The sequence below is a fragment of the Streptomyces sp. NPDC002209 genome, from assembly GCF_042890265.1.
Taxonomy (GTDB): Bacteria; Actinomycetota; Actinomycetes; order Streptomycetales; family Streptomycetaceae; genus Streptomyces.
This window is the reverse complement of the sequence record NZ_JBIARX010000004.1, coordinates 341,718-399,388: the sequence shown is the minus strand read 5'-3', so window position 1 is coordinate 399,388 and position 57,671 is coordinate 341,718. Positions and strand designations below refer to the sequence as shown.

Genomic DNA, 57,671 nt, shown 5'->3' with positions numbered 1-57,671 from the left:
GATCGAGGAGTACGTCGCGGCGGGCCTCGCCGAGGGCGCCGTACTGCGCTGCGGGGGCCGGCGCCCCGAGGACCCCGCGCTCGCCGGCGGCTTCTACTACCCGCCGACCGTGCTCGACGCCTGCCGCCCGGACATGCGCGTCGTACGGGAGGAGTCCTTCGGCCCGGTGCTCACCGTCGAGCGGTTCTCGGGCGAGGACGAGGCCGTACGGATCGCCAACGACACGGAGTACGGGCTCGCCGGGGCAGTGTGGACCCAGGACGCGGGCAAGGCCCAGCGCGTCGCCCGGCGGCTGCGGCACGGCACGGTCTGGATCAACGACTACCACCCCTACGTCCCCCAGGCGGAGTGGGGCGGCTTCGGGCATTCGGGCGTCGGCCGCGAGCTGGGCCCGACCGGCCTGGACGAGTACCGCGAACCCAAGCACATCTGGCAGAACATCCAGCCCAGGGCGCAGCACTGGTTCCGCGGCTGAACCGGTGCCATCCGAAGAGAGGCCGACAGTGACCGCAACGAAGACAGAACTGCCGTCGCAGCGCGGTGCGCCCGGGGACGGGACCCCCGTGATCTCCGTCCGCGGCCTGTGGAAGGTCTTCGGGCCCAAGGCGGCGCGGGTGCCCCACTCGCCCGAGCTGTGCGCCCTCACGCGCCGCGAGCTCTTGGAGCGCACCGGCTGCACCGCGGCCGTACGGGACGTGGCCTTCGACGTGTCGCCCGGCGAGGTCTTCGTGGTCATGGGCCTGTCCGGCTCCGGGAAGTCGACACTGGTGCGCTGTCTGACCCGGCTGATCGAGCCGACGGCCGGCGAGCTCCTCCTCGAGGGCGAGGACATCCGCGCTGCCGACCGGTCGAGGCTGCGCGAGCTGCGGCGGCGCAAGTTCGCGATGGTCTTCCAGCACTTCGGGCTGCTGCCGCACCGCCGGGTCCTGGACAACGTCGCGTACGGGCTGGAGATCCGGGGCATCGGCCGGGCCGAGCGCACCCGGCGCGCCATGGAGGTGGTCGAGCTGGTCGGCCTCGCCGGGTACGAGCACTCCTACCCCGACCAGCTCTCCGGCGGTATGCAGCAGCGGGTCGGGCTGGCCCGCGCCCTCGCCGGGGACCCGGACGTGCTCCTCTTCGACGAGCCGTTCTCCGCGCTCGACCCGCTGATCCGCCGGGACATGCAGGACGAGGTCGTCCGGCTGCACCGGGAGGTCGGCAAGACGATGGTGTTCGTCACCCACGACCTGTCCGAGGCGCTGAAGCTCGGCGACCGCATCCTCATCATGCGCGACGGCCGCACGGTCCAGTGCGGTACGGGCGACGAGCTCGTGGGCGCGCCCGCCGACGACTACGTCCGGGACTTCGTGGCGGACGTGCCGCGCTCGCGCGTGCTCACCCTGCGCTGGATCATGCGCCCGGCCCGCCCGGACGATGCACTCGACGGACCGGAGCTCGGCCCCGGCACCGTAGTCCGCGACGCGACGCGCACCGTCCTCGCGGCGGACCGGCCCGTGAAGGTCGTCGAGAACGGGCGGCTGCTGGGCGTCGTCGGCGACGAGGAGATCCTCGCGGTCGTCGCCGGCGCGGAGGGCGGTGCCTGATGGCCGTCCTGGCAGCGGCGGCCGCGCGGCGCACGCCCGTACGCGGCGGACGCGCACTGGTCGCGGCCGCGGTCCTCGTCGGGTGGGCCGTGCTGTGGCTCGCCCTGCGCGGCGTCCACACGCTTCCGCTCGGCACCGCCGAACTGACGCCGCTCCACCGGTGGTTCAACGAGGTCAACGATGCCGTGGGCGCCGGCCGCAACAGCAACCCGGTCTTCCTCTACGTCTTCAACGAGATCCGGCTGGTCATCGACAACCTGGTCACGTTCCTCCAGGCGCTGGTCGCCCGGCCGTCCTACGGCCGCCCGGTCCCGGTGGTCGGCTGGCTGGGCGTGGTCGCCCTCGTCGGATACGTCTCGTGGGTGTTCGGGAACATGCGGGTGGCGGCCCTGGCCGTCGCCGGGTTCGTGCTCTTCGGCCTCCAAGGGCTGTGGCGCGAGAGCATGGACACGCTCGCCCTGACCGTGGCGGCCGTCCTCGTCTCGCTGCTCATCGGCATCCCGCTCGGTGTCTGGGCCGGGCTGTCGGACCGGGTGCACCGCCTGGCGACCCCGGTGCTCGACTTCATGCAGACGATGCCGACCTTCGTCTATCTGGCCCCGCTGACCCTGTTCTTCCTCATCGGCCCGGCGTCCGCCACGATCGCCACGCTGGTCTTCGCGACCCCGCCCGCCGTACGGATCACCGCCCACGCGATCCGCTCGGTCCCCGCCGCCACGGTCGAGGCGGCCGAGTCGCTCGGTGCCACCCGGCGGCAGACGCTCGCCACGGTGCTGCTGCCGATGTCGAAGCGGACCGTCGTGCTGGGCGTGAACCAGACCATCATGGCCGCGCTGTCTATGGTCACCATCGCCGCCCTGATCGACGCACCCGGGCTGGGCAAGACCGTCGTCAAGGCGCTGGAGACGCTCGACGTGGGCACGGCGTTCAACGCCGGCCTCGCCATCGTCGTACTGGCCATCGTGCTCGACCGCGTGACCACCGCGGCGAGCGCGCGGAGCGGGACGAGGGTCCCCCGTGCCGAAGGCCCTGGGAGCGCGCAGGACGCCCGGCGCCGCGGCGGGCGCGCGGCGCGGTGGCGCCGCCCGCTGGTCCTCGCCGGCGGTCTGCTCACCGCCGTGTGCATCTGGCTCTCCCACACCTACGTATGGGCGGCGCAGTTCCCGGCCGGCAGCGGTGTCGGCGGGGCCATCGCCCGTACGGCGGACTCCGCCACCGCCTGGGCGCAGGGCAGCTTCTCCGGCGTGACGGGCGGTTTGCGCGACCTGGTCACCGCCGCGCTGCTCAACCCCTTCGAGGCGCTGCTGACCGGCTCCCCGTGGTGGCTGGTCGGCGCAGTGGTGGTGGCTCTCGGCGCGCTGCTCGGCGGCCGGCGTGCGGCGGCCACCGCCGCGGTGTGCGTGGCGCTGATCGTCGGTACGGGCCTGTGGCGGGACAGCATGACGACGCTGGCCTCCACCGTGGTCGCCACCGTCATCGTCCTGGCCTTCGGCGTCGTGGTGGGCGTGTGGATGGGGCGCAGCGCCCTGGCCGACCGGCTGATCCGGCCCCTGCTCGACGCGGGCCAGACGATGCCGGCGTTCGTCTACCTGGTGCCGTTCCTGGCCCTGTTCGGCGCGAGCCGGTTCACGGCGATCGTGGCGGCGATCGTCTACGCGGCCCCGGTGACGGTGAAGATCATCGCGGACGGGGTGCGGGGGGTACCGCGGAGCACGGTGGAGGCGGCGGTGTCGGCCGGCTCCAGCACCTGGCAGGTCATCACGAAGGTCCAGCTCCCGATGGCCCGCGGAGCCCTCGCGCTGGCCACCAACCAGGGGCTGGTCTACGTCCTGTCGATGGTCGTCGTCGGCGGTCTGGTCGGGGCGGGCGCCCTCGGCTATGACGTCGTGGCGGGCTTCTCGCAGGGCCAGTTGTACGGCAAGGGGCTGGCTGCGGGCCTGGCCATCGTGCTGCTCGGGGTCATGTTCGACCGGATCACCCAGGCGGCGGCGCACCGGGCGGCAACAGCCCCCGGCGGGCGCTGAGGCGGAAGAAGGGGCAGGACACATGGCAGGGAACCTCAACACAGGGCCGGCGCCGCAGCGGCGCCCGGCCCGGCGGGCGGCGCTGGCCGGCCTGTCGGCGCTGGCCCTCGCGCTCGCCGGATGCAGCGGCGCGAAGGTCGGCGAGGCGGGCGCCGGGCCCTCGGGCGGGGGCGGCGGCGCAGGGAAGTGCGGAGCCTTCAACCTCGCCGTCAACCCGTGGGTCGGGTACGAGGCCAACGCGGCGGTCATCGCGTACGTCGCCAAGAAGGACCTCGGCTGCGAGGTGACCAAGAAGGACCTCAAGGAAGAGGTCGCCTGGCAGGGGTTCGGCACGGGCGAGGTCGATGCGATCGTCGAGAACTGGGGCCACCCGGACCTGAAGAAGAAGTACATCGAGCAGCAGCAGACGGCCGTCGCCGCCGGGGAGACGGGCAACAAGGGAGTCATCGGCTGGTACGTGCCGCCGTGGCTGGCGGAGAAGTACCCGGACATCACCAAGTGGCAGAACCTCAACAAGTACGCGGACCGGCTCAAGACCTCGGAGTCCGGGGACAAGGGGCAACTGCTGGACGGGGACCCGTCGTTCGTCACCAACGACGGAGCCCTGGTGAAGAACCTCAACCTCGACTTCAAGGTGGTGTACTCGGGGAGCGAGGCCGCGCTGATCCAGGCGTTCCGCCAGGCCGAGGCCAAGAAGACGCCCGTCATCGGCTACTTCTACGAGCCGCAGTGGCTGTTCTCCGAGCTGAAGCTCGTCAAGGTGGAGCTGCCGGAGTACAAGGCGGGCTGTGACGACGATCCCGAGAAGGTGGCCTGCGACTACCCCGTCTACGCCCTGGACAAGATCGTCAGCAAGAAGTTCGCCGATTCCGGAAGCCCCGCCTACCAGCTCGTGAAGAACTTCAGCTGGTCGAACGAGGACCAGAACCTCGTGGCGAAGTACATCGCGCAGGACAAGATGTCGCCGGACGACGCCGCCAAGAAGTGGGTGGAGGGCAACCGCGCGAAGGTCGACGCCTGGCTCGGCAGGAAGAGCTGATCCGGTCCCCTGTTCCCGAGTGCCGCACCGTGCCCGGCGGGCTGTTGGACAGCCCGCCGGGCACGGCTGTTTCCGCCCTCTGTGCAGGGGAGTTGCGTCGCATCCGACGCTCTTGACACCGCCCGGGGCGACCGGCAGTGTGAGTTGCGCAACCTGCACCACGTTGCGCTGACGGCAACTCGATTTCGTTCGAATCGGAGGGGCGGAGATGGCGGGACCGCGCGTGGTCATCATCGGAGCCGGTGTCGTGGGTGCAGCGCTTGCGGACGAACTGTCCTCGCTCGGCTGGACCGGGCTCACCGTGGTCGACCAGGGTCCCCTCCCCGCCACCGGGGGCTCCTCCTCCCACGCCCCCGGCCTCGTGTTCCAGGCGAACCCGTCGAAGACCATGACCGAACTGGCCCGCTACACCGTCGAGAAGCTCCGCACCCTCGACGTCGACGGGCAGCCCTGCTTCCTCCAGGTCGGCGGGCTCGAGCTGGCCACCACCCCGCAGCGCCTCACCGACCTCCGGCGCCGGCACGGCTGGCTCACCTCCTGGGGCGTCGAGGGTCGGCTGATCGACGCCGACGCATGCGCGGCGCTGCACCCCCTGGTGAACCGCGAGCGGGTGCTCGGCGGACTGCTGGTCCCCACCGACGGCCTGGCCAAGGCGGTGCTCGCCGTGGAGGCGCAGCTCCGGGCCGCCCGCGCCCGGGGCGTACGCCTCCTGGAGCGCCACGAGGTCCTGGACATCCGTACCGAAGCCGACGACGCCACCGGCGGCGACCGCGTCACCGCCGTGGTCACGGACCGCGGCGAGATCCCCGCCGACATCGTCGTGTGCTGCGCCGGCATCTGGGGCCCCAAGGTCGCCCGCATGGTGGGCATGAGTCTGCCGCTGACCCCCCTGGCCCACCAGCTGGCCTGGACCGGCCCCGTCCCCGCACTCGCCGGACAGGCCGAGGAGGCGGTCCGCCCCATCCTGCGCCACCAGGACGCCGACCTCTACTACCGCGAGCGCTACGACCGACTGGGCATCGGCTTCTACGGACACCGCCCGATGCCGGTCCGCGCCGACGACATCGCCCCACCGGACTCCTCCGCGCAGATGCCCTCCGTCCTGCCGTTCACGGCCGACGACTTCGCCGACGCCTGGACCGAGACCCAGTCCCTGCTGCCGGCCACGCGGGACGCCAAGGTCGAGGAGGGCATCAACGGGCTCTTCTCCTTCACCACCGACGGAATGCCCCTCCTCGGCCCATCACCCGACGTCAAGGGCTTCTGGGTCGCCGAGGCCGTCTGGGTCACCCACTCCGCCGGCGTCGGCCGCGCCATGGCCGAATGGCTCGTGGACGGCCACTGCTCCTCCTTCGACCTGCACGCGTGCGACGTCAACCGCTTCGAGCCGCACCAGCTCGCCCCCGCGTACGTACTCGCCCGCGACTGCCAGAACTTCGTCGAGGTCTACGACATCCTCCACCCGCTCGAGCCCGCCGGTGCACCCCGTCCACTGCGCACCAGCCCGTTCCACGTCCGCGAACGCGAACTCGGCGCCTTCTTCCTGGAGGCCTCCGGCTGGGAACGGCCCCAGTGGTACGCCGCCAACGAGCCCCTCCTGGACCGGTGGGACATCCCGGTCCCGGGCGACTGGGCCGCACGGATGTGGTCGCCCATCGTCGGCGCAGAGGCCCTGGCCACCCGGGAGGGCGTCGCCCTGTACGACATGTCGGCCCTCAAACGGCTGGAGGTGTCCGGCCGCGGAGCCGCGGCCTTCCTCCAGCGCCTGACCACCTCCGACGTCGACAAGTCCGTCGGCTCGGTCACGTACACGCTGATGCTCGACGAGGACGGCGGCATCCGCAGCGACATCACGGTGGCCCGCCTCGCCCGGCGCCGCTTCCAGATCGGGGCCAACGGCAACCTCGACCTGGACTGGCTCACCCGCCACCTCCCCGACGACGGCTCCGTCGCCGTACGGGACATCACCGCGGGCACCTGCTGCATCGGCCTGTGGGGGCCGAAAGCGCGCGAGGTGCTCCAGCCGCTCACCGACGCCGACTTCTCCGACGAGGGCCTGCGCTACTTCCGGGCCCGCAGCGCCCACATCGGGGCCGTCCCCGTCACGGCCCTGCGCCTCAGCTACGTCGGAGAGCTCGGCTGGGAGCTGTACACCAGCGCCGACATGGGGCTGAAGCTGTGGGACACGCTCTGGGAGGCCGCGCAGCCGTACGGTGGCATCGCGGCCGGCCGGGGTGCCTTCAACAGCCTGCGCCTGGAGAAGGGCTACCGCTCCTTCGGCACCGACATGGGTCACGAACACGACCCGTACGAGGCCGGCCTCGGCTTCGCCGTCAAGACGGGCAAGGGCGATTTCATCGGCCGGACCGCACTGGAACGGCGCGCCGCCGACGTCCGGCGCCGCCTCACCTGCCTGACCATCGACGACCCGAGCGCCGTCGTCATGGGCAAGGAGCCCGTGTACGACGGGGACCGGCCGGTCGGCTACGTCACCAGCGCCGCGTACGGCTACACCATTGGCAAGGGCATCGCCTACGCCTGGCTGCCCGCGGAACTCGCCACGCCGGGCCGCGCCCTGGACATCGGCTACTTCGACCTGCGCATCGCGGCCGTCGTCGCCGAGGAGCCCCTGTTCGACCCGGGGATGCGGCGCCTGCGCGGCCTGCCGGGAAACGCCCGATGAGCCCCCGGACCCCGGGCGCCGGCCTGCCCGGACATCCCTCCTGGCTGTGGCGCACGCCCGAGCCCAGGCGCAGCTACGACGTGGTCGTCGTGGGCGGCGGCGGACACGGCCTGGCCACCGCCCACTACCTGGCGAAGAACCACGGCATCACCGACGTCGCCGTCCTCGAACGCGGCTGGCTCGCCGGCGGCAACATGGCCCGCAACACGACCATCATCCGCTCCAACTACCTCTGGGACGAGAGCGCCGGGATCTACGAGCACGCCCTCAAACTGTGGGAAGGGCTCGAGGAGGACCTCGACTACCCGATCCTGTTCTCCCAGCGCGGCGTGCTGAACCTGGCCCACACCCTCCAGGACGTACGGGACGGCGTGCGCCGCGTCGAGGCCAACCGGCTGAACGGCGTGGACGCCGAATGGCTCGACCCCGCGCAGGTCAAGGAGGTCTGCCCGATCGTCGACACCTCCCCGGACGTGCGGTATCCGGTCATGGGCGCCACGTACCAGCCGCGCGCGGGCATCGCCAAGCACGACCACGTCGCCTGGGGCCTCGCCCGCGCGGCCGACGCCGCCGGCATCGACCTCATCCAGAACTGCGAGGTCACCGGCATCGACGTGCAGAACGGCCGGGTCACCGGGGTACAGACCTCACTCGGCCCGATCGCCGCCGGCCGGGTCGCCCTCTGCGCGGCCGGGCACTCCTCCGTACTGGCCGCGATGGCCGGCTTCGAGGTGCCCCTCCAGAGCCACCCGCTGCAAGCGCTGGTATCCGAGCTGCTGGAGCCCGTACACCCCACCGTCGTGATGTCCAACGCGGTGCACGTGTACGTCAGCCAGGCCCACAAGGGCGAGCTGGTCATGGGCGCCGGCATCGACGCGTACAACGCGTACACGCAGCGCGGCGCCTTCCACATCATCGAACGCCAGATGGCGGCCGCCCTCGAACTCTTCCCCGTCTTCGCCCGCGCGCACGTCCTGCGCACCTGGGGCGGCATCGTCGACGTCAGCCCCGACGCGTCCCCGATCACCGGCCTCACCCCCGTGGAGCACCTCTACGTCAACTGCGGCTGGGGCACCGGTGGTTTCAAGGCCACACCCGGAGTCGGCTGGGCCTTCGCGCACACCATCGCCCACGACGCCCCCCACCCGCTGAACGCCCCCTTCACGCTCGAACGCTTCACCACCGGCGCGCTCGTCGACGAGCACGGCGCGGCCGCGGTGGCCCACTGAGGAGCCGAGACGATGCTGCTCATCCCCTGTCCCTGGTGCGGGCCCCGCGACGAGGCCGAGTTCCACTACGGCGGTCAGGCACACGTGCCCTACCCCGCCGACCCGGCGTCCCTGACCGACGAGGCGTGGGCGCGCTACCTCTTCTTCCGCGACAACCCCAAGGGCCCCTTCGCCGAGCGGTGGAGCCACACGGACGGATGCCGCCGCTGGTTCAACGTCGTCCGGGACACGGCGACCAACGAGATCCGCTCCGTCTACCGGACCGGCGAGCCGAGGCCGGTGAACTCATGACCGCGCACCCCTTCCGGCTGCCCGACCGCGGCCGCATCCGGCGGGACCAGCCGCTCGGCTTCCGCTTCGACGGCGTCGCCTACGAGGGCTACCGGGGCGACACCCTCGCTTCGGCGCTGCTCGCCCACGGCGTCCACCAGGCCGGCAGCAGCGTCAGACTCGGCCGCCCGCGCGGGATCTTCACCGCCGGGGTCGAGGAGCCGAACGCCGTCGTGCAGATCGAGGAGCCCTTCCCCGAGCCGATGCTGCCCGCCACGGTCGTCGAGCTGTACGAGGGGCTCGTCGCGAGCAGCCTCCCCGGGCAGGGCCGGCTCGCCGCCGCACCCGACCCCGCCCGCTACGACGCGGTCCACGCCCACTGCGATCTGCTCGTCGTCGGCGCGGGCCCGGCCGGCCTGGCCGCGGCGACGGCGGCAGCCCGCAGCGGCGCGCGCGTGATCCTCGCCGACGACCGGCCCGAGCCGGGCGGCAGCCTGCTCGGCACGGGCGGGCTGTCCGAGTGGACCGCCGCGGCGGGCGCGGAGCTCGACGCGGCGCCCGAAAGCCGCGTACTGCTCCGCACCACCGTCTTCGGCCACTACGACGACAACCACGTGCTCGCCGTGGAACGCCGTACCCACCACCTCGGCGCCCAGGCCCCCGCGCACGTCTCCCGCGAGCGGGTGTGGCGGATCCGGGCGCGCCGGGTCGTCCTCGCGACCGGCGCGCACGAACGCTCGCTCGCCTTCGCCGACAACGACCGCCCCGGCGTGATGCTCGCCGGGGCCGCCCGTACCTACCTGCACCGGTTCGGCGTCGTACCGGGCCGCCGTGCGGTCGTGTTCACCACGAACGACAGCGCCTACGAAGCCGTACTCGACCTGGCCGAGGCGGGTGTCGCGATCGCCGCGGTCGTCGATGCACGGCCCCGGCCGGGTCAGTGGGCGCGCCGCGCCGCCGAGGCCGGCGTCGAGGTGCTCGCCGGGCACGTGGTGACGGGCACCACGGGCACACCCCGGGTCTCCTCCGTGTCCGTGTCCGGCCCCGGGGAAGGCCCCGGCGCCCGCGAGATTCCCGCGGACCTCCTGCTCGTGTCCGGCGGCTGGAACCCTGCCGTCCACCTGTTCAGCCAGGCCGGCGGGCGCCTGCGGTACGACTCCGCGCTCGGGACGTTCGTCCCCGACGGCTGCCGGCAGGCGGTGGAGGCCGCCGGTGCGGCACGCGGTACGTTCGACCTTGCCCGCTGCCTGGCCGAGGGCCGGGCCGCGGGAACCCGGGCCCTCGAAGCCGAGGGCTTCACGGCCCACGACGCGCTCCCGCTCCCGTCCGTCGCCCGGCAGCCCCGGACCCCCGCCCGGCACCTGTGGGTGGTGCCCGGTGCGGACACCGCCCGCAGCTTCGTCGACCTCCAGCGCGACGTCACCGTGGACGACCTCGCCCGCGCGACGGGCGCCGGCCTGCGCTCGGCGGAACACCTCAAGCGCTACACCACGGCGGGCACCGCGAACGACCAGGGCAAGACCTCGGGAGTCCTCGCGAGCGGAGTCGTCGCACACCTGCTGGGCGTCGAGGTCGCAGAGCTCGGCACGACGACCTTCCGCGCCCCGTACGCCCCGGTCTCCTTCGCCGCGCTCGCCGGCCGGGACCGAGGCCTGCTCCACGACCCCGTACGCGTGACCGCCCTGCACGACCGGCACGTTGCGCACGGGGCCGAGTTCGAGAACGTCGGCCAGTGGAAGCGGCCGTGGTACTACCCGCGGGCCGGCGAGGACAAGGCGGCGGCGGTGCTGCGCGAATGCCGCGCCGCCCGCGAGGGCGTCGCGCTCATGGACGCCTCCACCCTCGGCAAGATCGACGTGCAGGGGCCGGACGCCGGTGTCTTCCTGGACCGGCTGTACACCAACATGATGAGCACCCTGAAGGTCGGCATGATCCGCTACGGCGTCATGTGCCGCCCGGACGGGATGGTCTTCGACGACGGCACCGCCATCCGCCTCGCCGACGACCGCTACCTCGTGACCACCACGACCGGCAACGCCGCGGCCGTACTGGACTGGATGGAGGAATGGCTCCAGACGGAGTGGCCCGAACTGCGCGTGCACTGCACCTCCGTCACCGAGCAGTGGGCGACCGTGGCCCTCGTCGGGCCGCAGTCCCGGGACGTCCTGCGCGCACTCGCCCCCCGACTCGCCGTGGACGCGGCCGACTTCCCGTTCATGGCCTGGCGGGACGCGGCCGTCGCCGGGATCCCGGCCCGCGTGTGCCGGATCAGCTTCTCCGGAGAGCTGGCGTACGAGATCAACGTACTGCCGTGGGAGGCCCCCGAGGTGTGGGAGGCACTGTACGAGGCGGGCCGCCCCCTCGGCATCACCCCGTACGGCACCGAGGCGATGCACGTCCTGCGCGCCGAGAAGGGCTATCCGATCGTCGGCCAGGACACCGACGGCACGGTGACCCCGCAGGACCTCGGGATGAGCTGGGTCGTGTCCCGCAAGAAGCCCGACTTCATCGGCAAGCGCTCGTACACCCGGCCCGACACCGCCCGGCCCGACCGCAAGCACCTGGTCGGACTGCTGCCGGACGACCCCGGCATCCTGCTGCCCGAGGGAACCCAGCTGGTGGCCGCCGCCCCGCTGCCCGAACCGCCGGTGCCGATGCTCGGACACGTCACCTCCAGCTACCGCAGCGCGGCGCTCGGCCGGACCTTCGCGCTCGCCCTGGTCAAGGGCGGCCGGGAGCGCATCGGCGACCGGCTGTACGCACCCGTGGGCGGCGACCTCGTACCGGTCACGGTCACCGGTCCCGTCCTCCACGACCCCGAGGGGACACGCCGCGATGGCTGACACCGCCGCCCGCCGCGCCGGGCTGAGCCCGCTGGCGCCGTACGCCGAACGCTTCGCCGCCGCCACCCGCGCCTCGGGCGGAGCCCTGCGGCTGGCGGAACTGCCCTTCCTCGCCCAGGTCGACGTACGGCTCGACCCCAAGGGCCCGGCCGCGGACGCCGTCGGACTCGCGCTCGGCTTCCCGCTGCCGCTCGAGCCCAACACGGTCGCGCACGGCGGGGAGTTCGCGGCGCTGTGGCTGGGCCCGGACGAATGGCTCGTCGTCGGCCCTGCCGGTACCCGGACGCACCTCGAAGCCCGGCTGCGCGAGGCCGTCGGCGGCCGGCACGCGGCCGTCGTCGACGTCTCGGCGCAGCGCACCACCCTGCTCGTCGGCGGAGCCCGGGCCGCCGACCTCCTCGCGCACGGCTGCTCCCTCGACCTGCACCCCCGAGCCTTCGGCACCGGCCGCTGCGCCCGGACCACACTGGCCCGGGCCCAGGTGGTGCTGGTCCCGCGCGGCGAACACCGGGCCGGATTCCGGGTCCTGGTGAGCTCCTCGTTCGCCGGGTACCTCGCCGAATGGCTCCTCGACGCGGCATCGGAGTACATCCGGAATTCGTCCGACTCGACCCCGGCCTGAACGCTGCCCGCGCTAGCGTGGCCCCGGTCGTGCGACCAGGGAACGCGATGGTGCCCGGAACCAGCGGTACAGGCCCAGGAGATGATGTGCGCAGCTTGCCGTCGGCGTCGACGAACGAGCATGCAGAAACCTTCCGCCGTCAGCGGTGGGCCCGAGTCCGCCGGGCTGCGGCCGCCGCCGGCCTCGGTGCCGCGGCGCTCGTGATGACCCTTCCGGCCGTCGCCGTCGCCGACGTGATACCGCCCCTGCCACAGAACGCGGACGGCCTCGAGCAGACCTTCTCGCCCGCCTTCGACTACGACGGGGACGGCTGCTACGCCACCGCCGCCATCAGCAGCAGCGGCGCCCTCAACCCGGGGCTGGGGCTCGGCGGAGCGGTGAACGGCCACTGCCGGGACCACGCGCAACTGCAGAACTCCAACACGTACTCCCGCGAGAAGTGCAACAACGGCTGGTGCGCCGTCATGTACGCCGGCTACTTCGAGAAGGACCAGGCCACCCTCGGCCCCGCGGCCATCGGGCACCGCCACGACTTCGAGCACGTCGTGGTCTGGATCAAGGACAACGAGGTCCAGTACGTGTCGACTTCGCAGCACAGCGGCTGGAAGTGGTACCCCCGCTCACAGGTCCGCTTCGACGGGACGCACGCCAAGGTCGTCTACCACAAGGACGGCGCCTCGACCCACTTCTACCGCCTCGCCAACAGCAACGACGAGCCCGCCGAGAACCACACCGGCACCTGGTTCCACCCGCGCCTCGTCGGCTGGAACGGCTACCCGGCCGGGTTCCGCGACAAGCTGATGAGCGCCGACTTCGGCTCCGCCACGATCAAGATCTCCGACGGCCGATTCAACGACGCCCTGAACGCCGCCAAGCCCCCCATCCCCTTCGACCCCTACGCGTAACGCCCGGCTTCGACGACCACCCCGGCCCCGCCCCGCCCCGTACCGGCGCCCGTGACGGCGGCAGCGCCGGACGCGGCCGCGGGCTCGCCCGGGGCGGGCGGGTGCCGACGTGCGGGAGGGTGGGGAGGGAACATGGTCGGGTGCGAAACCTTCCAGGGCGTGATCAGGGTGGCGAGGGGGCCGAGCCGGCCGCGGGGCCCGAGGGGGCCGACCAGCGGGTGCTGGGGGAGGCGCTGCTCGATGCCTGCAGCGACGCCGGGGCGTCCATCGTCATGCTCTACCTGCCCGACCCCACCCGGCGCGTGCTGCACCTGGCGATGGCCGCCGGGGTGTCCCGCGAGTTCGCGCTGCCCTGGTCCCGCGTCGGGCTGGACGATCCCATCCCGGTGGCCGACGCCGTCCGCGACACCCGGCTCGTCTGGCTGGGCGGCCAGGAGGAGACGGCCCGCCGCTACCCGCGCCTCGGCCTGGTCCTGCCGTACGACTTCGCCCTCGCCGCAGCCCCGCTCCCCGCCCGGGCATCCGACCCGCAGGGGCCCCCGGGGGCCGGCCTCGTACTCCTGTGGCCCGGCTCCCACGAGCCCCGCCTGACCGACGCGGAACGCCGTTCCGTGGAGTCGTCCTGCCACCGCCTCGCGCACGTCCTGGGACGGGCCGCCGCCGACGGCCGCCCGATCCGCCCCCCGGCACACCCGGTGATACTCCGACCGCTTCCCCCGCCCACACCCGGACCGGTCGAGGCGGCCGCCGCCCTGGCCTTCGTCCGCAGGCTGCCCGGCGGCAACTGCGCGCTCGACCTGAACGGCACCATCACCTTCATCACCCCCGAGGCCGCCGAGCTGCTCGGCGCACCCGTCTCCCAGCTGCGCGGGGCACTGCCCTGGGAGGCCCTCCCCTGGATGGACAACCCCACCATCGAGGACCACTACCGGGCCACCGTGATCAGCCGGATGCCCCGCAGCTTCACCGCCGCGCCCCCGATCGGCCGGTACCTGCGGTTCGACCTCTACCCGGACGACACCGGGATCAGCGTCCGCATCAGGCCGGTCGCCGACCAGCCCGCCCCGCCGCCCCCCGCCCCGACGGCCGCCTCCCCGGAGCCGTCCCCCAGCCGGGCCACCGCCCTCTACCAGCTCATGCACCTGGCAGCCAGCCTCACCGAGGCCGCCCACGCCCAGGACGTGGTCGACCAGGCCGCCGACCAGCTCGTCCCCGCGCTCGGAGCCCAGGCCATGGCCCTCCTGGTCGCGGAGGAACAGCGCCTGCGCATGGTCGGGCACCGCGGCTACCCGGCCGAGCTCATGGCACGCTACGACGGCATGCCGCTGAGCACCGACACCGCCACCACGCACGGCCTGCGTACGGGCGACGCGCTGTTCTTCGGCGACGAGAACGAGCTCCTGGCCGCCTTCCCGGCCGTCGTGATCGCGGACGGCATGGCGGCCTGGGCCTTTCTGCCGCTGATCGCGTCCAAGCGCCCCATCGGCACCCTCGTCCTCGCCTACGCCCGCCCCCGCACCTTCGCCCCCGGCGAACGGGCCGTCCTGACCTCCATCGCCGGACTCATCGCGCAGGCCCTGGACCGTGCCCGCATCTACGACTCCACCCACCAGCTCGCCCACAGCCTGCAGACGGGCCTGCTGCCGCACGCCCTGCCCCGCGTCCCGCACCTGGAAGTGGCCGCCCGCTACCTGCCCGCGGCGCACGGCCTCGAAATCGGCGGTGACTTCTACGACCTCATCCGCATCGACGACACCACGGTCGCTGCCGCCATCGGCGACGTCCAGGGCCACAACGTGAGCGCCGCCGCCCTCATGGGCCAGGTCCGGGCGGCCGTCCACGCCACCGCCGGCGCACCGCCCGAGGAGGTCCTCGCCCGCACCAACCGGCTCCTGACCGACCTCGAACCGGGGCTGTTCACCAGCTGCCTGTACGCCCACATCGACCTGGCGGCCCAGACCGCCCACCTGGCCACCGCCGGCCACCCGCCACCCCTGCTGCGTCAGGGCGACGGCCCGACGCAGGTGCTCCACCTGCCGCCGGGCCTGCTCCTGGGCATCGACCCCGACGCCTCGTACACGGCCGTCGAGATCCCCTTCGCCCCCGCCACCCTCCTCACGCTCTACACCGACGGCCTGGTCGAGGTCCCCGGCGAAGACCTCGAGGAAGCCATCGCTGCGGTCGCCGCACGCATCACCGCAACCCCCGAAGACCAGCCCCTGGACGAACTGGCGGACGACCTCATCGACCACGCCCGCAGCGGCGCCCCGCGCACCGACGACACCGCCCTCCTCCTCCTGCGCTCCCGGATGCCCGCGCGGGCTCAGCTGTAGAGCACCGGGCAGCCGTGGGCCAGGCAGTGGCGCGCCGCGTGCAGGTAGAGGGCCGTGTGGAAGGTCCTGTCCGCGCCGGGGACTTCGCGGGCGCAGGCGTCGACGTACCACGAGGTCAGGGCGAGGGGGCCGGAGGCGGCGAGGACCTCGGGCGGAAGCGGGACGGACGCCGCCAGGAGTTCCGCCATGAGCAGCACCTGCGGAGCACCGGCGATGGTGACGGGCTCCTCGGGCTCCTCCTGCGTCGCGACCGTGATCTCCGAGTCGAGGGAGACCGGCACCAGCACCGACCAGGCGAGCAAGTCGTCCACCCCGTGCTCCCGGCACAGCTCGGCGAAGCCGTCCATGGGGGCGATCATCTTCTCCTCGAAGCGGGGCGCCGGGCCCGGCCCGGGTGCGTACGGCGGCAGTCCGCGCCCGCCCAGTTCCCGGTTCAGCCCGGACGCGATCTCGGCCCGGCCGCCCTCGTCCCCGTCGTGCCAGTCCTCCGCGGTGACGCTCACCATGTATATGCCCATGGCCACAACGTAACGCGGGGCGCGGAACGTGACGGAGCCCGGGAGCATATCCAGCTCCCGGGCTCCAGCTTGCCACCCAATTGCGCACACCGGCGGCGTTTAAGAGTCGCGGATCATTCTGAGACCGACGTGTTCTGCCTTTGAACTACCGCGCCACGAGAGAGGCGCAGGGGGGACTTGAACCCCCATCCGTCGATGATCGTCCGCGCCCGGTCGATCCGGCGTTCGGCGGCGAATGCTGAGACTGGAGCGAGAATCTGAGTTTCACGGGGCCGCCTCTACCGGCTTGGGCCACCCCGGCACGTGTGCCGGGGGAGGGATTCGAACCCCCAACTGACACCCCTCGGTCAGCTTCAACATCAGTTTCAGCTTTTGCGCGCTCCCGCGCGCACCCCCTCGCTCGCACAAGGGGCGATCTTGAGGCTACCGGAACAGGTAGCCGAACACCGCATCCCCCACGCGCTGGTCGGTGACATCGGTGCCGTTGGCCTCCTCGCGGGCGAACTTGACGGCCTGCTGGAGGGTTTCGACCCGGTCGAGGAGCTCGTTGACCCGGCGGGCCGGCAGCGCACCCGAGAACTTCACCGTCGTCCAGTAACCGACCGGGACGTCCTCGTAGTACACCTCGACCTGCGCCGGGTGCTTCTCCGTGGCCTCGGCCTTCACGTGGTTGCGCGGCACCTTCTTGGTGCGGATCGTACGGACCGGGTCGGTCTTCCACGCATCCGTCGAGGGGTCGAGGTTCCAGGCCTCCGACGCGTCCAGGACGGGGAGCTTGCGTACGAACGTGTGCAGGTCGGTGAGCTGCTTCTCGAGGAACAGCAGGTAGGGAACGGGAACTTGGGGCAGCAGGACCGTTCCGTCGACGACGACGTCCGCGGCCGCCGTGCGGTTCGCCCAGTCCTTCGTCGCCGTCACGTCGAACAGCCGCGTCAGCGTTCCCGCCGTCGCGCGCAGCACGTCCTCCGCCTTGACCTGCACCCGCGTGGATTCGGGCGGCAGTTGCTCGCCCTCCTCGTCCTTGGGCTGGTAGGTCCGCGAGATACCGGCGAGCAACGCCGGCTTCTGGACGTCCTGATGGGCTTGGGTCAGCTCCTGGAGAGACTTGGACTTGACGCCCTTCTCCACTGCGATGATCTGATTCAACTTCGGCACACGAGGAAGCTAACAGCACGACTGTCCACCGCACACCCGAGTTTTCGCGCCGGGCTCCCCGTGAACGCGCGCGGCCCGTCCCGCCGCCCGTGGTGGGCGGTGGAACGGGCCGTGAGTACGCGCGGAGTGCGACTCGCGTGCGACGCGGGATCAGACCGCCGGGGCGGGGTACGTCGGGTACTCGACGCCCGAGACGTGCTGGACGACGCGGATGACCTGGCACGAGTAGCCGAACTCGTTGTCGTACCAGAGGTAGAGGATCGCGTTGTCGCCGTCGACCTTGGTGGCGCCCGCGTCGATGATCGAGGCGTGGCGCGACCCGACGAAGTCCATGGAGACCGCGTCGGGGGCGGTGGTGAAGTCGATCTGGCGCTTGAGCGGCGAGTGCAGCGAGACGTCGCGGAGGTGGTCGAGGACTTCCTCGCGGGTGGTCTCGCGGCCCAGGCGCAGGCTCAGGATGGCGATCGAGACGTCCGGGACGGGGACGCGGATCGAGCTGCCGGTGATCGGCGCCTTGAGGTCGGGCAGCGCCTTCGCGACGGCGGACGCGGCACCGGTCTCGGTGATGACCATGTTGAGCGGCGCGGAGCGGCCGCGGCGGTCGGCCTTGTGGTAGTTGTCCAGCAGGTTCTGGTCGTTCGTGAACGAGTGGACGGTCTCCACGTGGCCGCGCAGCACGCCGTACTCGTCGTCCATGGCCTTCAGCGGCGGGACGATCGCGTTGGTGGTGCAGGAGGCGCAGGACAGGATCTGCTCGTCCGGCTTGATCGTGTCGTGGTTGACGCCGTGGACGATGTTCGGGACGTCGCCCTTGCCCGGGGCGGTCAGGACGACCTTGTCGATGCCCGGGCGCAGGTGCTTGGACAGACCCTCACGGTCACGCCACTTGCCCGTGTTGTCGATGAGGATGGCGTCCTTGATGCCGTACGCGGTGTAGTCGACCTCGGACGGGTCGTTCGCGTAGATCACCTTGATCGCGTTGCCGTTGGCGATGATCGTGTTCGTCGCCTCGTCCACGGTGATGGTGCCCTGGAACTGGCCGTGGATCGAGTCGCGGCGCAGCAGGGAGGCGCGCTTGACGATGTCCTGGTCGCCGCCCCGGCGGACGACGATGGCGCGCAGGCGCAGTCCGTTGCCGGAGCCGGCCTTCTCGATGAGCAGGCGGGCGACGAGGCGGCCGATGCGGCCGAAGCCGTACAGGACGACGTCGCGGCCGTCGCCGCGCTCGATCTTGTTCGCACCGGTGGCACCGGCGACGGCCTCGGCGGTGAACTGCTCCACCGACAGACCGCGGTCGTCGCTCTTGTAGTCCGCGGCGAGCATGCCGATGTCGATCTGGGACGGGCCGAGATCGAGGGTGGTGAGCACCTGCAGGAACGGCAGCGTCTCGGTGACCGAGAGCTCCTCACCGTCGATCTGCCGGGCGAATCGGTGGGTCTTCAGGATGCTGACCACCGACTTGTTCACCAAGGAGCGGCTGTGGAGCAGGATCGTCACGTCCTGTTCCCGGTGCAGCTTCCCGATGATCGGGATCATCGACTCCGCGATCTCCTCGCGGTTCTTCCAGTTGGTGAACGAGTCGTCATTGACAGTCACAGGTTTATCTTTCGAGCTAGGCGGCGCTCACATGCTAACCCCACACCACTTTGACCACTCAAGGGGTACCGCCAGAGTGGCGTTTTGTGCGGGTGTGTCTCATTTGCCCCTCAGGTGATCCTCTGAAAGGGCTCCCGCGCTCGCGAAGCGCGAGGGGGAGGGGCGAGGGGGTATCGGCGAGGGGGCGGCATCCCGACGCGGAGGCCGACGGGCCGTCCGGGGGCGCAAGGGTGAAGACGTACCCATCATGACAGGTCAGAGGCTGTTTTCGTAGGATCAAGGGCACAGTCGATTGCCCTTGTTTGGGCACCTGTGCGGCTTTGAGAATCACCGTCATGACTCACTCGGCGAACATCAATCACGACGCAGTCCTCCGAGCCCGCGTGGCCCTTCTGGGATCGGCGAAGCCGCCGGTCCGTGAGCGGGTCGCGGCCTACCGGGTCCTGGTCCAGGTGAGCCCCCTGGCCTATCTGCCCCTGCTGTCCGCCGCACTGTGGAAGTACAGCCGCTACGAGTTCGCCCACCGCCCGGACATCGCGCTGGCCCTGCGCGCCGAGTCCGTCGCCGCCGCGCGGCGCCTGTACGCGATGGAACCCGGACGGGCCGACCTCCTGCTCGCCGCACTGACCCACTACCGGGAGCAGCTGGTCCTCATGGACCGGCAGGAAGAAATCCGCGGGGTGGAGGAAGAGATGGCCCGCATGGTGTCCGACGGGCGTTAGCCGACCACCGCGGGTCCCCGGACCGGCCGGGTGGCAGGCCCGGGGACCCGCGCCCGGCGCCGCCGTCCGGGCGGGCCGGCGGGGTCAGCCGGCGACCGGGTACATGGATCCCCGGCGGCCCTCCGCCGAGGTCAGCCACTCCAGCTTCTCCGCCGTGTCGGTGGACGGCAGCGGGGTGTGCAGCACGATCGACAGGTCGGGCCGGGCCGGTACCCGCAACTGGGTCGATTCGACGAACAGCGTCCCCACGACCGGATGCTCGATCTCCTTCTGCATCTGGCCGCCGGGCCGGATGTCCCGCTGCTCCCACAGCTCGGCGAACTCCGGGCTGGCCTCCCGCGCCTCCTCGATGACCGCCTGGAACCCCTCGTCCTCGGGCCACTCCGAGCAGGCCGCCCGGTACTGGGCGACCACGTTGCAGGCGATCTCCTCCCAGTGCCTCGAACGGGCCTTGTAGATGGGGTCGGTGAAGAACGCGATCAGGCAGTTCTGCACGATCTCCGGGCGCATGCCCAGCACCAGGGCGGCCGCGTCGTTGTAGAGCACCGTGTTCCAGTACGCGTCCATGATGTGCGCGGGGAACGGCATCCACGCGTCGATCAGCCGCTTCAGCCCCTCGCACATGTCCCGGTCGGCCGGTGCCACCTCGAGGGCCGGCGGATTGAGCCCCGCCAGCACGTACAGGTGCCGGCGCTCGGCGCTGGTCAGCTTCAGTACCCGGCCGACCGAGTCGAGGACCTGCGGCGACACCGTGATGTCGCGGCCCTGCTCGAGCCACTGGTACCAGGACACCCCGACCCCGGAGAGCACGGCGACCTCCTCCCGGCGCAGGCCCGGGGTGCGGCGGCGGGCCCCGCCGTCCGGCAGACCCGCCTGCGCGGGCGTGACCCTCGCCCGTCTGCTCATCAGGAACTCGCGCAGTTCGGAACGGCGGTGCCTGTCGATCGGTGTAGCCACTAACTCCCCCTGTCAGCTGCCTGGTGGTGCCACCAACAGGATAAGTTCCCACTCTCCACGGGCATTCCCGTGCCGCGAGGGTGGTGGCCATGGCGATCGACACTCATACGACGACGGCACCGACGACGACAACCCCCACCACCGGCCCCGGGACGGCCTCACCCGCCCCCGGGGCCGAACGGCTCACGAGCCGGGCCAAGCTGGTCCTCTTCGTGCTCTGCGCCGCCCAGTTCATGGTGGCCCTCGACTTCTCCGTACTGAACGTGGCCCTGCCCGCCCTCGGCAAGGACCTGGGCCTGAGCCGGTCGGCCCTGCAATGGGCGGTCACCGCCTTCGCGCTGCCCTCCGGCGGCTTCCTCCTCCTCTTCGGCCGGATCGCCGACCTCTACGGACGCAAGAAGCTGTTCCTGATCGGCCTGACCCTCTTCGGTACGGCCTCGCTGCTGGCCACCCTGGCCTGGGACCCGGCGTCGTTCCTGGCCGGGCGCGCCCTGCAGGGCCTCGGCGCGGCGGTCATCGTGCCGACCGGCATGTCCCTGCTGACCACCACGTTCCCCGAGGGCCCGCTGCGCGACAAGGCGGTCGGCATCTCCGGCACCCTGCTGTCCCTCGGCTTCACCATCGGCATGGTCCTCGGCGGCGTCATGACCGACACCCTCGGCTGGCGCTCCACGATGGCACTGCTCGCGGTCACCGCGGTGATCGTGCTCGCCCTCGCCCCCGGCCTGCTGCCCGAGTCCCGGACCCCCGACCGGCCGCGCCTGGACGTACCGGGTGCCGTCACCGTCACCGGCGGCCTGCTCGCGCTGATCTACTCCCTGTCCACCGCGGCCCAGCGCGGCTTCGGCGGCGCGGACGTCTGGGTCACGCTGCCGGCCGGCCTGGCCCTGCTCGTCGCCTTCGCCGTGGTGGAGTCGAAGACCCGGGCCCCGCTGGTCTCGCTGCCGATGCTCAAGCGGCGCACGATCGCCTGGGGGAACGCCGGAGGCCTGGTGACCTTCTCGATGATGTCGACGGTCGTCTTCGTCCTGACCCTGTACCTCCAGGAGACGCTCGGGCTGTCGTCCTTCCAGACCGGTCTGGTCTTCGGTGTCCAGGGCGTCGCATCGGCCCTCGCCGGCTCGTACGCCCCGAAGGTCATCGGCCGCTTCGGCGCCCGGCGCACGCTGGTCGGCTCGCTGCTCGGCCAGGGGCTGCTGACCGCCGCCCTGCTCGCCGTGGGCGCCGAGTCGGGCGCACTGGTGGCGACCGTCGCCGTCTCGGCGGCCAGCATGTTCCACCTCGGCGCGATCATCTCGTACGGGCTGACCGTGACGAGCGGCGTGCCCGACGAGGAGCAGGGCCTGGCGACCGGCCTGGTCACCACGACGCAGCAGGTCGGCATCACCATCGGGATCCCCCTGCTCGGTGTCCTGGCGACCACGCAGGCCTCGCTCTTCGACGGGGTGCGCACGGTCCTGGCGATCGACGCGGCGATCGTGCTCGCGGCGGCGGTCCTGGTGGGCCTCGGCCTGGGCGGCGGCCGTACGAAGAAGGCGTGAGCGGGGCGGCGGCCTCCTGCGCGGCGCTCCCGCGGGTCCGGCCGGTGGCGCCGGATGATCGGGCCGGACGTCCGGCCCGATCACGGGGACGGGCGCGCACGAGGAAACGGGAGAGCCGATGCGACAGCGGGTTCCGCTCCTGACCGCCGCCCTGGTCGCGGCGGCACTGGCCGTGGCGCCCGGCTGCGCCGGCACCTCGGCCCTCCGCGGCGCCCCGGCCGCCTCCCCTTCGCGGCCGGGCCCGGCCGCGAAGGACTTCTCCGGCCCGGTCGACGTGGGCGGCGGCCGAAGGCTCCATCTGAGCTGCAAGGGGACCGGCCGCCCCACGGTCGTCCTGGAGTCCGGGCTGCACGATGCGTCCGACACGTGGAACTTCACCGAGACCCGGCCACCCGTCCCGAAGTCACCCGCCGTGTTCCCGGGGGTCGCGGCCTTCGCCCGGGTGTGTACGTACGACCGGCCCGGAACCATCCGCTACGCGAACCCTCCGGCACTCACCACCCGCAGCACGCCGGTGACCGGCACCCGCTCCCTCGCCGCCATGGCCTCAGACCTCGACAAGGTGCTGACGGCGGCTCACGTGCCCGGTCCCTACCTGCTCGTCGGCCACTCCTTCGGCGCAATGATCACCCGGCTGTACGCCCAGCAGCATCCGGAGAAGACCGCCGGACTCGTCTTCGTCGACGCGTTCGGCACGAACATGCAGCCGTTCTTCGCCGCGCAGTGGCCCGCGTACCTGAAGCTGCTCAACAACCCCGGTACGCCCTTCGACGCGGATCCGCGGTTCGAGAAGGTCGACGTCGACGGTGCGGTCGACGCGGTGAAGGCGGCGAAGCCCCTGCCGAAGGTCCCGATGGCCGTGCTCAGCAAGACGGAGCCGTTCGCGGCCCCCGCCGGCAGCCCGCGGGCCGTCCTGGCACCGCTCGAGCGCGCCTGGCCCGAGGTCCAGCAGGCCCTGGTGGAGCTGGGGAACCAGACCCCGCACCTCCTGGCCACCGGAAGCGACCACTACGTACAGGTGCACGACCCCGATCTGACGATCGGCGCCATCCGCCTCGTCGCGGGCCGGGCCCTCGCCGGAGGGTGAGCGTGCGACTGCCGGCCCTGGCCCGGTCCCGGCCTCAGGCCCGCCTCCACCGGGGCGGGTTCCCGGGGGAGACGGGCTCCGGCGCGGGTTCCGGGCCGCGCAGGTGCAGGTTGCGGACCGTGGCCGCGGTCTCGCGTTCGAAGTGCTCCCAGGAGACCAGCCGGCGCCAGGCCGGATCCGGCAGCCCCGGCACGGTGGCCCCGCGCGCGGCCCACTCCCGGGCGAGCTGCTCGAACAGCGGGGCGGCCGCGGCCGCGTGGGCCGGCTGCCGGGGAGGGGGGACGTACGGGGGGCGGCCGCCGTCGTCCGGAGCCGCCCGGTGTCGCGCCGTGGTGGCGAGCGTGGAGCGCGTCGTCGTCATGCCTGCGCAAACGATGCGCCGGGCGGCGGGGACACGGACGGCCGCCTGCCGGGGTCAGAGTTCCCGTCGGGCTCGGCGGCCCTGAATCCGGCCGGCCCGCCGACCCGGCGGGTCCCTCCGCCGAATGCATCAATTGCCTTGCCCTGTGCGGGAGTTCGAAGCAATTGAGGTGTCATTCATTATGGCCGGACCGCAACTTCGGCAATGCCGTTGTTTTCCTTCGGAAAACACCCGGGGTTTTTGGACATTGTGATGGCCGGGCCCGGGAGATGTCGGCGCTGGTGGGCGGCGCGCGGTCGCCTCCCCGTTTCCCGGCGTCGGCGCGGTTTCGGCCCCGCAGGCCAGAAGTCTGCCGTTCTTGGCCGAGGCGGGCCTCGATCGATTTGGCGGTGCGTTCCTCTTGTCTCATCATGTGAACAGACATCAGGTTGCGGCCGCGCTCGCCAACTCTGCGCAACGTACGCATTGTTGACTGATCAACGGGTGAGAGTGGTGTGAGTTCCACCACGCCGCCCCGACGCGTCGCCCGTCTCCCGCCTATTTCAACTTTCATCTTCCGAGGTAAAGGCAGCATGCCCGTCCAGCAGTTTTCAGACCTCGTGCGTTTCGCCCGTGACCGTTCTCCTTTCTACGCCGACCTCTACGCGGACCTGCCGCCGCACGTGAGCCGGATCACCGATGTACCCGTCGTGGACCAGGACAGGTTCTGGGCCGCCAACACCCTCCACGACAACCGCGTCCTGACCGCCCCCCTCGGGGAAGCCGTCGTATTCAAGACGGGCGGCACCACGGGGACGCCGCGGTTCTCCGCCTACACCCGCGAGGAATGGCAGGAGTTCGTCACCGCCTTCGGCGCCGGGATGGTCGACGCCGGCCTGCGGCCCGGTCACAGGGTCGCCGACCTCTTCTACGCCGGCGAGCTCTACGCCAGCTTCCTGTTCGTCCTGGACTCGCTCGCGCACGCCCCCGTCGCCAACGTCCGGCTGCCCATAGGCGGCGGCGCCCCGCTCGAGTCGACGGTCACCACGCTCGAGGACTTCGCCGCCCACGTGGTGGCCGGCACGCCGACCACCCTGTGCCGCCTCGCCGAGCACCTGACCTCGGCCGGCCGCCAACTGCCCGGCGTCGAATTCCTGTTCTTCGGCGGCGAAGCCCTCTTCGAGGACCAGCGCCGCCTCCTCTCGGCCGCCTTCCCGGGCGCCACGCCCCGTTCGCTCGGCTACGCCAGCGTCGACGGCGGCCTCCTCGGCCGCCCGGTACCCGGCACGCACGACGATACGCGCACGCACCGCCCGTTCGCCCCGCACACCGTCGTCGAGATCCTCGACGAGACGACCGGCGAACCGATACGCGAGGCGGGCCGGCCCGGGCGGGTCGTCGTCACGCAGCTCTTCCGCCGCCTCATGCCGGTCATCCGCTACCCCGCCGGCGACCGCGCGGAGTGGACCGACACCGAGGGCGGCGCCTTCCGCATCCTCGGCCGAGCCGAGGAAGGCGTCCGCGTCGGCCCCGTCTCGCTGTACTTCCAGGACGTCACGAACGCCGTCGCCGAGGCCGACACCGAGGGCAGGGTCACGGGCGTGCAGCTCGTCGTCCGCCGCTGGGAGGGCCGCGACGGCCTCGTCCTGCGCCTGGCCACCGCCCCCGGCCAGGACCCGGCCGGCCTGGAGGTCTTCGCCAAGGAGGTCGTCACCGGGCTGAACACCGCCCGGCCGCTCTACCCCGACAGCGTCGCCGCGGGATTCGTCCACCCGCTCCGCGTCGAGTGGGCCCGCCACCGCGACCTGGTGGTCAACTCCCGCTCCGGCAAGCTCGTCCGCGTCATCGACGAGAGGCCGACCGCATGACCGCCCCGGCATCCGAGGCCGCCGCCCGCAGGCTCCCCCTCGTCCTGCGCAACCGCGCCTTCGGGACCGTATGGCTGGGCCAGGTGCTCACCCAGGCCGGCGTCCGCATGTTCCAGGTGGGCATCTCCTGGTGGCTCATCGGCTACGCCGCTTCCGGTGACGGAGGGTTCGCGGCCGGACTGTTCATGGCCGTCAGCACGCTGCCCGCCGTGGTCCTCGCCCCGCTCGTCGCCCGGGCCATCGCCCGCTTCGCCCACCGCTCGCTGCTGCGCACCGCCGCCGGCGGCGCCGCGGCGGCAGCCGCCGCGCTGGCCGTCTGGGCCGGCGCGAGCGACCTCCCGGTCCCCGCGGCCTACGCGGCGGCCCTGGCCCTGGCGACCTGCCAGGCCTTCTTCGACCCGTGCCTGACCACCTCCGTGCCCGAGCTCGTGGACGACGCGGACATCGAGGCCGCGACCGGCTTCGAGCTGTCCACCCAGTCGCTGGCGAGCCTCGGCGGAGCCCTCCTCGGCGCCCTCGTCGTGGACATGGCCGGGGTGGCCGGCCTCGCCGCCGGCTGCGCCGCCGCCTACGCCACGGCCGCCCTGCTCATCGCGACCGTACGGTTCCGCACCGCCGGTGCCGGCCCCGAGCCGCACGACGTGCAGGGCGACGGCGAGGACGCGCCACCGCGTCGGACACTGCGCCAGATCCTCGGCGCCCTGCCGTACGTGCGCGGCATCCTGCTCTGCTTCACCGCGGCCAACCTCTTCACCACGGCCGTCTTCGTCGTCATGCCGCTGTACACCGCCTCCGTACTGCACGGCGACGGCGCCACCGTCGCCCTCCTGGAGGCGTCGCTCGGCGTGGGCACGCTCGTCGGCTCCTTCACCGGCGCACGGGTACCCGGCCGGCCCGCCGTGGTCGGCACCGCGTGCCTCGCCGCGATGGCCGCCGCCCTCGCCGTCCCCGGCCTGATCGCCGCACGCCCCGCCATCGCGGGCGCCCTGCTGGTGACCGGCTGGTGCGTCGGGGTGATCGGGGTCCGCTTCGTGGCCCTGTTCCAGCGGCTGGTCCCGGCCGCCGACAAGCCCGCGTTCTTCGCCGTCATGCAGGCCGTCCTCGGCGCGACCTTCCCGGTCGCCTCGCTGCTCTTCGGGTTCCTCGGCGACCACCTCTCCGCCCAGACGCTGTGCCTGATCCAGGCGGCCGGACTCGTGCCCGCCGCCCTCGCCCTGGCCCTGCTGCCCGGGCACACGGCGGGCGCCACGGCCCCCGCCGCGCCCGTGTCCGCGCCGGCCCCCGCAGGAGACGCGCGATGACCGCCGTGATCGAACAGGCCACCCCGGCCGACATAGCCGATCTCCGCCAGCTCTACTACGCCGTCTACGGACCGCACTACCCCACGGCCCTGGGCACCGACCCCGCCGAGATGTCCCGGCTCATCCGGGACCCGCACACCCACTGGCTCGTCGCCCGCTGCCCCCGTACCGGCGCCCTCGCCGGATCGGCCGCGGTCCACAGCGAACCCGGCAGCCGCGTCGGCCGCCTCGAAGGGCTCGCCGTCCACCCCGACCAGCGCGGATCCGGGCTCGCCGGGCAGCTGACCGAGGCGGTGTGCGCCGGCACGCTCGATGCCGGGACGCTCGACTCCGTGTACGCCACCGTCCGTACGGTCAGCGCCGGACCCCAGCGCGTCGTGGCCCGCAACGGCTTCCGCCCCCTGGGCATCCTGCCCAACGCCGTGGAACTCAGCAGCCGCGAAAGCCTCGCACTCTACGCGCGTCACTCGCCCGGAGTGCTGGACCGCCGGGTACCCGTCGCAGAAGTGCCCGCCTCCCTGGTACCGCTCCTGCGCACCGCCGGGGCGAGCCTCGGCATCAGCTACGCGGACGCCCGGCCCACGCCCCCGCTGCCCGCGCCCGCCGGGCCGGACGCACGGCCGCTGGAGATGATCGAGGCACCCGCCTTCGTCCGCCGCCGCTTCCACCAGCACTTCCCCGACACCGGCCGCTGGTTCTACCCGCTGCACACCCCCAACATCCTCCTCACCCCCGACGACGGCGGTTTCGAGGTGTACGCCTACCTCAACCGCACCGGCGGCTACTGCGCCCTGGTCACCGCCCACCCCGACCCGGCGGCCGCCGCCGGCTGGCTGGAGCCGGTCACCCGGACCCTCACCCGCGCCGGCGCCGGCTACGTGGAGGCGCTCGTACCCCTGGAACACCACGCCGCGCTCTCGGCCTTCGCCGCCCAGGGCTTCATCGCCGGGGCCCTGTACCCGGCCATGCGCCGGGACGGCGACGGCTTCCACGACTACGTGGTGATGTCCCGGACCACCGAGCACATCGACTTCCGCGGCGTGGTCGTCGACCCGCCCCTCCAGCCCTTCCTCGATTCCTATGTGTCGGCCTGGGCGTCGACCCATCTGCCCGTACGTGAGGTTGCTCCATGACTCCTTCCACGACCCCTTCCACGGCCTCCCCGAAACCCCATCTCGCCCCCGTGGACGTCCCCGACCCCGCGGCCCTCGGCCGGGTCCAGCAGCTCTGCGACCTGACCGAGCCCTACACCTGCGGTCCCGCCGAGGAAGAGCTGTTCGCCGCCGCCATGGCGGAGACCAACAGCTGGCACCGCGACCGGTCCCCGTTCTTCCGCAGCCTGTACGACGGGGAGCGTCCGGACACCCCGTACGAGGCACCCCTGGTGCACGCGAACTTCTTCAAGCGCCACGAGGTCCTGTCCGTACCCGAGGACGCGGTCCACCTCCACCTGACCTCCTCCGGGACCACCGGACAGAAGTCGCAGATGTTCTTCGACGAGTGGACCATCCGCTCCGCCCAGCGCATGGTCGCCCGCATCTTCGACCACAACGGCTGGATCACCCCCGACCAGCCGGTCAACTACCTGCTCTACAGCTACGAGCCCGCCCGCGACCTCAACCTGGGCACCTCGTTCACCGACAACTACCTCTGCGACTTCGCCCCGGCCCGGCAGGTCGCGTACGCGCTGCGCAACACCGGCAACGGCCACGAGTTCGACCCCTTCGGCTGCGTCGCCGCGCTGCGCCGCTTCGCCGAGGACGACGTGCCCGTCCGCATCCTCGGCTTCCCCGCCTTCCTCTGGTTCACGCTGGAGCGGATGCGCGCCATGGGCCTGGAGCCCCTGAAGCTCCCGGAAGGGTCCCTGATCATCCTCGGCGGCGGCTGGAAGGGCCACACCGACCGGCAGATCGGCAAGCACGAGCTGTACGCCCGCGTCACCGAGCAGCTGGGCGTCCCCTCCGAGCGGATCCGCGACACCTTCGGGTCGGTCGAGCACTGCATCCCGTACATCGAGTGCGCGCACCACAACCTCCACGCACCCGTCTGGTCCCGCGTCTTCATCCGCTCCACCCGCACCCTCGAACCCCTCCCGTACGGCGAGCGCGGCTACCTGCACCTGGTGTCCCCGTACATCACCTCCGTACCGGCGCAGAGCGTCGTCATGGGCGACCTCGCCTCGCTCCACCCGGGCGAGGAGTGCGGCTGCGAACTGACCACCCCGTGGTTCACGATCCACGGCCGGGCCGGCGTCAGCCGCAACCGCAGCTGTGCCGTGGCCGCCGCCGAACTGATGAAGGGAATGTCATGACCGACACCATCAACCACCACTACTGGCAGGGCACCTTCATCGGGGACGACGAGGCCGCCCGCCGTCTGACCACGCTGCCCACCGCCGTCGAGGCCGCACTCGGTGCGCCCCTGGACACCGAGACCGTCCTCGCCGCCTGCGACGCCCTCTCCCGCGCCCTGCGCGACCCCGGCCACCGCGTACGGGAGCGGCTGGCCCCGCACCTGCCCGCGGACGGCGACACGGGCCGGGAGGAACTCCTGGCCGAACTGGCGGATTTCCTCGCCCGCGGCTCCCTCACCCGCAAGCTCCGGCGCGAGCTGGGCGGCGCCGCCCCGCAGCGGCTGAACCGCCCCGACGCCAAGGAGACGGTGTACGAGGCCTGGGCGCCCGTCGGCCTGGTCGCCCACATAGCCCCCGGCAACGCCGCCACCGTCGCCCCGCTCAGCCTGATCGAGGGGCTGCTCGCCGGGAACGTCAACGTCCTCAAGACCAGCAGCTCCGACACCTTCCTCGCCCAGCACCTCCTCGCCGAACTCGCCGCCCAGGACCCGACCGGCGCCCTCGCCGAGCGCATCATCGTGCTGCGCTTCCCCTCCTCCCGCCAGGAATGGCTGCGCCTGATGTGCGCCCCCGCCGACGCCGTCGCGGTGTGGGGCGGCGAGTCCGCCGTCGAAGGCGTCGCCGCCCATGTCCCGGCCGGCTGCCGCCTGGTGGAGTGGGGACACAAGATCTCCTTCGCGTACCTCACCCAGGACGTCTGGGCCGACGAGGCGACGCTGACGGCCCTGGCCCGGGACATCTGCCTCTTCGAGCAGCAGGCCTGCTCCAGCCCCCAGGTCGTCTACCTCGACACCGAGCCCGGGAACACCGAGGCGCTGCACGCGTGCGCCGAGCGCCTCGCCGCAGCCCTGGACGCGCAGCCGGCGCCCGCCGCGGCGGACCTCGACCCGGCCGAGTACGCCGAGCTGACCACCACCGAGCACCTCGCCCGCCTCGAGGAGCACCTGGGCCTCACCCGCGTCCTGGCCGCCCCCGACGGCACCTGGCGGGTCATGGCCGACAGCCGGCCGGCCCTCACCGCCTCACCGCTGCACCGCAGCGTCTGGGTCAAGCCGCTGCCCCGCAAGAGCCTCATCGCGACGCTGCGTCCCATGCGCCGCTACCTCCAGACGGCGGGCATCGCGGGCAGCCGCACCGACATCGCCGAGCTCTCGGCCCTGGTCCTGGCCGCCGGGGCCACCCGGGTCACCCCCGTCGGCGCCATGACCGCGGGCTACGCCGGGGAACCGCACGACGGGGTCTACGCCCTCCAGCGCTACAGCCGCCGCGTCGCCGTCCAGGCCGACGAGCGCTTCGCCGCCACCGCCTGCCTCGACGACCTCGCCCGCCCGGCCCTGTTCCCGCAGCCCACCGGTCCGCTGCTGGACAAGGCCGCCGTGCAGGACCTCAACCGCGGGGTCGACCGGAGCGACGCCGAGCTGTACTTCCGCAGCGGGGGCAGTACCGGTACGCCCGCCCTGTCGCTGTTCACGTACGAGGACTACGACACGCAGATGCACGCCGCCGCCCGCGGCCTCCTCGCCGCCGGGTACGACCCGGCCCGCGACCGTACGGCCAACCTCTTCTACTGCGGCGCCATGTACGGCGGGTTCATCAGCTTCTTCTCCATCCTGGAGCGGCTCGGCGGCGTCCAGATGCCGATGGCCGCGGGCTCCGACCACCGGGCCACCGCGGAGATGATCGCCGCGTACGAGGTGGACACGCTCTTCGGCATGCCCTCGTACCTCTGGCAGCTCCTGCACGAGGAGGCCGACCTGCTGCGCTCGTACGGAGGCCTGCGCAAGATCTACTACGGCGGCGAACACTTCACCGACGAACAGCGCAGGACGCTGACCGAGACGTACGGCATCGAGGTCATCCACTCCATCACCTACGGCAGCACCGACCTCGGCCCCCTCGGCTACCAGTGCACCCGGAGCGGCGGCAGCGTCCACCACCTCCACGCAGACCTGCACACCCTGGAGATCGTCGACCTCGACGAGGACCGTCCCGTGGCACCGGGGGAGACCGGCCGGCTCGTCTTCACCACCCGTGCGCGGCGCGGCCAGCACCTCGACCGGTACGTCATCGGCGACCTCGGGCGCGCCCTGCCCGGCCGCTGCCCCTGCGGCAGCCACGCCCCGCGCTTCGAACTGCTGGGCCGGCTGGGCGAGGTGATGCGGGTGGCGACGTACTTCCTCAACTACCGCCGCTTCGTGGCCATCGCGCAGGAACAGCTGCGCTACGGCGGTGAGCTCCAGGCCGTCCTGACCGCCGGGGCCGTCCGCGAGGGCCTCACCCTGCGGATGGAGAGCGCCCACGCCCCGGACCCGGACCGGGCGCGCGAGGCCATCCTGGCGGGGTACCCCGAGGTGCGGTCGGCCGTGGCGGAGAAGCTGCTCGACTTCACGGTCGAGGTGGTGGACGGCGCTGCGCTGTCCCGTACCGCGACGAGCGGAAAGCTGCTGGCGGTGGTGGACCGGAGGCGGTGACCCCGGCCGCTCCGCAGGAGCCGGAGAACGGGAGACGAGGGCCCCCGCCCCCGGTGCGCGTGCCGTGCCGGGGTTGCCGGGGCGGATCTTAGACGGGCCAGGGGGTGTTTTCCGTCAGATCTCCCGTTCTGCTCACGCTTCCCCGCACGCTCAGTAGCGTCGGTCTCACAAGAGAGGTCCGGCGTGCAGCGGAAGCGGCGCGGGGCGTGGACGCAGAGAAGAAGGAGCGGGCGCCGATGGCGAACGTGGAAGTTTCCCTCAAGGAGACGATGACCTCGATCGAGGGCACCCTGGGTGTCGCACTGGTCGACTACACCAGCGGCATGGCACTGGGAACGCTCGGCGGCGGCAAGGACCTCGACCTGGCGGTCGCCGCCGCGGGCAACACCGACGTGATCCGGGCCAAGGTCCGTGCCATGGACATGCTGGGCCTGCAGGACGAGATCGAGGACCTGCTGATCACGCTGGGGAACCAGTACCACTTGATCCGGCTGCTCAAGGGCCGTGGGGGCAACGGCCTGTTCCTGTACGTCGTACTGGACAAGGGCAGGTCCAACCTGGCGATGGCCCGGCACCAGCTCAAGCGCATCGAATCAGCTCTGGAACTGTAGCTTTCGCTCTCTTGGGCCCACGCATGCCCACAAATTGAAGAATTCTTCAATCTGGCACATCCGAAATTGGCCAAGCAGAGGCGCGCGTGGGCCCATCGGGCGGAATGATGGGCGGTGGTGGCATAGAGCAACGGCGGGAGTGTTCGTGGGCATGCAGGTACCCCTGTACCAGGCGAAGGCGGAGTTCTTCCGCATGCTCGGACACCCCGTCCGCATCCGCGTTCTGGAACTCCTGCAGAACGGCCCGCGGCCCGTACGCGAGCTCCTCGCCGAGATCGACATCGAGCCGTCCAACCTGTCCCAGCAGCTCGCGGTCCTGCGCCGCTCGGGAATCGTCGTCTCCACCCGCGACGGCTCGACCGTCAACTACGCCCTCGCCGGCGGAGACGTCGCCGAACTCCTGCGCGCGGCCCGCCGTATCCTCACCGAGCTCCTGGCGGGCCAGAGCGAACTCCTCGCCGAACTACGGCAGGTGGAACCCCGGACCGGCCCCGCGGTGCCGGGTCCCGGACGCTGAGCGCCCTATCCGAGAGCCTCGAGCAGCTCCTGCTCGCGCCCCGCGCTGAGGCCGGCGCGCCGTTCCCGGTCCAGACCCTGCTCGCGCTCCCACGCCAGGGTGTCGGCCAGCAGCTCCGCCCGCGGCCGGTGGCGCAGTCCCGCGGCGTACGCCGCGGACCCGTCCCGGGCCGACCAGCCTTCCCAGCCCGCCTCGACCAGCCACATCGGCAGCGACTCGGCCCCCATGTACTCGGCCACGCCCTTCGCCAGCAGCCACGCCGAGTCGGCGGTGACCACGGGGCCGGTGTGCCCGCCCGTCGTACGGGACAGCTCGATCCACTCCCGGAACGGCAGGACCGGACCGACGGCGTTGTACGTCCCGGTGCCCCCGTTCTCCGCGGCGTCGAGCAGCCAGGCCGCGAGGTCCCGTACGTCGACCGTCTGCGTCGGTGCGGCCGGTTCACCGGGAACCAGCATCGGCCCGTGCGGATCGCGCGCGGCGCGGGCCACCCAGTAACCGGAGCGTCCGCTGTGATCCCCCGGGCCGCCGATGAGGCCGGCGCGTGCGATGAGGAGGCGCTCGCCCAGGGCGGCCGCCGACGCCTGCTCGCAGGCCGCCTTGGCCTCGCCGTACAGCGCGCGGTCGACCTCGCTCCGGTCCGTCGGGGGCAGGAGCGGCGCGGACTCGTCCGCCCCCGGCGTGGCGTGGGAGGCGTAGGCACTGACCGAGGAGACGTACGTCCAGTGCCGGGCCCGGCCGCCCAGTGCGTCGAGCGCCCCACGGACGAAGCCCGGCTGCCAGGACACCTCGACGACCGCGTCCCACACGCGGTCGAGCAGGGGCTCGTACGCCGAGGGATCGCGGCGGTCGGCGGCCACCAGACGTGCCCCGTCGGCGACTTCGCCGCTCTCGCCGCGGGCGAGGCACGTCACGCGATGGCCGCGCCCGATCGCCTGCCGTGACAGTTCCCGGCCCACCCATGCAGTTCCGCCCAGAACCAGGATCTCCATGCCGACACCCAAGCACCGGGAACCTCGAACATCCAGACGGATTCGCTGACGGCGGACCTGTCGATGGATTCGGGTCCGCCGCTGCGGTGGCCAGAAATGGCTGGCCCGAACGGGTGAGTTCTCTAGCCGCTGGTGACCGGGATGTTGATGCCGAGGTTCCGGAGCAGCACCCACTCGACCTCTTCCCCGATGGGGAACTCGCCCGCGACCTCGGTGTCGGTGACGACCGTGAGGACCGTGCCCGTGGGGTCCTGCTCCACCAGGTTGAGGTGGAGCACCTCGGGCGTCGCCACGATCGGCGGGCTGGCGAGCTCCAGCGCGAGCCGGAAGCCCGAAGAGGGGCAGGCCGCCACGCCCTTCACCCTGACCGTGCGTCTGCCGTCGCCCGTCCGGTATTCCGTGGCCTTGAAGTGCTCGGTCTTGTACTCGCAGGAAGGCCCGTCGGCCGGTTCAGCCATGTTCGCTCCTCTTGGACGGGGTGCTGCCCGCAGGCCGGTGTTCGGCGCCGGCCCGTATCGGCAACACCCACACGGCATCACCCTCGGCGCTCCCGCCGAGCCGCGCAACTCCGGCACCTCCGGATACCGGCCGGCCGCCCCGTCGGTGGCTAGCCTGGGCCGCATGAACTCCTCCGCCGCGCCCGGCCCCGCCTCCGCCCCCGACCGGTACACCGTCGTCCTGCGCCCGGGGCTCACCGATCCCGGGGGCTCCCCGCGCCGTGGTGTGCTGCGCACCGCGCTGGTCGAGGCCACCGGTGAATTCGGGGCCTCCGGCTATCCGCGGTACGCGGGCGAAGGCGTACAGGCCGACATCGACCCGAGGACCCGGACCGTCGAAGCGGTGACGCTCGACGGGGCGGAACTCCCGTACGGCTGGGTGGCCCAGGTCGCAGACGCCTGAGGCCGTGACCGGGGCGTTGTCAGTGCTCCAGCCTATGTTCAGCAGTGTCCCGCCGATCGGCGCGGAACTCCCCTTGCTGCATAGGAGATGGGTGCGTTGTCAGACTGGGAGAGGTCGAGCACGGCGCGGGTGGTACCACCCGCGCAGCCGCGCAAGCTCGCCAAGGTCCCGTTCGTCGAGCTGGCCGACGGGCGCTTGCAGGGCGTGGTGTCCAGCGGTTCGGACATAGGGCGCGTCTACGTCTCGTCGGTCGCGGCCGGTACCCATGCGTTCGCCTGCAGCACCAACAACAACCGGCCCTGCGGCGGCGCGCGGGGCTCGTTCTGCAACCACATCAAGGCCCTGATCACCGAGGCCGTGCTCCAGTACGGCGCCCCGCGCGTGGCCCGCTACCTGCGGGTCGACGGCGCGGGCGGTGCGCCGACGGCACTGAGCATCGCCGCCGACATGAGCAGCACCCGCCCTCCGCAGGGGGACGGCCGGGCCGCCGCGCCCGTCTTCAGCCGGTTCCTGCGCCACCTGGCCTACCTGGAACTCGCCCCGACCACCTCACCGTTGCCGGAGATGCAGTGGTTCCCGCCGACCAGGGCGGCAGCGACGGGGGTGCCCCCGCGCGAGCCCGGTCCGGCCGCGGGGGAGCGTACCGGCCCGCTCGCCGACACCATTGCCGGGCTCGACGAGGCCCTCGCGGCCGTCGACGCCTTCGACGGGGCTCTCGTCGCCGGTCTGCTCCGTCCCCGTCCCGCCCAGGCGGCCGGGCTCACCGAGCTCGCCCAGGCCGTCGCGGGGACGCCGCTGGCCGCCAGGGCCGCCGAAGCGGCCGACAAGGCAGCGGCCGGAGCCGCCGGCGAAGACCACTTCGTGGCCCTCGCCGCCGCCCGCACGGCACTGCTCGGCTCCGTCCACGACGCACTGACGACCCGCGTCGGCGAGGTGACCGGCCGGGCGTGCCGAGAGGAGACCGCCCCTGCGCCCGGCGGACGGCTGGCGCCGAACCTGCTCGCCGCCGCCCGCGCCTGGCTCTGTGACCTCGCCCGCGCCGGCTGGCAGGGCATCGACCACGACCTGGTCTCCGCCTCGGCGCCCGTCGTCTCCGCGATGCTCCCCGACCCGGAGCTGCGCCGCCTGGCGACGCTCCTCGACGGGTTCGCCGCCGAACTCGCCGCCTCCTGCCCGGGCGTGTCCCTGGACCGCATCCCCGCACGCCGCTGGGCGGACCTGTGGTCGCGCGCCCTGCTGCTGACGCTGCCCGGCGCGGTCGGCGTACCCGCCACCGGCACGGCCACCGGCAGGCTACTGCCCCTCGGCACCGACCTGCACGAGCACGCGACCGCCGTACAGGCCCAGGTCCACGCGGTGTTCGAACCCGCGGACGGCTCCGCGCCCCGCCTGGTGCGGGCCGCCGTCGCGGTGCCGAAGCCCGACACGGTCGTCGAAGCCGGTCTCTGGCAGCTGCTCCGCCCGCACATGTCCCTGTTGGCGGCCGCCGGCGAAGGCCGCTCGATGGAGCTCGCCGACATGCCGATCACCGCCGAGGGCGACCTGATCTGGAGCGAGGCGCACGCGCGCTCGGGCGGGCCCGCCGACGCCTTCGCCACCGCCCGCGTGGCCCTGCCCGCTGCGGCCGCTGCGGCGACCGCACCGCTGGACCGGCATCCGGCACGGATCGCCGTGCCCGTCTTCCTGGAGGGCCATGCCACCAGGAAGGAGGACGACGGCACACTGACGTGGACCGTCGCCGGCAGCGACCTGGCCGTCGAAGCGGACCGGATCCCGACCGCCGGACCCCTCACCCCGGAAGCCGTTGCGGCGTCGAGCGCCTGCATCGGCCTGCTCCGCTGGGACGCAGGGGCGTTCACCGTCCAGCCGCTCGCCGTCGAAACCACCGTACGGAAGAAGGCGGTCGCGGTGCACGCCGGGGCCTGGGCGGGCGGCACGGCCGACAAGGCCGGTGCAAAGGCCGAGAAGGCCGCCACCGACGCCGCGGCGGTGCTGCGCGAACGAGCGGGAAGGCTGCTGCGGAAGTGACCGGACAGGAACCCGAGGTGCTCCCCGCGCCCGAAGACAACCGCCGGCAGGCCTTGTACTGGCGGCTCCTCGCCCGGCTGTTCGACCAGGAGGAGCAGGCGACGCTGGAGTCGGCGAGCCTGGCCGTGGTCGAGGACATCGGTCTGCCGACCGCCCTGCTGGACCCGCACGTGTCCGTCGACGCGCTCGTGCAGCGCCACCCGGAACTGGCCGCCGAGTTCGAGGGCCTGATGGTGCCGACCGGGGCCGGGGCCGGGGCCGGGGCCGAGGTCAGGACCGCGTCCGAAGGCGTCGGCGACGACGGACGCGACCGCGCCGCCGAGGTACGGCGTGCGGCCCTGGTGTCCAAGGTGCTGCTCAACGTCTTCGCCTCCGCCCCCGGCACCGTCACCGCCGGGCAGCTGGCGCGCTGGCAGTCCGACGCGGCATGGCTGGAGCGCTCCTTCGGCTGCACGCCGGGATCGCTGCGCGGCGGCCGGGCCGGGGGAGCGGGCGCCGGCCCGAGCGGCTCCGGCGGCGGTGGTGGGACCCCCGACCTCAGCCGGCTGATCCCGGCGATCGGCCCGGAGCTCGGCGCCATCGAGGCGGACCTGGTCAAGCGGATGCACCTGCGCGAGGTGCTCGCCGACCCCAAGCTCGCCGCGCAGCTGACCCCGAGCATGTCCTTGATCGAGCAACTGCTGCGCGACAAGAACAACCTGTCCGGCCTGGCCCTGGCCAACGCCAAGGCCCTGATACGCCGCTTCGTCGACGAGGTCGCCGAGGTGCTGCGGACCCAGGTGGAGAAGTCCACGGTCGGCGCCCTGGACCGGTCGGTGCCGCCCAAGCGGGTGTTCCGCAACCTGGACCTCGACCGGACGATCTGGAAGAACCTCACCAACTGGAGCCCGGACGAAGAGCGGTTGTACGTCGACCGCCTCTACTACCGGCACACCGCGCGCAAGACGACGCCGCAGCGGCTGATCGTGGTCGTCGACCAGTCCGGCTCGATGGTGGACTCGATGGTCAACTGCACCATCCTGGCCTCGATCTTCGCGGGACTGCCGAAGGTGGACGTCCACCTGATCGCGTACGACACCCAGGCGCTCGACCTCACGCCCTGGGTGCACGACCCCTTCGAGACCCTGCTGCGCACCAACCTGGGCGGCGGCACGGACGGCACCGTCGCGATGGCGCTGGCCCAGCCGAAGGTCGCCGAGCCCCGCAACACCGTCGTGGTGTGGATCTCGGACTTCTACGAATGGCGGAGCGAGCCGCTGTTCGAGAGCATGGCCGCCCTCCACCGGTCGGGTGCCAAGTTCATCCCCGTCGGCTCGGTGACCAGCTCCGGCCGCGGCAGCGTCAACCCGTGGTTCCGGGAGCGCTTCAAGGACCTCGGCACTCCGGTGCTCTCCGGCCACATCCGCAAACTCGTCCATGAACTCAAGACGTTCCTCGCCTGATATCCCCCTGCATACGCTGAGAAAGGCCCTGACATGTCCGACCTGTTGCGTGCCCCCGCCGAGATCAAGTACGCCGAGGAGCTGGCCTGGCTCGAGTCCGTCGACGACGGCCCGAAGCCCTTCTCCTGGCGCCTCTCCCCGAAGATGGTCCGCCTGTTCATCCTGGGATCCGAGCGTTCCGACGGCCTCGACCGGGAGATCTCCCAGAAGTGGTACGGCGACCGCAGCTTCGTCGAGCGTTCCATCGTCACCCTGGCCTCAGACCGCGGTCTGCTGCTGATCGGCGACCCCGGCACGGGCAAGAGCTGGCTGGCCGAGCTGCTGTCCGCCGCGATCTGCCGCAACTCCACGCTGGTGGTGCAGGGTACGGCCGGCACCACCGAGGACCACATCAAGTACTCCTGGAACGTGTCCATGGTGATCGCCAAGGGCCAGTCGCGGGAGTCGATGATCCCTTCGCCGATCATGACGGCCATGGAGTCCGGCGCGATCGGACGCTTCGAGGAGCTCACCCGCTCCACCAGCGACGTCCAGGACGCGCTGATCTCGATCCTGTCGGAGAAGTACATCTCGGTCCCCGAACTGGACAGTGAGAACATCGTCTTCGCCAAGCCCGGCTTCTCCGTCATCGCCACGGCCAACAGCCGTGACCGCGGCGTCAACGACCTCTCCTCCGCGCTGAAGCGCCGCTTCAACTTCGTCCGCATCCCCGTGGTGACGAACAAGAAGAGCGAGGAGGAGATCGTCCGCTTCCGCACCGAGGAACTGTTGCGCCGCCACCGGATCGAGCTGGACGTACCCCCGACCCTGCTCGACGTGCTGCTGCAGAGCTTCACCGATCTGCGTGCCTCGGCGGCCGCGGCAGGCAGCGACGACGAGAAGCTGGAGTCGGCCCTGTCCACCGCCGAGCAGATCGGCGTGCTCGAGGACGCGATCCTGCACAGCAACTTCTTCGGCGAGCGCACCCTGACCGCCCAGACGCTGGCCTCCTCGCTCGTCGGATCGCTGGCGCGGCGCGAGCCGGAGGACCTGGCCATCCTCAACAAGTACCTGCACGGCGTCGTCGAGCCGCGCAGCAAGGAAGAGGGCGGCTCCTGGCCGGAGTTCCTGGAGGGCGGCCGCAACGCGATCGCCACCCTGTCATGAGTCCCGTACAGGAGGGGACGACGTTCGACGCGCTGCGCACCCAGCTGCAGGAGGCCGCCACGGCCTTCGCCGACGGCCCCGGCGTGCTGGAGGGCATCCTCCTCGGCATCGTCGACGACGTCGACCGCGCGGTGCGCGAACCGCTGGAGGTCTTCCCCGTCTGCCACCACTCGCCGGCCTCGGCCGTCGCGATGGCGCGGCGGCTGCGGGAGAAACAGCCGAAGGTCGTCTACCTGGAGCTGTGCGAGGACATGGCGCCGCTCCTGACCGAGCTGCGCAACTGCCGGCTCCCGGTGGCGGTGCAGGCGTTCGCGAGCGAGGTCGACGGCTTCCCCGCCGAATGGGCACCGCTGTCGGTCGTCGCACCGATCACCGAGGCGTCGGCCGAGTACCAGGCGATCGCCTACGCGCTGGACACGCCGGGCGTCGAGCTGGTCCTCGTCGACCGCTCCTCGGACCACGTGTTCCAGTGGCAGGCGGCCGGGGCGCAGTCCGCGGCCGGACCGGCCGATCCGGACGCCCCGCCGGCCGACGAGGAGGCCGCGCTACACGGCGATGCCGTCGGCGTGGAGATCGGCGACCTGCGACCGCGCTTCGCCGAACTGGAGGAGCACCTGCTGCACCACGGCCGCGTGCGGCACTGGTCGGAGTGGTGGCACCAGTACGTCGAACTGCCCCTCGGCGACAGCGACCACGACACGTACCGGCAGGTCATGCTGCTGATCGGCAGCCTGTTCCGGCGGCTCGCGCCCGGGGACCCGGGGCGGGTCCGCGTCGATGAGGACCGCGAGCGCCACATGTGGACCAGGATGCGTGCACACCTCGCCGCGACGGGCACCGATCCCGCGGACTGCCTCTACGTCTGCGGCGCGTTCCACGCGGCCAGCCGCGTCGCCGAGTTCGGCGTCGAAGGCACCGACACCTTCGAGATCAGCCCGCCCAGTGCGAGCACGTGGCAGTACGGACTCATCCCGTCCAGCCATGCCGCGATCGAGGCGCAGTTCGGCCTCGCCGCCGGCTCCGTGTCGATAGCGGCCACCCAGTGGGCGAAGAACCTCAAGCGGACGCGGGTGCAGCCGTTCCGGCTCGCGGGGCAGGCAGGTGCGAAGAAGACGGCGAAGCCGCGGAAGACGGCCCCCGCCCCGGCGGCGCAGGATGCGGCTTCCCACACGGCCGCCGACATGCTCTCCGGATTCCTGCAGCGGCCGCCCGTCCTCGACCGGCTGGACGAGGCCGAACTGCTCGGCTGGTCGGTGGAGATCGTGCGCGCCGCACGGCGGGGCGGCTACCTGGCCTCGACGGCCGACGCCATCGCCGTGTTCGAGACGTCGATCCTGCTGGCCGGGATGCGCGACCGGGCCAAGCCCACCCCGTACGACTTCCAGGACGCGGCGATCACCTGCATCGAGAAGGACCGGGTGCCGGGCCGGCGCGACGTACGCCGCCTCGTCGAGATCATGATGGGCGGCGACCGGATCGGCCAGGTCGGCTACGAGGCGCTGCCGCCGCTCGCGCGCGACGTGCACGACCGGCTCGCACCGCTGGGCCTGGCGCTCCAGCAGCGCGGTGTGCGGCGGGCCCTGCTGGACATGGCCTCCCGTCCCGAGCTGGAGAAGTGCTCCGACGTCCTGTGGATGCTGCGCCGGCTGATGCCGCAGGGCTCCGCACGGCCGATCATGGGCGAGCGGCGGCTCGGCGAACGGCCGATCCAGGAGTCGTGGGACCTCGCCCTGGGCACCCACCAGCGGGCCCTCATCGAGCTCGGCTACGAGGGCGTCAGCATCGAGCAGGTCCTGGAGCAGCGCCTGCGGCGCACCGCGTACGGGCCGCAGGCCACCACGGCGACGGTCCTCCAGGCCGTCGAGGACGCGACGCTGTACCTGCGCAGCCGTCGTCTCGCCGACGAACTGGGCACCCGGGCCCTGGAGGTCCTGGCGACCGAGCGCAGCGTCGACGGTGCACCGGAGGTGCTGCGGCGGGTGCGCCGGCTGCTGGGGTACTACCGGACCAGTGAACCGGTGCTGCCGGCGTGGATCGAGTCGTTCGTCAAGACCGGCTATGCGCACTACTGCACCCTGCTGCCGACGGCGTTCACCGACGAGGACGCGACGGTCCGGCAGGTCGCGGCGATGCTGGGCTTCCTGTTCGGCATGGAGAGCCTGGCGCTGTCGCTGGGCTGCGACCGGACCCAGCTGGAACTGGCCTTCGCGCAGTCGCATCCGCAGGAGCCTTCGAAGGTGGCGCTGCTGTGGGCGGCGCAGGTGCACCTCGGGCAGCTCTCGCGTACGCAGCTGCGGGCGCGGTGCGACGGCCTGCTGGGCAACCCCCTGGTGGTTCCCGCCTATCCGCGCTACCTGAGCGGATTCCTGCAGGCGCTGGAGCCGGTTCCACAGCTGGCCGACTTCGTGGTGGAGGCGGTGTCGAACGCGTTCGCGCGGCTGCCGGATCCGGTGCTGCTGCCGTGGCTGCCGACCCTGATCACCACCCTGCGCTCCGGTGGCGCGGAGCTGGCCCCGCTGCTGATCCGCGAGGCCGGGCGGATCTTCCCCGGCCGGCTCGCGGCACTGGACACCTGGGTCCCGCCGTGGCAGGACCCCCCGCAGGCGCCCCCGGCGCCGGCCGGCGCCAGGGCTGCCGCCCTGCTCACCACCCACCCCGAGCCGTGCGACGCCCTGGCGGCCCTGCTGGGCTGCGACGCCCCCTGGACCCCGCCGACCCGCACCCCCTCGGGCGCGACCCTGACCACCGACCACCCGACAACGGCCCTGGCCCTGGAGGCACTCCTGACCGCATCCTGACCCCCGGCAGGCGCGCGGCGCACGTGCGGGTGACGGTTCGGGCTGGTGGAATGGCTTCTTCGGCTGCCGGGCCGGGGAGGTGTCTTGTCGGAGCATGACGGGAGGTCCGCCGGGCCCCCGGGGGAGTACGAGGCGCTGCTCGCGCGCCTGCGGACGACGGAAGCCGCGGCCGAGCAGATCGGGACGCGTCTCGACGTGACCGCCACGTGCGAGCAACTGGCCGGCTTCCTGTTCCGAAACCTGTGCGACGCGGTCGCGGTGGAGCTGCGGGCCGAGGACGGCGGGCTGAACCGGACGGCCGTGGCCGGGGACGCCGGACTGCTGACGGCCCCGCCCGGCGGATCGCCCTCCGTACGCGCCATGGACGGCGGACATCCGCTCTCCGAGTGGGTGGTGCTCTCCGGCGGCACCCCCGCGCACCTCGTCTCGGTTCCGCTGCTGGCCCGCGACCGGGTCTACGGCGCGGTGCTCGCCGTACGCACCCGGGGCGGCTTCAGCGACCACGAGGCGGCGACGATCCACTTCGCGGCCCGCTTGGCGGCGGTGCACCTCGGCCATGCCCGGGAGCTGGCCGCCACCGAGGACACCGCGATGAACCTGCAGCGCGCGCTCGTGTCGGAGCCGGGCCGGCCGCACCCCAACCTGGAGATGGCCAGCCGCTATCTGCCGGTGGGCTCCAGGGCCCTGGTGGGCGGCGACTGGTTCGAGACGGTCCGGCTCCACTTCGGCCGCACCCTGCTGGTGGTCGGGGACGTGATGGGCCACGGGCTCGACGCCGCCGTGGACATGAACGCCTACCGCTCCACGCTGCGCGACGTGGCCTCCACGGACCTCGCCCCGCACCGGGTGCTGCGCCAACTGGACGCCCTGGTCGCCGAGGACCCCGCCCGCCGGCCGGCCACCTGCCTGCTCGTCCGGATGGACCCCACGCGCGGTGTCGCGGACTTCGCCAGCGCCGGCCACCTGCCGCCCGCGGTCTTCGGAGCGGACAGCTCGGCCGCCCTGGTCGACGTGCCGGTGGGTCCGCCGCTGGGCACCGGGGTGGGCGGCTACGAAGGCGTCACCCGGGCGATCACCACCGAGGAGACCCTGCTGATGTTCACCGACGGGCTGGTGGAACGGCGCGGCGAGGACATCGACGTGTCGCTGGCCCGGCTGGCCGGACTGCGGCTGCCGGTGGGCGCGGCGGTCGAGGACCTGGTGGACGCCGTGGTGGCCGGCCTGGACGCCCGCCACGCCGAGGACGACGTAGCGGTGCTCGCGGCCCGCATCCGCCGCCGCAAGTCGTGAGCAGGGCGTCGAGGACGGGGGGTTGGGCGGAAGGGGGGCGTCAGGACTTGCGGCCTGCCTGGCCTGCCTGGCCTGCCTGGCCTGCCGGGCCTGTCAGGTCCGTCGGGCCAGTCGGGCTTCGAGGCCGTCCAGGATGGCCTCGATGCCGAACTCGAACTTCCGGTGCGTCATCTCGGCCGGGTCGGCCACCGCGTGTTCCTCCAGACGGGCCCGCAGCCGGGGGTAGCGGGAGGCGATCCCGGTCGCCCACGTCACCACGTCCTGCACCGGACCCTCGTCCTCGGCGCCCCACCGACCGGATCTGCGCCTTCGCCATCGCCGCCGTCATCGCCCCGTCGATGGCCGAGCCCGCCACGAACGTGTAGGCGGTGTTCACGGCCCGGTCGAGGTCCCACCCCGTGAACCCGGCCGCCTTGCACACCGCGTAGCTGTGGTCCTGGAACCGGGCCGTCCCGTCCCCGTACACGAAGTGCGTGCTGATGGCGTTGATGAGCCAGGGGTGTCGCGCGGCCAGCGCGTGCGCGTCGTGGGCCAGGGCCCGCGCCGCGGCGCGCCAGCCGGACGCGCCGGGGTCCAGCGGCTCGATCTCGCCCCACACCCGGTCGGCCGCGTGGACGCACCGTACAAGTCGATGCGCCGGAGGAACCGAACCGTGAACGTGAACGCGAACGTGAACCACGAGCCGCTGACCTCGCTGCCCACCGCGCGCCCTGCCGGCTGCCCCTTCGCCCCGCCCGGCGAACTGGCCGAGGTGCGCGAGCGGCAGCCCGTCCGCCGCATGGTCTATCCCGACGGCCACCACGGCTGGCTGGTCACCGGCTACGCCCCCGTACGAGCCGTACTGGCGGACCCCCGCTTCAGCTCGCGCTACGAGCTGATGCACTTCCCGTTCCCCGGCGGCCCCGAAGGCGCGCTGCCCCCGGCCCCCGTCGGCGACATGACCGGGATGGACGCCCCGGACCACACCCGCTACCGCCGGCTGCTCGCGGGCAGGTTCACGGCCCGCCGCATGCGCCTGCCGACCCGGCGGATCGAGCAGATCACCACCGAGCACCTGGACGCCATGGGGCAGCAGGGCGCCGGAGCCGACCTGGTCCAGGCGTTCGCGCAGCCCATCCCCACCCTGGTCATCTGCGAACTGCTCGGTGTGCCCTACGGGGACCGCAAGACCTTCCACGACCGCCTCGCCGACAGCGCCGTCGAAGAGCTGATGCGCTATCTCAGCGTCGCCCACACCATGGTCCGGGTGGCCCTCGAGGACGTCGAACTGGACGGTCGGACCGTCAGGGCCGGCGAGAGCGTCACGCTCTCCGTCGAAGCCGCCAACCGCGACCCGCTCCGCTTCGCGGACCCCGACACCCTCGACATCCGCCGCAAGGCCACCGGACAGCTCGGCTTCGGACACGGCGTCCACCAGTGCCTGGGCGCCCAACTCGCCCGCGTCGAAATGCGCGTCGCCCTCCCCGCGCTCCTCGACCGCTTCCCGGGACTGCGCCTCGCCGTCCCCGCCGCAGACGTACCGCTGCGTACCGGCATGAACATCCATGGCGTGCACCGGCTGCCGGTCACCCTCACGTGACCACCGACGCCGGCAGCTCCGGCGCGGCCGGCGGGGTGTCCCCGGCCGTGGGCAGGGTGAGCACCATGGTGAGCCCGCCGCCCGGGGTGTCCTCCGCGGCCAGCGTGCCGCCGAGGGCCTCCGTGAAACCGCGGGCGACCGCGAGCCCGAGGCCGACCCCGGCTCCGCGCGGAGCGTCCCCGTGCCGCTGGAACGGCTCGAAGATCCGGTCCTTGGCCTCGTCGGGAACACCCGGGCCGCGGTCCACGACCCGCAGCTCGACCCGGTCGAGCAGGGAACTGGCGGCGACCAGGACGGGCTGGCCGTGCGGGCTGTACTTGACGGCGTTCTCGACCACGTTGGCCACCACCCGTTCGAGCAGCCCGCGGTCGACGGCGACCATGGGCAGGGTTTCGGGAATGTCCAGCTCGACGCTGTCGTCGGGTACGCCGCCCAGCGCCATCGGGACGACCTCGTCGAGGTCGGTCTCCCGGATCAGCGGAACCACCGAACCCGTGTTCAGGCGGGACATGTCCAGGAGATTGCCGATCAGCGCGGCGAGCCGGTCGGCGCCTTCCTCGATGCCTTCCAGGAGCTCGGCCCTGTCCTCCTCGGACCATTCGACGTCGTCGGAGCGCAGCGAGGTGACCGACGCCTTGATCCCGGCGAGCGGTGTGCGCAGATCGTGGCTGACGGCGGCCAGCAGAGCCGTACGGATCCGGTTGCCCTCGGCGAGTTCACGCGCCTTGCCCGCTTCGTCGACCAGCCGCTGGCGGTCGAGGACGACGGCCGCCTGCGCGGCGAACGCCCCGAGCACGCGCCGGTCCTCGGCCGGCAGGACCCGCCCGGACAGCGCCAGGGCCATGTTCTCCCCGATCGGCATGTCCACATCGGCGTCCTCGGGACGGCCGACCGGATCGGATCCGACGGAGGCGGCGGTGGTCCACGGCTCGAACTCCCCGGCGCGCTCCAGCAGCGTCACGGACCGCATCGAGAACGTCTCGCGCAGCCGCTCCAGCAGGGCCTCGAGCGAATCGTCGCCGCGCAGGATGCTGCCGGCGAGGAAGGAGAGGATCTCGGACTCGGCGCGCAGCCGGGCGGCCTGGTGGGTGCGGCGGGCGGCCAGGTCGACGACGGAGGCCACGGACACGGCCACGCCGACGAAGATGGAGATGGCGACGATGTTGCGGGGGTCGGAGATCGTGAGCTGGTAGAGCGGCGGAGTGAAGAAGTAGTTCAGCAGCAGGGAGCCGAACGCGGCCGAGGCCAGGGCCGGGAGCAGACCGCCGAGCAGCGCGGCGGCCACGGTGAAGGTGAGGAAGAGCAGCATGTCGTTCGCGAGCCCGAGCTCCGGCACGACCTGGTGCAGCAGCAGGGCCAGCAGTGCGGGCCCGACGACGCCGGTCAGCCAGCCCCAGACGAGGCGCGAGCGGCCCAGCCGGGCGCTGCGCACGACCGGCAGGCTGCGCCCCCGGGCCGCGGCGTCGTGCGTGACCATGTGGACGTCGAGGTCGGGGCCGGATTCGACGGCCACCGTGGCGCTGACCCCGGGACCGAAAACGTACTGCCAGGGCCGGCGGCGGCTGACGCCCAGGACGATCTGCGTGGCGTTGACGCCCCGCGCGAACTCCAGCAGGGCGTGCGCGACGTCGTCGCCAATGACGTGGTGGAAGGTGCCCCCGAGGTCCTCGACCAGGGTGCGCTGGGCGGCGAGTTCCTTGGGCGAGGCCGAGGAGAGACCGTCGCTGGCCGCGATGTAGACGGCGAGGACCTCGCCGCCCGCGCCCTTCTCCGCGAGCCGGGCGGCCCGCCGGATGAGCGTGCGCCCCTCCGGCCCGCCGGTGAGGCCCACGACGATGCGCTCACGCGCCTGCCAGGTGGAGCGGATGTTGTGCTCGCCCCGGTACTCCTGGAGGTACTCGTCCACCCGGTCGGCGACCCACAGCAGCGCGAGCTCGCGCAGCGCCGTGAGGTTTCCCGGGCGGAAGTAGTTGGACAGGGCCGCGTCGACGCGGTCGGGCTTGTAGATGTTCCCGTGCGCCATCCGCCGGCGCAGCGCCTGCGGGGACATGTCGACGAGCTCGATCTGGTCCGCGCGCCGGACGACCTCGTCGGGAACGGTCTCCCGCTGCCGGACACCGGTGATCGACTCCACCACGTCGCCCAGCGACTCGAGGTGCTGGATGTTGACCGTGGTGACGACGTCGATGCCCGCCTGGAGCAGCTCCTCGACGTCCTGCCAGCGCTTCGCGTTGCGCGAGCCGGGCACGTTGGTGTGCGCGAGCTCGTCCACGAGCGCGACCGCGGGCCTGCGCGTCAGCAGGGCGTCCACGTCCATCTCCGTGAAGGTGCTGTCGCGGTAGGCGATCTCCCGCCGCGCAGTCGTCTCCAGGCCGTGCAGCATCACCTCCGTACGCGGCCTGTGGTGGTGCTCGACGAAGCCGACGACGCAGTCGGTGCCGCGCTCGATCCTGCGGTGCGCCTCGGACAGCATGGCGTACGTCTTGCCGACGCCCGGTGCCGAGCCGAGGTAGATCCGGAGCTTTCCGCGTCTCATCTGGTGCCGACTTCTCGTTCCACTCGATGTGCCGTGTCCGTCAGGGTTCGAAGCGGTATCCCATGCCCGGCTCCGTGATCAGGTACCGGGGGTGGGAGGGGTCCGCTTCCAGCTTGCGCCGCAGCTGGGCCATGTACACGCGAAGGTAGTTGGTGTGCTCGGCGTACGTCGGCCCCCACACCTCCAGCAGCAGCTTGCGCTGGGAGACGAGATGGCCGGGATGGGCGATCAGCAACTCCAGCAGATGCCATTCGGTCGGGGTCAGCCGGACCGTGCGCTCGCCGCGCACCACCTTCCGGGCCGCGAGGTCGACGGTGAACTCGTCGGTCGTGATCCCGGAGGGGCCGGCTGGGGCGGCGGGGTCCTCCTGGCGCCGGGTGGCGGCCCGGAGACGCGCCAGCAGCTCGTCCATGCTGAACGGTTTCGTCACGTAGTCGTCCGCACCGGCGTCCAGGGCGCGGATCTTCTCCTCCGACGTGTGGCGCGCGGACAGCACGAGGATCGGCACCCGGCTCCAGCCGCGGACGCCCTTGATCACGTCGACGCCGTCCATGTCCGGCAGGCCGAGGTCCAGGAGGATGACGTCCGGTGTGCGGTCGGCGGCGAGCCGGATGGCCGAGCGGCCGTCGCCGGCCTCCACCACGTCGAACTTGCGCGCCTGAAGGTTGATCTTCAGCGCACGCACGAGCTGGGGGTCGTCCTCCACCACGAGCACCCGGGTCATGGGCTGTACGGCCTTTCTTCGTTGCGGGCGGATGAGGAACCGGTGGGGCGCCGAGCTGCGCGCCCCACCGGATTCCCGTCCGAAAGGGCAGGACGGCGATCAGCTCTTGGTCAGGGCCTTGAGGGCGGTGTTCAGCTCCAGGACGTTGACGCGGGGCTCGCCCATGAAGCCGAGGGTGCGGCCCGTGGTGTTCTCCTTGACGAGCTTCTCGACCCGCCCGACGTCGAGGCCGTTCCGCTCCGCGACCCGGTGGACCTGGATCTTCGCGTACTGCGGGGAGATGTTCGGGTCGAGGCCGGAGCCGGAGGAGGTGACGGCGTCGGCCGGCACGTCCGAGGGCTCGACCTTGTACGTCGCCGTGCTGTTGTCCGCGATCACGGCCTCCTTGGCGTCGGTGACCAGCTTGACCAGATCCGGGTTGTCGCCGGCCTTGTTGGTGGCGCCGGAGAGGATCAGGGAGTACTGGGTGTTGACGCTGTTGGAGCCCAGGCCGTTGGAGGGGCGCGGCTGGAACCACTTCAGGTCCGGTGTGGCGGCTTCCTCGGGGTCATCAGGGTTCTGCTTCGGCAGGTCGTAGGTCTGGCCGATGAGGGACGATCCGACGACCTTGCCGCCCTTGTCCCTGATCTCGGAGCCGTTGGCCTTGTCGTTGAACAAGGCCTGGGCGATCCCGGTGACGGCGAGCGGGTAGAGCACGCCGCAGATGACCGTGAGGACCAGCAGGGCCCGCAGGCCCGCCCCCATCAACCGTGCCGTGTTGCTTACGGAGTTGTTCATGACGGTCAGCCGATTCCCGGGATGAGGGTGATGAGCATGTCGATGATCTTGATACCGATGAACGGGGCGACGAGGCCGCCGAGTCCGTAGATGCCCAGGTTGCGGCGGAGCATCTTGTCGGCGCTGGTCGGCTTGTACCGGACGCCCTTCAGGGCGAGCGGCACGAGCGCGATGATGATCAGCGCGTTGAAGATGACCGCGGAGAGGATCGCCGAGTTCGGCGAGTGCAGGCCCATGATGTTGAGCTTGTCGAGGCCCGGGTAGACCACGGCGAACATGGCCGGGATGATCGCGAAGTACTTCGCGACGTCGTTGGCGATGGAGAACGTGGTCAGCGCGCCCCGGGTGATCAGGAGCTGCTTGCCGATCTCGACGATCTCGATGAGCTTGGTGGGGTTGGAGTCCAGGTCCACCATGTTTCCGGCCTCCTTGGCGGCCGAGGTACCGGTGTTCATCGCCACGCCGACGTCCGCCTGCGCGAGGGCCGGCGCGTCGTTGGTGCCGTCGCCGGTCATCGCGACCAGCTTGCCGCCGGCCTGCTCGCGCTTGATGAGGGCCATCTTGTCCTCGGGGGTGGCCTCGGCGAGGAAGTCGTCGACGCCGGCCTCCTGTGCGATGGCCTTCGCCGTCAGCGGGTTGTCGCCCGTGATCATGATCGTCTTGATGCCCATGCGGCGCAGTTCGTCGAACCGCTCGCGCATGCCCTCCTTGACGACGTCCTTGAGGTGGACGACGCCCAGGATCCGGGCGCCCTTCTCGTCCTCGACGGCCACGAGGAGCGGCGTGCCGCCGGCCTCGGAGATCCGGTCCGCGAGGAGGTCCGCGTCGGCAGCGACCTGGCCGCCCCGCTCCCTGACCCAGGTGATGACCGAACCGGCAGCGCCCTTGCGGGTCTTCCTGCCGTCGACGTCCACGCCCGACATGCGGGTCTGGGCGGTGAACGCGATCCACTCGGCCTGGGCGAGCTCGCCCTGGTGGCGCTCGCGCAGACCGTACTTCTCCTTCGCGAGGACCACGATGGAACGGCCCTCGGGAGTCTCGTCGGCCAGCGACGACAGCTGTGCGGCGTCGGCCAGTTCGGCCTCCGTCGTGCCCTTGACCGGGACGAACTCGGCTGCCTGGCGGTTGCCGAGGGTGATCGTGCCCGTCTTGTCGAGCAGCAGGGTCGACACGTCACCGGCGGCCTCGACGGCACGCCCCGACATCGCGAGGACGTTGCGCTGGACGAGCCGGTCCATGCCGGCGATGCCGATGGCCGAGAGCAGCGCACCGATCGTCGTCGGGATCAGGCACACGAGCAGAGCAGTGAGCACGATCATCGACTGCTTGGCGTCCGCGTAGATCGCGAACGGCTGCAGGGTGACGACGGCGAGCAGGAAGACGATGGTGAGCGACGCCAGCAGGATGTTGAGGGCGATCTCGTTGGGCGTCTTCTGCCGGGCCGCGCCCTCGACGAGGGCGATCATCCGGTCGATGAAGGTCTCGCCGGGCTTCGTCGTGATCTTGACGACGATCCGGTCCGAGAGGACCTTCGTCCCGCCGGTCACGGCGCTGCGGTCACCGCCCGACTCGCGGATGACGGGGGCCGATTCACCGGTGATGGCCGATTCGTCGACCGAGGCGACGCCCTCTACGACGTCACCGTCGCCGGGGATGATGTCGCCGGCCTCGCAGACCACGAGGTCGCCGATGCGGAGCTCCGTGCCCGGGACCTGCTCCTCGCCGGAATCGGTCAGACGGCGGGCGACGGTGTCCGTCTTCGCCTTGCGCAGGGTGTCGGCCTGGGCCTTGCCGCGGCCCTCGGCCACGGCCTCCGCGAGGTTGGCGAAGACCGTGGTCAGCCACAGCCAGGCCGTGATCGCCCAGCCGAACCAGTCCGTCGGGTCCTTGACCGCGAGAACGGTGGTGACCACCGACCCCACGAGGACCACGAACATGACCGGCGACTTGACCATGACGCGCGGGTCGAGCTTCTTCACCGCGTCGGGGAAGGACTTGAGCAGCGCCTTGGGGTCGAACAGACCGCCGCCGACGCGCTCCGCCGGGGCCTTGTGTCCGGTGGGCAGGTCTTCGTGCGGAGCACGGATGGGGGTGATGGTGCTCATGAGGCGAGCCCTTCAGCGAGCGGACCCAGCGCGAGGGCGGGGAAGTAGGTCAGACCGGTGATGATGACGATCGTGCCGACGAGCAGGCCCGCGTAGAGGGGCTTGTCGGTACGCAGCGTGCCCGCGGTCTCCGGCACGGGCTGCTGCTCGGCGAGCGAGCCGGCCAGCGCGAGGACGAAGACGATCGGCAGGAAGCGGCCCAGCAGCATGGCGATGCCGATGGTGCTGTTGAACCACTGCGTGTCGGCGTTGAGGCCGGCGAACGCGGAGCCGTTGTTGTTTGCGCCGGAGGTGTAGGCGTAGAGGATCTCGGAGAAGCCGTGCGCACCCGGGTTGGCCATCGAGTTGTCGGGCGTCGGGAGCGCCATCGCGGCGGCGGTGAAGCAGAGCACCAGCGCCGGGGTGATGAGGATGTAGCAGGCGGCCAGCTTGATCTGGCGGGTGCCGATCTTCTTGCCCAGGTACTCCGGGGTGCGGCCGACCATCAGACCGGCGATGAACACCGCGATGATCGCCATGATCAGCATGCCGTACAGGCCGGAACCGACACCACCGGGCGCGATCTCGCCGAGCTGCATGCCCAACAGCTGGATACCGCCGCCCAGGCCCGTGAACGAGGAGTGGAATGAGTTGACCGCACCCGTCGAGGTCAGGGTCGTGGCGACGGAGAAGATCGCGGAGCCGCCGATGCCGAAGCGGGTCTCCTTGCCCTCCATCGCCCCGCCGGCGATGTCGAACGCCGGACCGTGGTGGGCGAACTCGGTCCACATCATCAGCGCGGTGAAGGCGAGCCAGATGGTCGCCATCGTGGCGAGGATCGCGTAGCCCTGGCGCAGACTGCCGACCATGCGGCCGAAGGTGCGGGTCAGCGCGAACGGGATGACCAGGATCAGGAAGATCTCGAAGAGGTTCGAGAACGGGGTCGGGTTCTCGAAGGGGTGGGCGGAGTTGGCGTTGAAGTAGCCGCCGCCGTTGGTGCCGAGTTCCTTGATGACTTCCTGGGAGGCGACCGCGCCGCCGTTCCATTGCCGGGTGCCGCCGAGGAACTGGCCGACCTCGTGGATCCCGGCGAAGTTCTGGAGGACACCGCAGGCGACCAGGACCAGCGCGCCGATCACCGAGATCGGCAGCAGGATGCGGACGGTGCCGCGTACCAGGTCGGCCCAGAAGTTGCCGAGTTCGCCGGTGCGCGAGCGGGCGAAGCCCCGTACGAGGGCCACGGCGACGGCCATGCCGACCGCGGCCGAGACGAAGTTCTGCACCGCGAGGCCGCCGGTCTGCACGACGTGGCCCATGGCCTGCTCGCCGGCGTACGACTGCCAGTTGGTGTTCGCCACGAAGGACGCGGCGGTGTTGAACGCCTGGTCGGGGTCGATCGACACGAAGCCGAGCGAGCCGGGCAGGCTGCCCTGCAGGCGCTGCAGGGCGTAGAGGAAGAGGACGCTCACGGCGGAGAAGGCCAGGACGCTGCGCAGGTACGCGGGCCAGCGCATCTCGGCCGAGGGGTTGGCGCCGATGGCCTTGTAGATCCACTTCTCCGGGCGGTAGTGCTTCTCGGAGGAGTAGACGCGGGCCATGTGATCGCCGAGCGGACGGTATGCCAGGGCAAGCGCAGCGACGAGCGCGAGCAGCTGCAGCACACCAGCGGTGACGGGGCTCATATCAGTGCTCAGAACCTCTCCGGGTACACAAGGGCGAGGACGAGGTAACCCAGCAGGGAGACGGCCACGAGCAGGCCGACGATGTTCTCGGCGGTCACAGCTTGGCCACCCCTCGGGCGATGAGAGCCACCAGCGCGAAGACCGCGACCGTGGTGACGACGAAGGCCAGATCGGCCATCGCAAGCTCCTGGATGAAGTGATGAAATGGATTTCGGCCAGACGGCCGAGTAAGAGCAAACCGCGAGCTCAAGCGGGCGTTAAGACCTCTTGACGGGCTCCATACGGGCGGCCCGGAACTCTTGACGCCGCCCTGACGCAGAAACGGCTCGGCGCCCCGGCGGCGCGGAGGCTCAGCCGGGGCGGGGGCTCAGCCGCGGTGGGCCAGACCGGCGGAGTCGAGGGCTGCGCCGGCCTGTGCGGCGAGGGCGACGGCGACGGTGCGGGCCTGCTCCGAGGGCAGCGGGCCGGGGGCAGGGTCGAGCAGGAAGCGGCCGTAGTAGTGCCCGCCGCCGACGGCGCGCAGTTCGGTCTCGCCGTCCGGCCACCGGTCGGGCCAGTACGTCGCCTCGGTCTCCCCGGTGCCGTGGCCGAGCCACAGGCTGCCGTCGTGCTCCAGGCGCGGCAGGCGGCCGATGAGCGACCCGTACTCGAAGCGGCAGCCGCGCAGCTGCAGCAGGCCGACGAGCTCGCGGCGCACGTGCTCGACGACGGCTTCGGGGGAGTCTCCGGCTTCGGCGAGCCGGGCCGTGCCCTGCAGCCGGGACAGGTGGGAGGCGTCGGTGATCACGGCGCCCTGGAGGCGGCGTGCGCGGACCGCGAGCTGGGAGACGATCAGGCCGACGACCAGCAGGAGGGCGGCCGTCTGGACGTCGTCACTGCCGGTGATGGTGAAGCGCCCGTACGGCCGGGTCAGGAAGAAGTCGAACCAGGCAGCGGCCGACAGCGCGGCGAGCGCACCGGCCGCCCTGGTGCCGAGAGCGGCGACGGCGACGACCGCGACGACCAGGACCAGGGCGGCGTTCGTCGCCGTCAGACCCGTACGGAAGGGCACGAGCGCGAGCGCCACCAGGAAGGGGGCCACAAGGGCCGCGATCAGGGCGATGCCGTCGTGGAGTCGGTACCCGGACATGTGGAGCCTCCCGTCCGGACACGCCGGTCCCTCGGGTCAGAACCTCTCGGGCTTGATCAGGGCGGCGATCAGATAGCCGAGCAGAGCGAGTGCGATGATCAGCCCGACCACGTTCTCGGCGTCCATGGACCATGTCTCCCGGTTCTCCTGGCGGGGGCGGTGTCCCGCTGGCAGGGGCGGTGTTCCGCCCACCACCACAGTGCCCGCACCGCGCGTCGGCGTATCGGGCAATCGCCGCCTTTTGATGTGTTCCATACGCTCTCCCGGCAGCGCGGCCCTTGCCGGCGCAGGTCAGCCGGTGCTCGCCCGGATCCGGCACAGTTCGATGAGCCGCTCCCAGGCCGGTACCGGCTTGCCGGTCCGGGCCGCCATGAGAGTGACGGCGACGAGGGCGTCGAGCGCCAGGACCGGCTCGGCGCCGTCCGGGTCCGGCGTCCGGAGCCCGCCGAAGCCGTTCACCTCGTCCGCGAGGGCCTCCAGGCGCGGATCGTCCCGGTCCCAGCCGGCAGCCTGATCGGTGGTCAGGTACAGGCGCCGGAAAGCGGGATCCTCGAACAGGACCTGCTTCTGCCGGGCCCACTGCGGCACCTGGTCGGGGTACTGCGCCGCGAGCAGGATCCACGTGTCGCGCTCGGTGCGCACCGCTTCCGGGCTCAGACCGATCTCCCGCAGTCGTGCCAGCAGGACCACGACGTCCTGCGGCAGGAACAGGGCGTCACCCGCAGAGAGCTCGGCGATCCGGATCCGGCGCCGTTTCAGGTCCCTGATCCGGCCCTTCAGATCGTCGTCGATCGCCGAGACCGCGGCGGAGAACCGTTCCGGCGAGGCGCCCATCAGCTCCTCGATCCGGGCCAGTGGGACCCCGGCCTCCGACAGTGTCTTGATCCGTACCAGGGCAACGACCGCATCGGCTCCGTAGCGCCGGTACCCGGAGGCATCACGCTCCGGCTCCGGCAGCAGGCCCCGCTGGTGGTAGTGGCGGACGGCCCGCACCGTCACGCCGAGATGGGCCGCGACCTGGCCGATCGTCAGCATCCTTGGTCCCCCCGGGAAATCGCCGCACGAAGCCGCTTGACCCTGACCCTGCGTCAGGGTCGGACGATCTAATCATGAACACGACGACAGACACACGACAGGTCCCCGCAGCCCCCTCCGCCCGGCGGCCGCGGCCCACACGACCGGGCCGCGCGGGCCTCCGGCTGCTGATCGCCACGGCGGCACTGGCCGAGATCGCCATCGCGGCTCCCACGGCGTCCGCCGCGCCGGTCCACAGCGACCATTCAGCGGTCCAGCAGGTGCTGGACCGTGCCGTGGCCGACGGGGGCGTGCCGGGCATCCTGACCGAGATCCGCGACGGCCGTGCGACGTGGTTCGGCGAGGCCGGGGTGGCGGACACCTCGACCGGCCGGCAGCGCCGGCCCCAGGACCGGTTCCGTATCGGGAGCACCACGAAGACCTTCACGGCCACCGTGATGCTGCAACTCGTGGCCGAACGCCGGCTCGGCCTCGACGACACGGTGGAGAAGTGGCTGCCCGGCACCGTGCGCGGACCGGGGTACGAGCCCGAGAAGATCACCATCAGGCAGCTGCTCAACCACACCAGCGGGATCTTCGACTACGTCAACGACGACGTCATGAGGGCCCGGGGCGCGGGCACGCCGTTCCTCGAGCACCGCTTCGACCGCTACAGCCCCGAGGAGATCGTGCGGATCGGCGTCTCCCACCCGCCCGCCTTCGCTCCCGGCACCGGCTGGGGGTACTCCAACACCCCCTACTTCCTCGCCGGAATGATCATCGAGCGGGTGACCGGCCGGCCGCTGGCCGACGCGATCGCGCAGCGCATCGCACGTCCGCTCGGGCTCACCGGCACGTACCTGCCGGGCGACGACGATCCGCTGATCCGCGGCCCCCACGGGCGGCACTACTCGAAGCTGATGACGACCGACGCCGGCATCCACGACGTGACCGAGCTCAACCCCTCCTGGGGGTGGGCGGCCGGCGGCGTCATCTCGACGGCCGGCGATCTCGACCGGTTCTTCGGTGCGCTGCTGGGCGGCCGGCTCCTGCCGCCCGCACAACAGCAGGAGATGTTCACCATGGTCGCCACCGACCGGTGGATCCCCGACACCGCCTACGGCCTCGGAGTCGCCTCGCTGAAACTGCCGTGCGGCGCGACGGTCTGGGGCATGGGAGGCGCCATCAACGGCTCCTGGACCTACACCTTCGGCACCCGCAACGGCACGCACATGGCCTCGGTCAACTCCAACGGCGACTGGAACTACCCGATCAGCGCCTTCACCGACGTCCTCCAGGCCGAATTCTGCCCGGGCCATTCCCCGACACCGGGCCACTAGCCGCTCGCCGCAATCCCTGCCGCAGCGGAGGCCAGGCCGTCAGGACCGCGTGAAGAGTCGGGCGGCGGGCGTATGGATCTCGCCAAGACGGCCGGCGACGCCCCGTGCCCGGCCGGAGGCTGTCCCTCGTCTTTGCCCGATCGGAGGAACCGGCACCATGGCCATGCACACAGGTACGACGGACGCGGCGACGCAGATCCCCGGCACGCAGGAGCCCCCTGATACCGGGGCCGCCGACCGGCACAAGCTCACTGCGCTCCAGGGGCTCGCCGCGCTCTCGCTGGATGCCATGGCGTCCGTGGCCTACGGGCCGGAGTCGATCGTCCTGGTGCTGGCCGCGGCCGGCGCGTACGGGATCGGGTTCACGCTCCCGGTCACGGTGGCGATCGCCGTGCTGCTGGCGGTGCTGGTGGCCTCGTACCGCCAGGTGATCGCGGCGTTCCCGGACGGCGGCGGCTCGTACGCCGTGGCCAGGCGGCATCTGGGGCGGCGTACGAGCCTGGTGGCCGCGGGCTCGCTGATCCTGGACTACGTCCTGAACGTGGCGGTCTCGGTCACGGCCGGCGTCGCGGCGCTGACCTCCGCGTTCCCGGAGCTGTACGGGGAGCGGGTCTGGACGTGCCTCGGCGTCCTGGTCCTGGTCACCGCCGTCAACCTGCGCGGGGTCGTCGACTCGGCGAAGGCCTTCCTGGTGCCGACCGCGGTGTTCGTCGGCTCGATCCTCGCCATGATCACCGTCGGCCTGTTCCGGGACGGGCCCGTCAGTACGGCGTCCGCCGCAGGGCACGCCTCCGCTCTCGGCGAGGGCGCACTGCAGAACGGTTCGGGGACGGTCGGCGCGCTGCTCCTGCTCAAGGCCTTCGCGGCCGGCTGCTCCGCCCTGACCGGTGTCGAGGCCGTCGCCAACGCCGTGCCGTCCTTCCGCGCCCCGGCCGCCCGCCGCGCCCAGCGCACCGAGGTCGCGCTCGGCGCCCTGCTCGGCGTCATGCTGATCGGCCTGTCCGTCCTCATCGGCCGTTTCCACCTCCAGCCCGTCGAAGGCGTGACCGTCCTCGCGCAGCTCGCCGACGCCTCCTTCGGGCACGGCTTCGCCTTCTACGTGGTCCAGTTCGCGACGATGGTGCTGCTGGCGCTCGCCGCCAACACCTCCTTCGGTGGACTGCCCGTACTGATGAGCCTGCTCGCCCGCGACAACTACCTGCCGCACCTGTTCGCCCTCAAGGCCGACCGCCAGGTCCACCGCCACGGCGTGCTCGCCCTGGCCGCGGTCTCGGCAGCCCTGCTGGTCCTCTCCGGCGGTGACACCAACACCCTCGTACCGCTCTTCGCCATCGGCGTGTTCGTCGGCTTCACGATCTGCCAGGTCGGAATGGTCCGCCACTGGTCCACGGAACGTCCTGCCGGCTGGCGGAACAAGGCGGTCCTGGGCGGCTTCGGCGCCCTCCTCACGGGTGTCGCGGCCGTCGTCGTGACCGCCACGAAGTTCACCGAGGGCGCCTGGATCATCGTCCTCGCCCTGCCGCTGCTGGTCCTCGGCTTCGAAAGGGTGCAGCGGGCCTACACCCGGATCGGGGAGCGACTGGAGCTCGGCCGGATCCCGCAGTCCCCGACGCGGGCCCGCTCGCTGGTCGTCGTACCC

45 protein-coding genes and 3 pseudogenes (2 of these 48 cut by a window edge) are annotated in these 57,671 nt (G+C 71.9%); 30 read left to right on the top strand and 18 right to left on the bottom strand.

The genetic code is table 11. The features are described from left to right. The 10 genes and pseudogenes from ACFYXK_RS11200 to ACFYXK_RS11155 all read left to right on the top strand — a co-directional run. On the top strand, window positions 1-475 hold the 3' portion of the coding sequence (locus ACFYXK_RS11200; protein ID WP_389410876.1) for an aldehyde dehydrogenase family protein. 995 nt of this gene lie to the left of the window's left edge; 475 of the gene's 1,470 nt are visible here — the last part of the coding sequence; the start codon falls outside the window, past its left edge; the stop codon is at window positions 473-475. A gap of 28 nt (window positions 476-503) precedes the next feature. After that, on the top strand, window positions 504-1,586 hold the full coding sequence (locus ACFYXK_RS11195) for a glycine betaine/L-proline ABC transporter ATP-binding protein (protein ID WP_389410875.1): 1,083 nt from the start codon (window positions 504-506) through the stop codon (window positions 1,584-1,586). Further along, the gene (locus ACFYXK_RS11190; protein ID WP_389410874.1) at window positions 1,586-3,610 is read left to right on the top strand and encodes an ABC transporter permease; all 2,025 of its coding nucleotides are present in this window, start codon (window positions 1,586-1,588) and stop codon (window positions 3,608-3,610) included. The genes ACFYXK_RS11195 and ACFYXK_RS11190 overlap by 1 nt, the downstream gene beginning before the upstream one ends. 22 nt (window positions 3,611-3,632) lie before the next feature. Beyond that, on the top strand, window positions 3,633-4,649 hold the full coding sequence (locus tag ACFYXK_RS11185; RefSeq protein WP_389410873.1) for an ABC transporter substrate-binding protein: 1,017 nt from the start codon (window positions 3,633-3,635) through the stop codon (window positions 4,647-4,649). 208 nt (window positions 4,650-4,857) lie between these two features. Then, window positions 4,858-7,332: an FAD-dependent oxidoreductase gene (locus tag ACFYXK_RS11180; protein ID WP_389410872.1), complete on the top strand. Its 2,475-nt coding sequence runs from the start codon at window positions 4,858-4,860 to the stop codon at window positions 7,330-7,332. Beyond that, on the top strand, window positions 7,329-8,561 hold the full coding sequence (locus ACFYXK_RS11175; protein ID WP_389410871.1) for a sarcosine oxidase subunit beta family protein: 1,233 nt from the start codon (window positions 7,329-7,331) through the stop codon (window positions 8,559-8,561). Before ACFYXK_RS11180 ends, ACFYXK_RS11175 begins: the two co-directional genes overlap by 4 nt. Before the next feature lie 12 nt (window positions 8,562-8,573). After that, a pseudogene (locus ACFYXK_RS11170) lies at window positions 8,574-11,674 on the top strand (sarcosine oxidase subunit delta family protein). After that, window positions 11,667-12,296 carry a sarcosine oxidase subunit gamma gene (locus ACFYXK_RS11165; RefSeq protein WP_389410870.1) on the top strand — a complete coding sequence of 210 codons (630 nt, stop codon included), beginning with the start codon at window positions 11,667-11,669 and terminating at the stop codon, window positions 12,294-12,296. The pseudogene ACFYXK_RS11170 and the gene ACFYXK_RS11165 overlap by 8 nt, the downstream one beginning before the upstream one ends. 203 nt (window positions 12,297-12,499) lie before the next feature. Continuing rightward, window positions 12,500-13,201, top strand: coding sequence for an NPP1 family protein (locus ACFYXK_RS11160; protein WP_389410956.1), 702 nt, complete (start codon window positions 12,500-12,502; stop codon window positions 13,199-13,201). Between the two features lie 140 nt (window positions 13,202-13,341). Then, a complete protein-coding gene (locus tag ACFYXK_RS11155) occupies window positions 13,342-15,534 on the top strand; it encodes a SpoIIE family protein phosphatase (protein WP_389410869.1) in 2,193 nt (730 codons plus the stop codon). On the opposite strand, the gene ACFYXK_RS11150 is transcribed toward ACFYXK_RS11155, so the two are convergent. From ACFYXK_RS11150 to ACFYXK_RS11140, 3 genes are all read right to left on the bottom strand, one after another. Next, entirely contained in the window at window positions 15,525-16,052 is a 528-nt protein-coding gene (locus tag ACFYXK_RS11150; RefSeq protein ID WP_389410868.1) for a hypothetical protein, read from the bottom strand. The two genes, ACFYXK_RS11155 and ACFYXK_RS11150, sit on opposite strands and share 10 nt — an antisense overlap. 423 nt (window positions 16,053-16,475) lie before the next feature. Further along, window positions 16,476-17,207, bottom strand: coding sequence for a hypothetical protein (locus ACFYXK_RS11145; protein WP_389410867.1), 732 nt, complete (start codon window positions 17,205-17,207; stop codon window positions 16,476-16,478). A gap of 150 nt (window positions 17,208-17,357) precedes the next feature. After that, the gene (locus tag ACFYXK_RS11140) at window positions 17,358-18,803 is read right to left on the bottom strand and encodes a glyceraldehyde-3-phosphate dehydrogenase (protein WP_389410866.1); all 1,446 of its coding nucleotides are present in this window, start codon (window positions 18,801-18,803) and stop codon (window positions 17,358-17,360) included. A 335-nt stretch (window positions 18,804-19,138) separates the two neighbouring features. Between ACFYXK_RS11140 and ACFYXK_RS11135 the strand changes: the two genes are divergently transcribed. Beyond that, window positions 19,139-19,525: a hypothetical protein gene (locus ACFYXK_RS11135; RefSeq protein WP_389410865.1), complete on the top strand. Its 387-nt coding sequence runs from the start codon at window positions 19,139-19,141 to the stop codon at window positions 19,523-19,525. Between the two features lie 84 nt (window positions 19,526-19,609). Here the strand turns inward: ACFYXK_RS11135 and ACFYXK_RS11130 are convergent, their stop codons facing one another. Next, entirely contained in the window at window positions 19,610-20,431 is an 822-nt protein-coding gene (locus tag ACFYXK_RS11130; RefSeq protein WP_389410955.1) for a helix-turn-helix transcriptional regulator, read from the bottom strand. A gap of 140 nt (window positions 20,432-20,571) precedes the next feature. Between ACFYXK_RS11130 and ACFYXK_RS11125 the strand changes: the two genes are divergently transcribed. Together ACFYXK_RS11125 and ACFYXK_RS11120 are read left to right on the top strand one after the other, a co-directional pair. Further along, a complete protein-coding gene (locus tag ACFYXK_RS11125) occupies window positions 20,572-22,023 on the top strand; it encodes an MFS transporter (protein WP_389410864.1) in 1,452 nt (483 codons plus the stop codon). Window positions 22,024-22,141: 118 nt separating this feature from the next. Then, window positions 22,142-23,110: an alpha/beta fold hydrolase gene (locus ACFYXK_RS11120; RefSeq protein ID WP_389410863.1), complete on the top strand. Its 969-nt coding sequence runs from the start codon at window positions 22,142-22,144 to the stop codon at window positions 23,108-23,110. A 34-nt stretch (window positions 23,111-23,144) separates the two neighbouring features. On the opposite strand, the gene ACFYXK_RS11115 is transcribed toward ACFYXK_RS11120, so the two are convergent. Beyond that, window positions 23,145-23,471 (bottom strand): hypothetical protein, encoded by a 327-nt coding sequence (locus tag ACFYXK_RS11115; protein WP_389410862.1) that lies wholly within the window; start codon window positions 23,469-23,471, stop codon window positions 23,145-23,147. A gap of 572 nt (window positions 23,472-24,043) precedes the next feature. Between ACFYXK_RS11115 and ACFYXK_RS11110 the strand changes: the two genes are divergently transcribed. The 7 genes from ACFYXK_RS11110 (at window position 24,044) to ACFYXK_RS11080 (ending at window position 32,571) form a co-directional block, all read left to right on the top strand. Beyond that, window positions 24,044-25,318: a phenylacetate--CoA ligase family protein gene (locus ACFYXK_RS11110; protein ID WP_389410861.1), complete on the top strand. Its 1,275-nt coding sequence runs from the start codon at window positions 24,044-24,046 to the stop codon at window positions 25,316-25,318. After that, window positions 25,315-26,619, top strand: coding sequence for an MFS transporter (locus ACFYXK_RS11105; RefSeq protein WP_389410860.1), 1,305 nt, complete (start codon window positions 25,315-25,317; stop codon window positions 26,617-26,619). The genes ACFYXK_RS11110 and ACFYXK_RS11105 overlap by 4 nt, the downstream gene beginning before the upstream one ends. Further along, window positions 26,616-27,752 (top strand): GNAT family N-acetyltransferase, encoded by a 1,137-nt coding sequence (locus ACFYXK_RS11100; protein ID WP_389410859.1) that lies wholly within the window; start codon window positions 26,616-26,618, stop codon window positions 27,750-27,752. Before ACFYXK_RS11105 ends, ACFYXK_RS11100 begins: the two co-directional genes overlap by 4 nt. After that, the gene (locus tag ACFYXK_RS11095; RefSeq protein WP_389410858.1) at window positions 27,749-28,930 is read left to right on the top strand and encodes an acyl-protein synthase; all 1,182 of its coding nucleotides are present in this window, start codon (window positions 27,749-27,751) and stop codon (window positions 28,928-28,930) included. Before ACFYXK_RS11100 ends, ACFYXK_RS11095 begins: the two co-directional genes overlap by 4 nt. After that, window positions 28,927-31,443, top strand: a complete 2,517-nt coding sequence (locus tag ACFYXK_RS11090; protein WP_389410857.1) for an acyl-CoA reductase — start codon at window positions 28,927-28,929, stop codon at window positions 31,441-31,443. The genes ACFYXK_RS11095 and ACFYXK_RS11090 overlap by 4 nt, the downstream gene beginning before the upstream one ends. A gap of 236 nt (window positions 31,444-31,679) precedes the next feature. Continuing rightward, window positions 31,680-32,054, top strand: a complete 375-nt coding sequence (locus tag ACFYXK_RS11085; RefSeq protein ID WP_389410954.1) for a hypothetical protein — start codon at window positions 31,680-31,682, stop codon at window positions 32,052-32,054. Between the two features lie 151 nt (window positions 32,055-32,205). Next, window positions 32,206-32,571 (top strand): ArsR/SmtB family transcription factor, encoded by a 366-nt coding sequence (locus tag ACFYXK_RS11080; protein ID WP_389410856.1) that lies wholly within the window; start codon window positions 32,206-32,208, stop codon window positions 32,569-32,571. Between the two features lie 5 nt (window positions 32,572-32,576). Here the strand turns inward: ACFYXK_RS11080 and ACFYXK_RS11075 are convergent, their stop codons facing one another. Together ACFYXK_RS11075 and ACFYXK_RS11070 are read right to left on the bottom strand one after the other, a co-directional pair. Further along, window positions 32,577-33,563, bottom strand: a complete 987-nt coding sequence (locus tag ACFYXK_RS11075) for an NAD-dependent epimerase/dehydratase family protein (protein WP_389410855.1) — start codon at window positions 33,561-33,563, stop codon at window positions 32,577-32,579. Between the two features lie 122 nt (window positions 33,564-33,685). Then, the gene (locus ACFYXK_RS11070; RefSeq protein WP_389410854.1) at window positions 33,686-34,021 is read right to left on the bottom strand and encodes a hypothetical protein; all 336 of its coding nucleotides are present in this window, start codon (window positions 34,019-34,021) and stop codon (window positions 33,686-33,688) included. A 163-nt stretch (window positions 34,022-34,184) separates the two neighbouring features. Here ACFYXK_RS11070 and ACFYXK_RS11065 point away from each other — a divergent pair, with 163 nt between their 5' ends. The 7 genes and pseudogenes from ACFYXK_RS11065 to ACFYXK_RS11035 all read left to right on the top strand — a co-directional run bounded on the left by ACFYXK_RS11065 (window position 34,185) and on the right by ACFYXK_RS11035 (window position 43,167). After that, the gene (locus tag ACFYXK_RS11065) at window positions 34,185-34,463 is read left to right on the top strand and encodes a hypothetical protein (RefSeq protein WP_383511831.1); all 279 of its coding nucleotides are present in this window, start codon (window positions 34,185-34,187) and stop codon (window positions 34,461-34,463) included. Window positions 34,464-34,550: 87 nt separating this feature from the next. Further along, window positions 34,551-35,060: pseudogene (locus ACFYXK_RS11060) on the top strand (hypothetical protein); the annotation flags it as partial. A gap of 6 nt (window positions 35,061-35,066) precedes the next feature. Continuing rightward, entirely contained in the window at window positions 35,067-36,491 is a 1,425-nt protein-coding gene (locus tag ACFYXK_RS11055; protein ID WP_389410953.1) for a hypothetical protein, read from the top strand. Further along, a complete protein-coding gene (locus tag ACFYXK_RS11050; RefSeq protein WP_389410853.1) occupies window positions 36,488-37,933 on the top strand; it encodes a VWA domain-containing protein in 1,446 nt (481 codons plus the stop codon). The genes ACFYXK_RS11055 and ACFYXK_RS11050 overlap by 4 nt, the downstream gene beginning before the upstream one ends. Before the next feature lie 33 nt (window positions 37,934-37,966). Beyond that, a complete protein-coding gene (locus tag ACFYXK_RS11045) occupies window positions 37,967-39,079 on the top strand; it encodes an AAA family ATPase (RefSeq protein ID WP_389410852.1) in 1,113 nt (370 codons plus the stop codon). Beyond that, window positions 39,076-41,877 (top strand): hypothetical protein, encoded by a 2,802-nt coding sequence (locus ACFYXK_RS11040; protein ID WP_389410851.1) that lies wholly within the window; start codon window positions 39,076-39,078, stop codon window positions 41,875-41,877. The genes ACFYXK_RS11045 and ACFYXK_RS11040 overlap by 4 nt, the downstream gene beginning before the upstream one ends. A gap of 84 nt (window positions 41,878-41,961) precedes the next feature. After that, a complete protein-coding gene (locus tag ACFYXK_RS11035; protein ID WP_389410850.1) occupies window positions 41,962-43,167 on the top strand; it encodes a PP2C family protein-serine/threonine phosphatase in 1,206 nt (401 codons plus the stop codon). Between the two features lie 93 nt (window positions 43,168-43,260). Here the strand turns inward: ACFYXK_RS11035 and ACFYXK_RS11030 are convergent, their stop codons facing one another. Beyond that, window positions 43,261-43,434: a hypothetical protein gene (locus ACFYXK_RS11030; protein WP_389410849.1), complete on the bottom strand. Its 174-nt coding sequence runs from the start codon at window positions 43,432-43,434 to the stop codon at window positions 43,261-43,263. A 73-nt stretch (window positions 43,435-43,507) separates the two neighbouring features. Next, window positions 43,508-43,765: pseudogene (locus tag ACFYXK_RS11025) on the bottom strand (TetR/AcrR family transcriptional regulator C-terminal domain-containing protein); the annotation flags it as partial. 54 nt (window positions 43,766-43,819) lie between these two features. On the opposite strand from ACFYXK_RS11025, the gene ACFYXK_RS11020 reads away from it, so the two are divergent. Beyond that, on the top strand, window positions 43,820-44,746 hold the full coding sequence (locus tag ACFYXK_RS11020; RefSeq protein ID WP_389410848.1) for a cytochrome P450: 927 nt from the start codon (window positions 43,820-43,822) through the stop codon (window positions 44,744-44,746). Here the strand turns inward: ACFYXK_RS11020 and ACFYXK_RS11015 are convergent. The 9 genes from ACFYXK_RS11015 to ACFYXK_RS10975 all read right to left on the bottom strand — a co-directional run bounded on the left by ACFYXK_RS11015 (window position 44,739) and on the right by ACFYXK_RS10975 (window position 54,713). Then, window positions 44,739-47,282, bottom strand: coding sequence for an ATP-binding protein (locus ACFYXK_RS11015; RefSeq protein ID WP_389410847.1), 2,544 nt, complete (start codon window positions 47,280-47,282; stop codon window positions 44,739-44,741). The two genes, ACFYXK_RS11020 and ACFYXK_RS11015, sit on opposite strands and share 8 nt — an antisense overlap. 40 nt (window positions 47,283-47,322) lie before the next feature. Further along, window positions 47,323-48,006: a response regulator gene (locus ACFYXK_RS11010; protein ID WP_389410846.1), complete on the bottom strand. Its 684-nt coding sequence runs from the start codon at window positions 48,004-48,006 to the stop codon at window positions 47,323-47,325. 99 nt (window positions 48,007-48,105) lie between these two features. Next, entirely contained in the window at window positions 48,106-48,783 is a 678-nt protein-coding gene (locus ACFYXK_RS11005; RefSeq protein WP_389410845.1) for a potassium-transporting ATPase subunit C, read from the bottom strand. A gap of 5 nt (window positions 48,784-48,788) precedes the next feature. Further along, window positions 48,789-50,888, bottom strand: coding sequence for a potassium-transporting ATPase subunit KdpB (kdpB, locus tag ACFYXK_RS11000; protein WP_389410844.1), 2,100 nt, complete (start codon window positions 50,886-50,888; stop codon window positions 48,789-48,791). Continuing rightward, window positions 50,885-52,549 (bottom strand): potassium-transporting ATPase subunit KdpA, encoded by a 1,665-nt coding sequence (gene kdpA / locus ACFYXK_RS10995; protein WP_389410843.1) that lies wholly within the window; start codon window positions 52,547-52,549, stop codon window positions 50,885-50,887. The genes kdpB and kdpA overlap by 4 nt, the downstream gene beginning before the upstream one ends. Before the next feature lie 8 nt (window positions 52,550-52,557). Beyond that, entirely contained in the window at window positions 52,558-52,647 is a 90-nt protein-coding gene (kdpF, locus tag ACFYXK_RS10990) for a K(+)-transporting ATPase subunit F (RefSeq protein ID WP_037836701.1), read from the bottom strand. A 269-nt stretch (window positions 52,648-52,916) separates the two neighbouring features. Then, window positions 52,917-53,678: a DUF4118 domain-containing protein gene (locus ACFYXK_RS10985; protein ID WP_389410842.1), complete on the bottom strand. Its 762-nt coding sequence runs from the start codon at window positions 53,676-53,678 to the stop codon at window positions 52,917-52,919. 36 nt (window positions 53,679-53,714) lie between these two features. Next, complete coding sequence (kdpF, locus tag ACFYXK_RS10980; RefSeq protein ID WP_037836698.1) at window positions 53,715-53,804, bottom strand: K(+)-transporting ATPase subunit F; 90 nt, start codon at window positions 53,802-53,804, stop codon at window positions 53,715-53,717. A gap of 165 nt (window positions 53,805-53,969) precedes the next feature. Beyond that, window positions 53,970-54,713 (bottom strand): MerR family transcriptional regulator, encoded by a 744-nt coding sequence (locus ACFYXK_RS10975; RefSeq protein ID WP_389410841.1) that lies wholly within the window; start codon window positions 54,711-54,713, stop codon window positions 53,970-53,972. Between the two features lie 74 nt (window positions 54,714-54,787). Here ACFYXK_RS10975 and ACFYXK_RS10970 point away from each other — a divergent pair, with 74 nt between their 5' ends. After that, window positions 54,788-56,032, top strand: coding sequence for a serine hydrolase domain-containing protein (locus ACFYXK_RS10970; RefSeq protein WP_389410840.1), 1,245 nt, complete (start codon window positions 54,788-54,790; stop codon window positions 56,030-56,032). A gap of 157 nt (window positions 56,033-56,189) precedes the next feature. Next, window positions 56,190-57,671, top strand: the 5' portion of a protein-coding gene (locus ACFYXK_RS10965; protein WP_389410839.1) for an APC family permease. Its footprint extends 438 nt past the window's final position; only the first 1,482 of its 1,920 coding nucleotides appear in the window; the start codon lies at window positions 56,190-56,192; its stop codon lies off the right edge, out of view.

Excerpts from the sequence above, each read along its gene's own strand:
- ACFYXK_RS11010 (WP_389410846.1), bottom strand. The coding sequence starts at position 48,006 with ATGACCCGGGTGCTCGTGGTGGAGGACGACCCCCAGCTCGTGCGTGCG.
- ACFYXK_RS11130 (WP_389410955.1), bottom strand. The coding sequence starts at position 20,431 with ATGAGCAGACGGGCGAGGGTCACGCCCGCGCAGGCGGGTCTGCCGGAC.
- ACFYXK_RS11165 (WP_389410870.1), top strand. The coding sequence starts at position 11,667 with ATGGCTGACACCGCCGCCCGCCGCGCCGGGCTGAGCCCGCTGGCGCCG.
- ACFYXK_RS11015 (WP_389410847.1), bottom strand. The coding sequence starts at position 47,282 with ATGAGACGCGGAAAGCTCCGGATCTACCTCGGCTCGGCACCGGGCGTC.
- ACFYXK_RS11135 (WP_389410865.1), top strand. The coding sequence starts at position 19,139 with ATGACTCACTCGGCGAACATCAATCACGACGCAGTCCTCCGAGCCCGC.
- ACFYXK_RS11185 (WP_389410873.1), top strand. The coding sequence starts at position 3,633 with ATGGCAGGGAACCTCAACACAGGGCCGGCGCCGCAGCGGCGCCCGGCC.
- ACFYXK_RS11115 (WP_389410862.1), bottom strand. The coding sequence starts at position 23,471 with ATGACGACGACGCGCTCCACGCTCGCCACCACGGCGCGACACCGGGCG.
- ACFYXK_RS11100 (WP_389410859.1), top strand. The coding sequence starts at position 26,616 with ATGACCGCCGTGATCGAACAGGCCACCCCGGCCGACATAGCCGATCTC.
- kdpF (WP_037836698.1), bottom strand. The coding sequence starts at position 53,804 with ATGGACGCCGAGAACGTGGTCGGGCTGATCATCGCACTCGCTCTGCTC.
- ACFYXK_RS11085 (WP_389410954.1), top strand. The coding sequence starts at position 31,680 with ATGGCGAACGTGGAAGTTTCCCTCAAGGAGACGATGACCTCGATCGAG.
- ACFYXK_RS11005 (WP_389410845.1), bottom strand. The coding sequence starts at position 48,783 with ATGAACAACTCCGTAAGCAACACGGCACGGTTGATGGGGGCGGGCCTG.
- ACFYXK_RS11110 (WP_389410861.1), top strand. The coding sequence starts at position 24,044 with ATGCCCGTCCAGCAGTTTTCAGACCTCGTGCGTTTCGCCCGTGACCGT.
- ACFYXK_RS11070 (WP_389410854.1), bottom strand. The coding sequence starts at position 34,021 with ATGGCTGAACCGGCCGACGGGCCTTCCTGCGAGTACAAGACCGAGCAC.
- ACFYXK_RS11105 (WP_389410860.1), top strand. The coding sequence starts at position 25,315 with ATGACCGCCCCGGCATCCGAGGCCGCCGCCCGCAGGCTCCCCCTCGTC.
- ACFYXK_RS11150 (WP_389410868.1), bottom strand. The coding sequence starts at position 16,052 with ATGGGCATATACATGGTGAGCGTCACCGCGGAGGACTGGCACGACGGG.
- ACFYXK_RS10975 (WP_389410841.1), bottom strand. The coding sequence starts at position 54,713 with ATGCTGACGATCGGCCAGGTCGCGGCCCATCTCGGCGTGACGGTGCGG.
- ACFYXK_RS10970 (WP_389410840.1), top strand. The coding sequence starts at position 54,788 with ATGAACACGACGACAGACACACGACAGGTCCCCGCAGCCCCCTCCGCC.
- ACFYXK_RS11120 (WP_389410863.1), top strand. The coding sequence starts at position 22,142 with ATGCGACAGCGGGTTCCGCTCCTGACCGCCGCCCTGGTCGCGGCGGCA.
- ACFYXK_RS11080 (WP_389410856.1), top strand. The coding sequence starts at position 32,206 with ATGCAGGTACCCCTGTACCAGGCGAAGGCGGAGTTCTTCCGCATGCTC.
- ACFYXK_RS11125 (WP_389410864.1), top strand. The coding sequence starts at position 20,572 with ATGGCGATCGACACTCATACGACGACGGCACCGACGACGACAACCCCC.
- ACFYXK_RS11175 (WP_389410871.1), top strand. The coding sequence starts at position 7,329 with ATGAGCCCCCGGACCCCGGGCGCCGGCCTGCCCGGACATCCCTCCTGG.
- ACFYXK_RS11075 (WP_389410855.1), bottom strand. The coding sequence starts at position 33,563 with ATGGAGATCCTGGTTCTGGGCGGAACTGCATGGGTGGGCCGGGAACTG.
- ACFYXK_RS10985 (WP_389410842.1), bottom strand. The coding sequence starts at position 53,678 with ATGTCCGGGTACCGACTCCACGACGGCATCGCCCTGATCGCGGCCCTT.
- ACFYXK_RS11180 (WP_389410872.1), top strand. The coding sequence starts at position 4,858 with ATGGCGGGACCGCGCGTGGTCATCATCGGAGCCGGTGTCGTGGGTGCA.
- ACFYXK_RS11095 (WP_389410858.1), top strand. The coding sequence starts at position 27,749 with ATGACTCCTTCCACGACCCCTTCCACGGCCTCCCCGAAACCCCATCTC.
- ACFYXK_RS11160 (WP_389410956.1), top strand. The coding sequence starts at position 12,500 with ATGACCCTTCCGGCCGTCGCCGTCGCCGACGTGATACCGCCCCTGCCA.
- ACFYXK_RS11065 (WP_383511831.1), top strand. The coding sequence starts at position 34,185 with ATGAACTCCTCCGCCGCGCCCGGCCCCGCCTCCGCCCCCGACCGGTAC.
- kdpA (WP_389410843.1), bottom strand. The coding sequence starts at position 52,549 with ATGAGCCCCGTCACCGCTGGTGTGCTGCAGCTGCTCGCGCTCGTCGCT.
- ACFYXK_RS11090 (WP_389410857.1), top strand. The coding sequence starts at position 28,927 with ATGACCGACACCATCAACCACCACTACTGGCAGGGCACCTTCATCGGG.
- ACFYXK_RS11040 (WP_389410851.1), top strand. The coding sequence starts at position 39,076 with ATGAGTCCCGTACAGGAGGGGACGACGTTCGACGCGCTGCGCACCCAG.
- kdpB (WP_389410844.1), bottom strand. The coding sequence starts at position 50,888 with ATGAGCACCATCACCCCCATCCGTGCTCCGCACGAAGACCTGCCCACC.
- ACFYXK_RS11045 (WP_389410852.1), top strand. The coding sequence starts at position 37,967 with ATGTCCGACCTGTTGCGTGCCCCCGCCGAGATCAAGTACGCCGAGGAG.
- ACFYXK_RS11190 (WP_389410874.1), top strand. The coding sequence starts at position 1,586 with ATGGCCGTCCTGGCAGCGGCGGCCGCGCGGCGCACGCCCGTACGCGGC.